The sequence below is a fragment of the Pseudomonas folii genome (assembly GCF_014357575.1).
GTDB lineage: Bacteria > Pseudomonadota > Gammaproteobacteria > Pseudomonadales > Pseudomonadaceae > Aquipseudomonas > Aquipseudomonas folii.
Map to the genome: position 1 here is coordinate 1 of NZ_JACONW010000020.1, position 53565 is coordinate 53565.

The 53565-nt window shown below is 57.3% G+C and carries 44 protein-coding genes and 1 pseudogene; 29 read left to right on the forward strand and 16 right to left on the reverse strand.

Annotation, left to right across the window (positions count from 1 at the left end; all coding sequences use genetic code 11):
- Positions 1 to 276 precede the first annotated feature (276 nt).
- Together H8S59_RS06775 and H8S59_RS06780 are read left to right on the forward strand one after the other, a co-directional pair.
- On the forward strand, positions 277 to 1362 hold the full coding sequence (locus H8S59_RS06775) for a HEAT repeat domain-containing protein (RefSeq protein WP_187520935.1): 1086 nt from the start codon (positions 277 to 279) through the stop codon (positions 1360 to 1362).
- A gap of 381 nt (positions 1363 to 1743) precedes the next feature.
- The gene (locus H8S59_RS06780) at positions 1744 to 2106 is read left to right on the forward strand and encodes a histone-like nucleoid-structuring protein, MvaT/MvaU family (protein WP_095097826.1); all 363 of its coding nucleotides are present in this window, start codon (positions 1744 to 1746) and stop codon (positions 2104 to 2106) included.
- Between the two features lie 462 nt (positions 2107 to 2568).
- On the opposite strand, the gene H8S59_RS06785 is transcribed toward H8S59_RS06780, so the two are convergent.
- Positions 2569 to 3117 (reverse strand): DUF4946 domain-containing protein, encoded by a 549-nt coding sequence (locus H8S59_RS06785; RefSeq protein WP_187520906.1) that lies wholly within the window; start codon positions 3115 to 3117, stop codon positions 2569 to 2571.
- A gap of 176 nt (positions 3118 to 3293) precedes the next feature.
- On the opposite strand from H8S59_RS06785, the gene gloA reads away from it, so the two are divergent.
- Positions 3294 to 3815 carry a lactoylglutathione lyase gene (gene gloA, locus H8S59_RS06790; RefSeq protein ID WP_095097829.1) on the forward strand — a complete coding sequence of 174 codons (522 nt, stop codon included), beginning with the start codon at positions 3294 to 3296 and terminating at the stop codon, positions 3813 to 3815.
- 62 nt (positions 3816 to 3877) lie between these two features.
- On the opposite strand, the gene ahpF is transcribed toward gloA, so the two are convergent.
- Together ahpF and ahpC are read right to left on the reverse strand one after the other, a co-directional pair.
- Positions 3878 to 5440: an alkyl hydroperoxide reductase subunit F gene (gene ahpF / locus H8S59_RS06795; protein ID WP_187520907.1), complete on the reverse strand. Its 1563-nt coding sequence runs from the start codon at positions 5438 to 5440 to the stop codon at positions 3878 to 3880.
- Positions 5441 to 5564: 124 nt separating this feature from the next.
- Positions 5565 to 6128: an alkyl hydroperoxide reductase subunit C gene (ahpC, locus tag H8S59_RS06800; RefSeq protein WP_027902690.1), complete on the reverse strand. Its 564-nt coding sequence runs from the start codon at positions 6126 to 6128 to the stop codon at positions 5565 to 5567.
- Between the two features lie 363 nt (positions 6129 to 6491).
- Between ahpC and H8S59_RS06805 the strand changes: the two genes are divergently transcribed.
- Positions 6492 to 7481 carry a DNA-binding protein gene (locus tag H8S59_RS06805; protein ID WP_187520908.1) on the forward strand — a complete coding sequence of 330 codons (990 nt, stop codon included), beginning with the start codon at positions 6492 to 6494 and terminating at the stop codon, positions 7479 to 7481.
- On the opposite strand, the pseudogene H8S59_RS06810 reads toward H8S59_RS06805, so the two are convergent.
- The 3 genes and pseudogenes from H8S59_RS06810 to galU all read right to left on the reverse strand — a co-directional run.
- Positions 7482 to 9140 (reverse strand): annotated as a pseudogene (locus tag H8S59_RS06810) (hybrid sensor histidine kinase/response regulator); the annotation flags it as partial. It abuts the gene before it with no gap.
- A gap of 145 nt (positions 9141 to 9285) precedes the next feature.
- The gene (gene gorA, locus H8S59_RS06815) at positions 9286 to 10644 is read right to left on the reverse strand and encodes a glutathione-disulfide reductase (RefSeq protein WP_187520909.1); all 1359 of its coding nucleotides are present in this window, start codon (positions 10642 to 10644) and stop codon (positions 9286 to 9288) included.
- Between the two features lie 100 nt (positions 10645 to 10744).
- On the reverse strand, positions 10745 to 11578 hold the full coding sequence (gene galU / locus H8S59_RS06820) for a UTP--glucose-1-phosphate uridylyltransferase GalU (protein WP_095097841.1): 834 nt from the start codon (positions 11576 to 11578) through the stop codon (positions 10745 to 10747).
- Between the two features lie 381 nt (positions 11579 to 11959).
- On the opposite strand from galU, the gene H8S59_RS06825 reads away from it, so the two are divergent.
- A complete protein-coding gene (locus tag H8S59_RS06825; RefSeq protein ID WP_176469911.1) occupies positions 11960 to 12136 on the forward strand; it encodes a hypothetical protein in 177 nt (58 codons plus the stop codon).
- 115 nt (positions 12137 to 12251) lie between these two features.
- Positions 12252 to 12533, forward strand: coding sequence for a hypothetical protein (locus H8S59_RS06830; protein WP_095097847.1), 282 nt, complete (start codon positions 12252 to 12254; stop codon positions 12531 to 12533).
- A 6-nt stretch (positions 12534 to 12539) separates the two neighbouring features.
- On the opposite strand, the gene H8S59_RS06835 is transcribed toward H8S59_RS06830, so the two are convergent.
- Positions 12540 to 12890, reverse strand: coding sequence for a hypothetical protein (locus H8S59_RS06835; RefSeq protein ID WP_187520910.1), 351 nt, complete (start codon positions 12888 to 12890; stop codon positions 12540 to 12542).
- A gap of 167 nt (positions 12891 to 13057) precedes the next feature.
- Here H8S59_RS06835 and H8S59_RS06840 point away from each other — a divergent pair, with 167 nt between their 5' ends.
- The 3 genes from H8S59_RS06840 to alkB all read left to right on the forward strand — a co-directional run bounded on the left by H8S59_RS06840 (position 13058) and on the right by alkB (position 14400).
- Positions 13058 to 13363: a DUF1883 domain-containing protein gene (locus H8S59_RS06840; RefSeq protein WP_095097853.1), complete on the forward strand. Its 306-nt coding sequence runs from the start codon at positions 13058 to 13060 to the stop codon at positions 13361 to 13363.
- Between the two features lie 26 nt (positions 13364 to 13389).
- Entirely contained in the window at positions 13390 to 13572 is a 183-nt protein-coding gene (locus H8S59_RS06845; RefSeq protein WP_187520911.1) for a hypothetical protein, read from the forward strand.
- A gap of 150 nt (positions 13573 to 13722) precedes the next feature.
- The gene (alkB, locus tag H8S59_RS06850) at positions 13723 to 14400 is read left to right on the forward strand and encodes a DNA oxidative demethylase AlkB (protein WP_187520912.1); all 678 of its coding nucleotides are present in this window, start codon (positions 13723 to 13725) and stop codon (positions 14398 to 14400) included.
- A gap of 1 nt (position 14401) precedes the next feature.
- On the opposite strand, the gene H8S59_RS06855 is transcribed toward alkB, so the two are convergent.
- Genes H8S59_RS06855 through gnd form a run of 4 tightly spaced genes read right to left on the reverse strand, consistent with a single transcriptional unit; the run spans position 14402 to position 19577 of the window.
- A complete protein-coding gene (locus H8S59_RS06855) occupies positions 14402 to 16219 on the reverse strand; it encodes a glycoside hydrolase family 15 protein (RefSeq protein WP_187520913.1) in 1818 nt (605 codons plus the stop codon).
- A 37-nt stretch (positions 16220 to 16256) separates the two neighbouring features.
- The gene (locus H8S59_RS06860) at positions 16257 to 17075 is read right to left on the reverse strand and encodes an HAD family hydrolase (protein ID WP_187520914.1); all 819 of its coding nucleotides are present in this window, start codon (positions 17073 to 17075) and stop codon (positions 16257 to 16259) included.
- A complete protein-coding gene (gene zwf, locus H8S59_RS06865) occupies positions 17068 to 18600 on the reverse strand; it encodes a glucose-6-phosphate dehydrogenase (RefSeq protein ID WP_187520915.1) in 1533 nt (510 codons plus the stop codon). The genes H8S59_RS06860 and zwf overlap by 8 nt, the downstream gene beginning before the upstream one ends.
- Positions 18600 to 19577 carry a phosphogluconate dehydrogenase (NAD(+)-dependent, decarboxylating) gene (gnd, locus tag H8S59_RS06870; RefSeq protein WP_095097871.1) on the reverse strand — a complete coding sequence of 326 codons (978 nt, stop codon included), beginning with the start codon at positions 19575 to 19577 and terminating at the stop codon, positions 18600 to 18602. Before gnd ends, zwf begins: the two co-directional genes overlap by 1 nt.
- A 334-nt stretch (positions 19578 to 19911) precedes the next feature.
- Here gnd and H8S59_RS06875 point away from each other — a divergent pair, with 334 nt between their 5' ends.
- A complete protein-coding gene (locus tag H8S59_RS06875) occupies positions 19912 to 20085 on the forward strand; it encodes a DUF6026 family protein (protein ID WP_049827190.1) in 174 nt (57 codons plus the stop codon).
- Between the two features lie 455 nt (positions 20086 to 20540).
- Here the strand turns inward: H8S59_RS06875 and H8S59_RS06880 are convergent, their stop codons facing one another.
- Positions 20541 to 21032: a GNAT family N-acetyltransferase gene (locus tag H8S59_RS06880; protein ID WP_095097877.1), complete on the reverse strand. Its 492-nt coding sequence runs from the start codon at positions 21030 to 21032 to the stop codon at positions 20541 to 20543.
- Positions 21033 to 21632: 600 nt separating this feature from the next.
- Here H8S59_RS06880 and glgA point away from each other — a divergent pair.
- The 10 genes from glgA (at position 21633) to H8S59_RS06930 (ending at position 35725) form a co-directional block, all read left to right on the forward strand.
- Positions 21633 to 23222: a glycogen synthase GlgA gene (glgA, locus tag H8S59_RS06885; protein WP_095097880.1), complete on the forward strand. Its 1590-nt coding sequence runs from the start codon at positions 21633 to 21635 to the stop codon at positions 23220 to 23222.
- 15 nt (positions 23223 to 23237) lie between these two features.
- A complete protein-coding gene (gene treZ, locus H8S59_RS06890; RefSeq protein ID WP_187520916.1) occupies positions 23238 to 25052 on the forward strand; it encodes a malto-oligosyltrehalose trehalohydrolase in 1815 nt (604 codons plus the stop codon).
- Entirely contained in the window at positions 25042 to 27120 is a 2079-nt protein-coding gene (malQ, locus tag H8S59_RS06895; RefSeq protein ID WP_187520917.1) for a 4-alpha-glucanotransferase, read from the forward strand. Before treZ ends, malQ begins: the two co-directional genes overlap by 11 nt.
- On the forward strand, positions 27117 to 29897 hold the full coding sequence (locus tag H8S59_RS06900; protein WP_187520918.1) for a malto-oligosyltrehalose synthase: 2781 nt from the start codon (positions 27117 to 27119) through the stop codon (positions 29895 to 29897). Before malQ ends, H8S59_RS06900 begins: the two co-directional genes overlap by 4 nt.
- A gap of 17 nt (positions 29898 to 29914) precedes the next feature.
- Positions 29915 to 30337, forward strand: a complete 423-nt coding sequence (locus H8S59_RS06905) for a DUF2934 domain-containing protein (RefSeq protein WP_187520919.1) — start codon at positions 29915 to 29917, stop codon at positions 30335 to 30337.
- 163 nt (positions 30338 to 30500) lie between these two features.
- A complete protein-coding gene (glgX, locus tag H8S59_RS06910; RefSeq protein WP_095097895.1) occupies positions 30501 to 32696 on the forward strand; it encodes a glycogen debranching protein GlgX in 2196 nt (731 codons plus the stop codon).
- Positions 32693 to 33712: an acyl-CoA dehydrogenase family protein gene (locus H8S59_RS06915; protein ID WP_187520920.1), complete on the forward strand. Its 1020-nt coding sequence runs from the start codon at positions 32693 to 32695 to the stop codon at positions 33710 to 33712. Before glgX ends, H8S59_RS06915 begins: the two co-directional genes overlap by 4 nt.
- Positions 33709 to 34470, forward strand: coding sequence for a PIG-L deacetylase family protein (locus H8S59_RS06920; protein ID WP_187520921.1), 762 nt, complete (start codon positions 33709 to 33711; stop codon positions 34468 to 34470). Before H8S59_RS06915 ends, H8S59_RS06920 begins: the two co-directional genes overlap by 4 nt.
- Positions 34467 to 35066, forward strand: a complete 600-nt coding sequence (locus H8S59_RS06925) for an SAM-dependent methyltransferase (protein ID WP_095097904.1) — start codon at positions 34467 to 34469, stop codon at positions 35064 to 35066. Before H8S59_RS06920 ends, H8S59_RS06925 begins: the two co-directional genes overlap by 4 nt.
- Entirely contained in the window at positions 35063 to 35725 is a 663-nt protein-coding gene (locus H8S59_RS06930) for a glycosyltransferase family 2 protein (RefSeq protein ID WP_187520922.1), read from the forward strand. Before H8S59_RS06925 ends, H8S59_RS06930 begins: the two co-directional genes overlap by 4 nt.
- Before the next feature lie 3 nt (positions 35726 to 35728).
- Here H8S59_RS06930 and H8S59_RS06935 read toward each other — a convergent pair whose 3' ends face one another.
- Positions 35729 to 36775 (reverse strand): alpha/beta hydrolase family protein, encoded by a 1047-nt coding sequence (locus H8S59_RS06935; protein ID WP_187520923.1) that lies wholly within the window; start codon positions 36773 to 36775, stop codon positions 35729 to 35731.
- A 294-nt stretch (positions 36776 to 37069) separates the two neighbouring features.
- Here H8S59_RS06935 and H8S59_RS06940 point away from each other — a divergent pair, with 294 nt between their 5' ends.
- From H8S59_RS06940 to H8S59_RS06955, 4 genes are all read left to right on the forward strand, one after another.
- Entirely contained in the window at positions 37070 to 38233 is a 1164-nt protein-coding gene (locus H8S59_RS06940; RefSeq protein WP_187520924.1) for an isovaleryl-CoA dehydrogenase, read from the forward strand.
- Positions 38234 to 38485: 252 nt separating this feature from the next.
- On the forward strand, positions 38486 to 40093 hold the full coding sequence (locus tag H8S59_RS06945) for a carboxyl transferase domain-containing protein (RefSeq protein WP_187520925.1): 1608 nt from the start codon (positions 38486 to 38488) through the stop codon (positions 40091 to 40093).
- Positions 40094 to 40106: 13 nt separating this feature from the next.
- Positions 40107 to 40922 (forward strand): gamma-carboxygeranoyl-CoA hydratase, encoded by an 816-nt coding sequence (locus H8S59_RS06950; RefSeq protein ID WP_187520926.1) that lies wholly within the window; start codon positions 40107 to 40109, stop codon positions 40920 to 40922.
- Positions 40919 to 42880, forward strand: a complete 1962-nt coding sequence (locus H8S59_RS06955; protein WP_187520927.1) for an acetyl/propionyl/methylcrotonyl-CoA carboxylase subunit alpha — start codon at positions 40919 to 40921, stop codon at positions 42878 to 42880. The genes H8S59_RS06950 and H8S59_RS06955 overlap by 4 nt, the downstream gene beginning before the upstream one ends.
- Before the next feature lie 844 nt (positions 42881 to 43724).
- Here the strand turns inward: H8S59_RS06955 and H8S59_RS06960 are convergent.
- Complete coding sequence (locus tag H8S59_RS06960; protein WP_187520928.1) at positions 43725 to 47210, reverse strand: indolepyruvate ferredoxin oxidoreductase family protein; 3486 nt, start codon at positions 47208 to 47210, stop codon at positions 43725 to 43727.
- 182 nt (positions 47211 to 47392) lie between these two features.
- On the opposite strand from H8S59_RS06960, the gene H8S59_RS06965 reads away from it, so the two are divergent.
- The 3 genes from H8S59_RS06965 (at position 47393) to H8S59_RS06975 (ending at position 50305) form a co-directional block, all read left to right on the forward strand.
- A complete protein-coding gene (locus H8S59_RS06965) occupies positions 47393 to 47860 on the forward strand; it encodes an Lrp/AsnC family transcriptional regulator (protein ID WP_095097928.1) in 468 nt (155 codons plus the stop codon).
- Between the two features lie 620 nt (positions 47861 to 48480).
- Positions 48481 to 49041: a DUF4880 domain-containing protein gene (locus tag H8S59_RS06970; protein ID WP_187520929.1), complete on the forward strand. Its 561-nt coding sequence runs from the start codon at positions 48481 to 48483 to the stop codon at positions 49039 to 49041.
- A 124-nt stretch (positions 49042 to 49165) separates the two neighbouring features.
- Complete coding sequence (locus H8S59_RS06975; RefSeq protein WP_187520930.1) at positions 49166 to 50305, forward strand: M14-type cytosolic carboxypeptidase; 1140 nt, start codon at positions 49166 to 49168, stop codon at positions 50303 to 50305.
- Between the two features lie 109 nt (positions 50306 to 50414).
- On the opposite strand, the gene H8S59_RS06980 is transcribed toward H8S59_RS06975, so the two are convergent.
- Positions 50415 to 50954, reverse strand: coding sequence for a cytochrome b (locus H8S59_RS06980; protein ID WP_187520931.1), 540 nt, complete (start codon positions 50952 to 50954; stop codon positions 50415 to 50417).
- Positions 50951 to 52048, reverse strand: coding sequence for a catalase family peroxidase (locus tag H8S59_RS06985; RefSeq protein WP_187520932.1), 1098 nt, complete (start codon positions 52046 to 52048; stop codon positions 50951 to 50953). Before H8S59_RS06985 ends, H8S59_RS06980 begins: the two co-directional genes overlap by 4 nt.
- A gap of 174 nt (positions 52049 to 52222) precedes the next feature.
- On the opposite strand from H8S59_RS06985, the gene H8S59_RS06990 reads away from it, so the two are divergent.
- Together H8S59_RS06990 and H8S59_RS06995 are read left to right on the forward strand one after the other, a co-directional pair.
- The gene (locus tag H8S59_RS06990; protein WP_187520933.1) at positions 52223 to 52735 is read left to right on the forward strand and encodes a sigma-70 family RNA polymerase sigma factor; all 513 of its coding nucleotides are present in this window, start codon (positions 52223 to 52225) and stop codon (positions 52733 to 52735) included.
- Entirely contained in the window at positions 52732 to 53490 is a 759-nt protein-coding gene (locus H8S59_RS06995) for an anti-sigma factor family protein (RefSeq protein WP_187520934.1), read from the forward strand. The genes H8S59_RS06990 and H8S59_RS06995 overlap by 4 nt, the downstream gene beginning before the upstream one ends.
- Positions 53491 to 53565 lie beyond the last annotated feature (75 nt).

Consider the following 53565-nt stretch of genomic DNA (forward strand, 5'->3'; position numbering starts at 1 on the left):
CGGCGGCCCACGGTTCAGGATCTGCGGGCGGGTACACCGAGCACCAGCGAGGTGCCGAGTGATGGGGCAAGAGCGTTTTGCTTACTTTTGCGCTGTTCAAAAGTGAGGCGCCGTAAGGGCGCAACCAATAAAAGCCAATAACGCGATAACGGATATGTACCCATAAATCACTAAATGGAAGAGCTATAGATACCCATAACTCAACATACACCGTTTGACACCAAGCTATCCCTCCACGAAGCTGCAAGCCGTAAAGAAATGGATATCGGTATTCTCATGCCTGCTCGAGGCTTTTTTTCAAAAACATCGGCCCGCCGCCGTATAACGCTGATCGGCGGGTTAATCCTGATCGCATTGATCGGCGTCGTTTACTTGACACGTCAATGGTCCACCCCGCCTGCTCCTCCGGTGCTCAGCCAGACTTACGGCGAAGCCCTGGAACTGGCGCACAACGGGAAACCCGGCGCTGCAAGGGTCCTCTACCAACACCTTGCCCGCAATGACCTATCCGATATTCGTCGCGCCAGCCTGCTGGCCGAACTCGCCAACTACCCAAGCCCCCAGGCACTCAAGCTGCTTGATGCTGCGTTGCAGAGCGACTCAGTCCTCATCCGTCAGGCAGCGATTGAAGTGACCACAAAAATGCTCCCCGACGGCAAGCGCAGTATCTTGTTAGGGCCCCTGCTTGAAGATCCCGAAGCGGCGGTTCGCCTGGCTGCGACCATGGCCCTGCTCGACCTGTCTCCAGACGAACTCGGCCTGTACTTCGCAGCCTTGCAACACAGCGTCGATCTCTGCACAACCAACCTCAAAGCGCAGCCCGCTACGGGCACGAACCAACTGCAACTAGCGCGCTTGCTCGCCCACAGTGGTGAAAAGGCTGCTGCACTCTCGGTGCTGAAGGCAGCAATGGACTCCGAGCCGAAAAATCTGGACGTGGCCATTGCCTACCTCGATCAGCTCGACCAGCAAGGGCAAGCCGAGCATGCACGTCAGCTTCTGGCACAACTTCTGGTACAACACCCGCACTCCTCAAGGCTTCAGCATGCGTTGGGGATGTGGCTGTTGGTGCATGACCAGACTGAGTACGCCTTGCTGGCACTGGCCAAGGCCGTGGAGCTGGAGCCTGACAACACCGACTACCGCTATGATCTGGCCGTGGCGCTTCACGATCTGGAACAGTTAGAGGCGGCACAAAAACAATTGGCTGAAATCCTCCAGCGTCAGCCAGCCAACCGCAAGGCTCGGGTATTGTTGATTCGATACTGGAAGGAAACCGGGCAGTTGCAAAACGTTCAGGTGCTACAAGCCGGGCTTGAACAGCAGAACCCTGACGACCCAGCGCTACAGCAGGGGCTATAGCAGAAACTGCAGCCTTGAGACCTGATTTGACGATAAAGCCAGTCTATTTCTGTGGCAGTCTAATATCAGAAATAACTTACAGCTGGCTTCATCAGATAAGACAACATGAGTAGCGTCGCGACCAACTGTAATCATCAACGCGACTGGTTAATCGCATCAAAACTATTTTCTAAGTCAAAAAAAAAGTGCATGATTTACCCGCTACACATTACAACTACCTTTTATCACCGAAACGAAAACGACAGGACGCACTCATTTTCATCAGGACAAAAAAACGCGTTTGGGTTCCCCAACGGAGGATCGAATACGCGTGTAAGCCCTGGTTCTTGTCATATCGTTTTGTGACGCTGGTAACAGCCACTCACCGTTGGAGTATGTTATTTGTCCAGACTTGCAGAGTTTCGTGCAGCAGAAAAAGCCCTTCAGGAACAGCTGGCTCAGCTGGAGTCCTTGAAGAATGATGCGGGCCTGAAGAAGGAGATAGAGTTCGAACAGAAGCTCCAGGCTTTGATGAGCACCTACGACAAGGGTCTACGCGACATCATCACGATCCTTGACCCTAAAGGCTCTTCATCTCTGCCAGCCCCCGCGGGGCCCAAGCGCCGTCGCGCGCGCGTCGTCAAGGTTTATCAGAACCCGCATACCGGTGAACTGATCGAGACCAAAGGTGGCAACCACCGCGGTCTGAAGTCCTGGAAAGAGCAATACGGTGTTGATACCGTCGATTCATGGCTTCGCGCGTGATCAAGTTCTTTGCATGAAAAAGCCCTGCATTGCAGGGCTTCTTTTATTGGAGCGACAACTATCTGGCGTCAGATATAACTCTTCCGAGTTAACCACTGCTGATACTCGACCGCGGTTCAATATCGTTCAATATAGTTCGACAGCCATCACTGCTGCCATCGCAGCTACTACTGTTAGCGGTGGGGACACCGATACCTATTTATATACCCCACCTATCACCAATAATGATGAGCGTGAATCGCCAAACGTAATCATCAATCATTGCTAATAACAACCAGCTTTATCATACGAACTTGTCAGAATATTCTGATATTTATAAGTACGGTCGTTCCAGTTTTTTTCTCACGAGATTCACGATTTTTTCACAGGCAGTATCCCAAGATAGAGGCTGCTAAAGGATTAGCGCCCCAATGCCCGCTTCGGCGGGCTTCTTTTTGTCTGAAATTCGTGTTTCTGCACGGATCATTGCGCCTCCAGACGTAGCGTGCTGCGGATCTGCAAAGCCTCGTCCTTCGTCTGCGCGTAACCGGCAGCAGAACCTGCGTAGGACAGTGACCACGCAGTACTGGCTGTCGCAGCCGCCACCAGTGTCTGAGTCATCACGTGCACCCCGTTCTGAGTAATCGTGCATGTCGTCTCGACTGCCGGAATCTTGCTCAGCTCCGTGGGGTGCACACGGGTACACACGCTTTGGAAACCGCTGCGGGCAAAATTAACCTGCACGGCCTTGCGCATTTCCAGCAGTACACCCTCGACATTCACCTGATGACCGGACGCCAGACGCGACTCGGTCAGCTCCATGACCATTACAGGATTGCCCGCCTGATCATTTTTGGCAGCCCGCTGCCGGGACTGTGGCGAGGGCTGAACTGAACCGGACTGCCCGGCGCTCATGTCTTCGACTTCCCATCCGCTGGGCCAGATGATCACTGCGTCGCTTGCATGAGCCCCACCAGCAATCAGTGCCAGGCAAAAACCAATGAATGAATATCTGTATCGCGGGTCAATCATGAGCGGCGTCACCGAAGTACCTGAAAGCCATCACCGAAGTGCATAAGCATGGAAGTCTGCCCGCCCGGCTCCTCAGGAACAAGGCCCGGCGCACTTCAATTGCCACTCAGGTTTGGCTTGGACACCAGTGACCCCGTATCATTTGCACATACAGAAGACCTCAACCGGAGATATCCATGAGCCTGCAAGACCTTAATACCTTCCCTGGCGTGACCGCAGAGCCGGAAGCTGCGACCCGGCAATTCGTGTTCAATCACACCATGCTGAGGGTCAAGGACATCACCGCTTCACTGGACTTCTACACCCGGGTGCTGGGTTTCAGCCTGGTTGAAAAACGCGATTTTGCTGAAGCCGAGTTCAGCCTGTACTTCCTGGCGCTGGTGGACAAAAGCCAGATTCCGGCAGACGACGCCGCTCGTAACGTCTGGATGAAATCGATCCCGGGCATCCTTGAGTTGACCCACAACCATGGCACCGAAAAAGACCCTGCGTTCGCCTACCACAACGGCAACGCTGATCCTCGCGGCTTCGGTCATATCTGCATTTCCGTGCCGGACGTGCATGTTGCCTGCGAACGTTTTGAAGCACTGGGCGTGGACTTCCAGAAGCGCCTGGCTGACGGCCGTATGAACAGCCTGGCGTTCATCAAGGACCCGGATGGCTACTGGGTAGAAATCATCCAGCCAACGCCGCTGTAAGCCAGAAACAAAAAGGGCCTCATGAATAATCATGAGGCCCTTTTTTATTACCTGAACATTACTCAGGCTGGCGCGGAGGTCCGGATCAAGTGATCAAAAGCGCTGAGGGAAGCTTTGGCGCCCTCCCCCAGAGCAATGATGATCTGCTTGTAAGGCGTGGTGGTCACGTCACCCGCAGCGAAGATACCGGGAATGGATGTTTCACCACGTGAATCCACAACGATTTCCCCGCGTGGCGACAGTTCGATACTGCCTTTGAGCCAATCGGTGTTAGGCAGCAGGCCGATCTGTACGAAGATACCTTCCAGCTCTACCGTGACTTCTTCGCCATTCACACGGTTCTTGTAACGCAAGCCGTTGACCTTCTGATCGTCGCCGGTGACTTCGGTGGTCTGCGCGTTAGTGATGACCGTGACGTTTGGCAGGCTGGTCAGCTTGCGTTGCAACACCGCGTCAGCACGCAACTGCACATCGAACTCCAGCAGCGTGACGTGAGCCACGATACCCGCCAGATCGATGGCCGCTTCAACACCGGAGTTACCGCCGCCGATAACGGCAACACGCTTGCCTTTGAACAATGGACCGTCACAGTGCGGGCAGTAAGCAACGCCCTTGTTGCGATATTGCTGCTCGCCAGGAACGTTCATCTCCCTCCAGCGCGCGCCCGTGGCGAGGATCAAGGTCTTGGCCTTGAGGCTTGCCCCGCTTGCAAACTTCACTTCGTGCAATGCGCCGTCTTTGCCAGCAATCAACTGGTCAGCACGCTGCAGGTTCATGATGTCCACTTCGTATTGCTTGACGTGCTCTTCAAGGGCAACGGCGAGCTTCGGACCTTCAGTGTGTTGTACGGAAATAAAGTTCTCGATCGCCATGGTGTCCAGCACCTGACCACCGAAACGCTCAGCCGCCACGCCGGTACGAATACCTTTACGGGCTGCGTAAACAGCCGCCGCGGAACCCGCTGGCCCGCCGCCAACCACCAATACGTCAAAAGCGTCTTTGCTGTTGAGCTTCTGCGCCTGACGATCACCGGCACCGGTGTCGATCTTGGCCAGAATTTCTTCCAGGCCCATGCGGCCCTGACCGAACAGCTCGCCGTTCAGGTAGATGCTTGGCACCGACATGATGTGGCGATCAGTGACTTCGTCCTGGAACAGCGCGCCGTCGATAGCAACGTGCTTGATGTTCGGATTGAGCACAGCCATCAGATTGAGCGCCTGGACGACATCCGGGCAGTTCTGGCATGACTGGGAGAAATAGGTTTCGAACGTGAAATCGCCTTCAAGAGCGCGAATTTGCTCGATAGTGTCCGCACTGGCCTTGGATGGATAGCCGCCGACTTGCAGCAACGCCAGTACCAGCGAGGTGAATTCATGGCCCATCGGGATACCGGCGAAACGCAGGCTGATGTTTTGTCCCGGGCTATTGAGCGAGAACGACGGGGTACGCACGTCGGTGCCGCTGTCATTGAGAGTAATGTCTTTCGAAACGCTAATCACGTCATTGAGCAACGCGAGCATTTCCTGGGATTTCGCGCCGTCATCGAGGGACGCGACGATCTCCACCGGACGGGTAAGCCGTTCCAGGTAAGACTTCAGCTGGGCTTTAAGATTGGCGTCCAACATGCGGGCGATTCCTTTTTTGCTGTAGTAGAAAAAACAACGCCCAGGCGATGGTCGCCCGGGCGTTTTTAGGGGCGATGCGGTTTACTTGCTCAAGAGCTCAGCGCCCCCAGCCGATGCATGCGGCTTAGATCTTGCCGACCAGGTCCAAAGATGGAGCCAGAGTGGCTTCGCCTTCTTTCCATTTAGCCGGGCAAACTTCACCTGGGTGAGCAGCAACGTACTGAGCAGCTTTGACTTTACGCAGCAGCTCGGATGCGTCACGACCAACACCGCCGTCGTTCAGCTCAACGATTTTGATCTGACCTTCAGGGTTGATCACGAAAGTACCGCGGTCAGCCAGGCCAGCTTCTTCGATCAATACGTCGAAGTTACGGGACAGGATGTGAGTCGGGTCGCCGATCAATGGGTACTGGATTTTGCCAATGGCTGGCGAAGTGTTGTGCCATGCAGCGTGGGCAAAGTGGGTGTCAGTCGACACGCCGTAGATTTCAACGCCGAGCTTTTTGAAGTCAGCGTAGTTGTCAGCGAGGTCTTCCAGTTCGGTCGGGCATACGAAGGTGAAGTCTGCTGGGTAAAAGAAGACGACAGACCATTTGCCTTTGAAGTCAGCTTCAGACACGTCTACGAAAGAGCCGTTCTGGAATGCAGTGGCTTTGAACGGTTTTACCTGGCTGTTGATGATAGGCATCGGTGGATCTCCTAGTGGGTTGTTGATTCGATGGAAGTGAGCTTACGCATAATGACCTATACAGGCTCATTGGCAAACCTGATGCAGTCGATTGGTTTTCTCTATAACGGCAGCTTATTAATAGAAGGAAATGGAATACCCATAAATCAAAGACGCCGCGCCTTCATCTGAAAAGCACTGAACCTGAGTGAGCTTGCTCGCGATAACGATAGACCTGTCGAGAGATCACCGTCTGGCCTGACGCTAATGGGGCCTCGCATGGATCGTGCCCTCCTGCGACAAATAAAACTCTACTCGATATAACAGGAAAAATAGTATGTAATTACAGGGTACATACCACAGTATGAAATAAAGGCGAACGAAATGGCCCGGGGCGGTGTTAACAAGGCGTTGGTACAGACAGCACGGCTGGCATTGATGGCCCGTGGTGAGCATCCGAGTATCGATTCGGTACGTATCGAAATGGGCAACACGGGCTCTAAAACCACGATTCATCGCTATTTGAAAGAGCTGGACGCCGCCGATCAGGCAGGTACAGCCCCGGCCGATATCAGCGATGAGTTGACTGAGTTGGTTACCCGCCTCGCCCACCGCTTGCAAGGTCAGGCACAAGAAACCATCAATGACGCCCGGTCGCGCTTCGACGCAACCTGCCAGTTGCAACAGGAAGAATTACTGAAGACCCAAAACCAGCTCGCAGAAATCACCACGCGACTGGAGCGCAAGACCGAACAATTAAAGGAGCAAGCCGCCACTCTCCTTGCCACTCGCGAACGACTTCAGATCGAGCAAACCAATAACGCCCGGCTGACTCAAGCCAATCAGGATGCGGCGACGCGCCTGACCGAAAAAGACGAGCAAATCCGCTCACTGGAAGAGAACAATCTGCACGCTCGCGAATCTGCAAAAGAGCAGCGCGAGCTAGCGCAGCGACGTAATGATGAGCAGGAAACAGAACTGCGTCAGGCGAAGAAGATCGCCATGCAGCATCAGGAAGAAATAACCCGACTCAATCGGGACAATGAGCGCCTGCTTGCAGAAACCCGCAACGCTCAACGCGAACTGGGCATACAACATGAGCAACTGGACAAAGCAGTAGCTCAGGCAGCGAGTGCCAATGAACAGCTCCAACACTCGGAAACCCGCTGCGCCTTGCTTGAAGAACGCGCCCGCATTGCGCAACAGGAAAGCGCCGACAGTCGTCAGCAACTGACCGATCAGTTACAGCAGAACCGGGTAGTGGAATTGATATTGATCAAGACCGAGCTTGCCCTTGAAAACCTGCGAGCGACTCAGGCGAAGTCCAAACCCAAACCCGACCCAAAACCCTTACCCCCAAAGGCTCGCCAGTGATCAGGCCTGATCACGCTGCTCGAGCATGGTTCGAACCCGCAATCCCAGCTCATCGACCGTAAAGGGCTTGGTCATCATGTCCATTCCGCTCCCGAGGAAGTCTCCACGAACCTGAGCTTCAGGGGCATACCCGGTCACGAACAGGACACGCAATCCGGGTCTGTATTGCCGGGCTATTTCAGCGAGCTGACGCCCGTTCAGCCCCGGCAACCCCACGTCACTGACCAGCAAGTCAATGCGCCTGGAGCCCTGCAAGCAAGGCAAGGCGGCCTTGCTGTCGGCCGCCTCCAAGGTTGAATATCCCAGTTCCTGCAGCACATCGACCATCAGCATCCGAACCGGCTCTTCATCCTCAACCACCAGCACGCACTCACCATTGACCGCGCGCGGCGCCTCCGGCCCATCGATGACTACCGGACTGCGCTCACCCAGGTCCTGGTGGCAAGGCAAGTAAAGGTGAACCGCCGTACCCTGCCCCTCAGCGCTGTCGATCAGGACATGACCTCCCGTCTGCTTGATAAAACCGTAGACCATCGACAAACCCAGCCCGGTGCCCTGCCCAATCGGTTTTGTGGTGAAGAAAGGATCAAAAGCGCGATCCAGTACATCGTCAGACATGCCTGAACCGGTATCGCGGACACTCAGGCGAACATAATCACCCGCTGAAATCTCACTCGCCCGCCCCTCAACACTGACGTGCTCGCTGGACACGGTCAGTTGACCGCCATCAGGCATCGCGTCACGGGCATTGATGACCAGATTGAGCAATGCGTTTTCCAGTTGATGCTCGTCTGTACTGGTCAGTTGCAGGCCATCTTTGAGCTCGATACACAGCTCGATACTCTCCCCGATGGTTCGCGCCAACAGCTCCTGCATAGACGTCACCATCTGATTGACATCGACAGCGCTATTGTTCAGCGATTGTCGACGAGCAAAAGCCAACAAACGATGAGTCAGGGCGGCAGCCCGATTGGCAGAGGTCATGGCGGCCGTGATGTAGCGATCGATTTCACCGCTACGGCCAGCGGCAATGCGCCGCTGCATCAGATCCAGCGCACCCAGTACGCCGGTGAGCATGTTATTGAAGTCGTGGGCGATACCACCAGTGAGCTGGCCGATGGCGTCCATTTTTTGTGCGTGACGCAGTGTTTCTTCAGCCTGCTCACGCTCGGCCATCTCAATCTGCAGTAACTCATTGATACTGGCCAGCTCGCGAGTACGCTCAGCTACTCGTAATTCAAGGCTTTCATTGAGCTCACGGAGGGCTTCTTCAGCATTGACCTGCGCGGTGATATCTGTGTGAGTCCCGAGCCAGTGCGTGATGTGCCCACGCTCATCACGAATCGGCAACGCCCGCGCCAGAAACCAGCTGTATGCACCATCCTTGCTACGCAACGGGAAGGTGTCTTCCCAGATCGAACCGGTTGCAAAGCAATGCATCAGCCGCGCCGTCACCCGGGCGACGTGGTCAGGATGATGCACTGAACGCCAGCCCAGTGCGCGCATGGCTTCGAGGGATGCCCCGGTATAGGCATACCAGCGCTCGTTGTACCAATAGATGTTGCCGGCGGAATCCGCTGTCCATGCCAACTGACTCATATTGTCAGCGAGACTGCGAAACTGCCGCTCACTCTCAAGCAACGCATCAATGTTGCGCATGGAACCTATATCTTGCTCGTCGAAAGTCAATGGCATCGCCGCCCAAAAAAATTGACTGCTCATCGCGGGTGTCCTTCCTGGAAAGTGTAATCAGCCCGGCCTTCATCCTGAATCCCGGGCATCAAATCATGTGTACAACCAGTGCCTAACGATCCACCGGTGAGCGCATGGTGACGAACTCCTCAGCCAGTGTCGGGTGTACCCCGATCGTGTCGTCAAACTGGCGTTTGGTGGCACCGGCTTTCAGGGCAATAGCCAACCCCTGGATAATCTCACCTGCCTCGGGACCGACCATATGGCAACCGAGTACCACATCTGTTTTGGCATCGACCACCAGCTTCATCAGCGTCCGTTCCTGATTATCGGTCAGCGTCAGCTTCATCGGGCGGAAGCTGCTTTCGAAGATGCGCACTTCATGCCCCGCCTTGCGGGCATCTTCTTCGGTCAGGCCGACAGTGCCAATATTGGGCAGGCTGAAAACGGCAGTTGGAATATGCGTGTATTCGACCGCCCGGTAATCTTCAGGCTTGAACAGACGCCGTGCTACAGCCATACCTTCAGCCAGCGCCACCGGCGTCAGCTGCACACGACCGATCACGTCACCGATGGCCAGAATCGACGGCTCGCTGCTTTGATAGTTTTCATCTACCTCGACAAAGCCTTTCTTATCGAGCTTGACGTTAACGTGCTCCAGCCCAAGGTTATCAAGCATGGGTCGACGCCCGGTAGCATAGAACACGCAATCGGTGTTCACCTGCTGACCATTCTTGAGAAATAGCTGGAGACTGCCGTCGGCCAGCTTTTCGATGCGCTCGATGTCCGCATTGAATTGCACGTCCATGCCGCGCTTGGCCAGTTCCTCGTGCAAATGGGTGCGCACGCTGCCATCAAAACCGCGCAGGAACATCTCGCCGCGATACATCAGCGTGGTGTCGGCGCCAAGGCCATGGAAAATCGAGGCGAACTCGACCGCGATGTACCCGCCGCCGACAACCACGATACGTTTTGGAAGCTGATTGAGATGAAACGCCTCGTTGGAGGTAATGGCGTGCTCGCGACCCGGGATATCCGGCACCTGCGGCCATCCGCCGGTAGCAATCAGAATATGTTCAGCGCTGTAGGTCTGACCGTTGATCTCAACCTCATGTGGCCCTTTGAGCGCGGCATGCCCTTCAAGCAGCGTCACTCCGCTGTTGACCAACAGGTTGCGATAAATGCCGTTGAGGTGCTGGATCTGGCGATCCTTGTTGGCAATCAGCGTTTGCCAATCAAAACCGGGCTCGCCCGTCGTCCAGCCAAAGCTTTTTGCCTGTTCGAAATCTTCAGCGTAATGCGCGCCGTAAACCAACAGCTTTTTCGGCACACAGCCTACGTTGACGCAAGTGCCGCCCAGGTAACGGCTCTCGGCCACTGCCACACGCGCACCAAAACCAGCAGCAAAACGTCCGGCGCGCACACCGCCGGAACCGGCACCGATTACAAAAAGGTCGAAGTCGTAAGCCATGCAAATCTCCTAAGCAGAGCTACAGCATATCAGCCAGAAACGACAAAGCCACCCGAAGGTGGCCTTGTCCTGCAAGCAAGTCTGAAAAGATCTCAGGTGCTTAGCTGCCTTTCTTGTAGAAGTGCTCGAAGCAGAAGTTGGTCGCTTCGATGTAGCCTTCAGCGCCGCCGCAGTCAAAGCGGGTGCCTTTGAATTTGTAAGCCAGCACGTTGCCTTCTGCAGCCTGCTTCATCAGAGCATCGGTGATCTGGATTTCGCCACCCTTGCCTGGCTCGGTCGCTTCGATTTTGGCGAAGATGTCCGGAGTCAGAATGTAACGACCAATGATCGCCAGATTGGAAGGCGCATCTTCAGGCTTCGGCTTTTCAACCATGTCAGTGACGCGGAACAGGCCTGGCTTGATTTCTTCGCCCGCGATAACGCCATACTTCTGCGTTTCGTTGGCAGGGACTTCCTGAATTGCAACGATCGAGCAGCCATAGTGCTTGTGCAGCTTGACCATCTGCGCCAGGACGCCTTCGCCGTCGAGGTTGACGCAAAGGTCATCCGCCAGCACGACGGCAAAAGCTTCGTTACCGATCAGCGGGCGGCCGCTGAGGATCGCGTGGCCCAAACCCTTCATTTCAGTCTGGCGAGTGTAGGAAAAGCTGCACTCGTCGATCAGCTTACGGATACCAACCAGGTATTTTTCCTTGTCGGTGCCCTTGATCTGGGTTTCCAGCTCGTAGCTGATGTCGAAATGGTCTTCCAGCGCGCGCTTGCCGCGACCGGTGACGATGGAGATTTCGTTAAGGCCTGCAGCAAGAGCTTCTTCCACGCCGTATTGGATCAGTGGCTTGTTGACCACTGGCAGCATCTCTTTAGGCATGGCTTTGGTCGCTGGCAAAAAGCGAGTGCCGTAACCGGCTGCGGGGAACAAGCATTTCTTGATCATAAAAGTCCTTTATAAGGGCTGTTGGCGTTAGCGGCGCAGTCTAATCAGGCGGCGATCACCTTACAATGGCACGCCTCTGGCCTTTCGATGCCATGGTAGAGGAATCCCCGAGCAGATAGTTCCGCTCGATTGTAGATTTAAAGAACATCAAAGCGTCGTTGAGTATCCGGTTTCGTACAAACCCCATCGACTTCCTACCCACGAAAAACCCCTGTTCTGATCAACAGATCCGGTCGTTTAAGCAAGTGCCCGAAACCCCATGCAAGCGTAGCCGAACGCGATTTGACGCGTAGGAATTATCTCAAGGCAAAGCGCAGGAGACAGCCACGCAACTGACGCTTTATGATGCGCACCTGCATAGCCAACCGCGAGACCGCTGCAATGTCACAAGTAAAAAACATAAATGGTTACCTGATCAAAAAACTCCAGGATGGCCAATGGTGGGCATGTTCGGCTGAAGGCGAAGCCATCGCGGGTCCATTTGCCAGCGAAGAGGCTGCTGTTGAAGTGGCAGCCGTCCTGCAGGATCAGCCAAAAGCTGCGCGCCGACGGACCTGAAAACAACCCCTGCTTGCGATGCATAGAATGATGTCGGAACGATGGCTCTCTAGATCAGTCATAGCACCAGAACCTTGAACCTACTCCCCCGCTTATCCTGAAGAAGTACAAAGACATGATCAGAGTTTTGTCCATTATTGCTGTACTGGGCCTTACTGGCTGTGCAACCGCTTCCAACACATACCTGAAAAACGGCAGACAGGGCTTGAACATCGATTGCTCGGGCGAAGCGATGTCATGGGCAAGCTGCTATGAAAAAGCAGATGCATCCTGCGCCGGGACCGGCTATGAAATCGTGGGTACCGACGGCACGCCACAGCCTCCCGAAAGCGACAAGACTCTCGGGGTCGACGTGGGCAACTACAAGAACCGCAGCGTGCTGGTTGTGTGCAAGTAAAGAGGCTTAACCCGAAATACAGAACGTCGCAGCATGCTGTACGTCTTTGGGCCGGATCGGCAGATTGGACAACCGCTCGTAGACCTTGATCGTGCTGCCACCTGAGCGGTTTTCAACATCCAGAATCGCTGCAGGATCTTTGCTGAATTTCTGCGCAACGATTACCCGCAAGCCATCATGATGAGGCTCAATCAGCGGCGGCTTGCGGCTGTCAGCAATTTTGCCGACGAAACAGTCGGTGTATTCCTTCGGAGTTTTGCCAGACATCACGTTCATGGTCGCTGGGGAATGTTCGATATCTGCGACGGTGGCGCAGCCAGTCATCGCCAGAGCCAAAATTACGACAGCCAATTTCATACAATCCTCCCGGTAAAAGTCCTACGACAAGCCTGACGTGAATTAAATCCCGTATAAAGTCGTTTTTAGCGAGATGATTGCAATAAACCCTGAATCGCCGATAAATGCCGACCTGCACCATGTTATCGTTTTGATTTTCGAAAAAAGCCTTACCGCCGGAGACACCCATGAAATTCGTACACCAGCGCGAGCACCTCAATGAAGACGATCTGGTCGTCATTGAGTGTTCTCAGCTCTGCAACATCCGCCTGATGAATGACTCGAACTTCCGGACCTTCAAAAACGGTGGCCGTCATACTTATCACGGCGGTGCATTCGACAAGTTTCCGGCCAAAATCGCCGTTCCGAGCACTGGGTTCTGGAATATCACCATTGATACTGCCGGGCGCAAAATGGATACCAATGGTGGGCGCAAGACCAATTTCACGCATTCGATCAAAATCGTTCGTCGTTCGACGTCCCGACTGAGCTGATCAATACCCGCAAATCAGGAGCCAACGTGAACACGCCTGCCCCACGAACCACCAAATACGCTGTGAGCTACAAACTCAATGGCGAACGCCGCTTTGAATTCGCTCAATTACAGTCCGCATCCGCCGAAGAGGCAAGAAGCGCTCTGGAGAAGATGCACAGTGATAGCGGCGATGTCATTAGCGATGTGAAGGTCAGTAAGGCCCTGTAATTCCGCCACTGATCCAAGTGGCGCAAGATATTCAAGGGCGGTAAACACTGCACCTGTAGGCGCTGCCGAGGGCTGCGATGGCGGTGTATCAGAATGAATGCTTCGCAGCCTTTGGCAGGGCCTACGGCACTTTGAAGGAATCCCAATTCCATGAAGCGGCAAAGCACGACGCCGATCACCTTCGACCTGTTCGCTGAAGAGCCCATGCAAAGCAACGCCATGGAGCAGATCGGCCCTTGCTCATGGGTGTTGCGCGGGTTTGCGCTGGCGGATATTAAGCGCTTGTTGCCCGCCCTGGAAGACACGCTTAGCAAAGCCCCCTTCCGGCACATGGTGACGCCGGGTGGCTTTACCATGTCGGCAGCCTTGAGCAGTTGCGGCAGCTTTGGCTGGATGACTGATCGCAGCGGCTATCGCTACACCCCAACCGATCCGCAAACCCAACGCCCATGGCCGGAGATTCCCCCGGCATTCATGGAACTGGCGCAGCGTGCCGCCCATGTCTGCGGTTTTCCGGGTTTTGCTCCCGACGCCTGCCTGATCAACCAGTATGTCCCTGGGGCAAAGATGTCCCTGCATCAGGACAAAGACGAAACGCACTACGAATGGCCGGTGGTCTCGGTTTCTCTAGGGCTGCCCGCGATCTTTCTCTTTGGTGGTCACCAACGCAGCGACAAGACCCAACGCGTAGCGCTGCTGCATGGCGACGTCGTGGTCTGGGGTGGCGAAGACCGCCTGCGCTTTCATGGTGTCCTGCCGATCAAGCCCGGTCATCATCCGTTGCTGGGCGAGCAACGAATCAACTTCACCTTCAGGCGCGCCTACTAGGCTAGCGGGCCGCAGGCTCATTGGCAGCGCGTGATTTGACGGGGCAAACCACCCGGTGCAGGTTAAGCGCGGTATTGATGATACCTATATGGCTGAACGCCTGAGGGAAATTGCCCAGCATGCGCTTTTCCCGAGGGTCGTATTGCTCGGCGAGCAACCCCAGGTCATTACACAAACCACACAGACGATCAAACAACGCCGCTGCCTCCTCCTCACGGCCCATGAGCACGTAGACATCCGCCAGCCAGAACGAACACACCAGGAATGTCCCTTCATGACCGGCTACACCGTCAACACTGCGCTCGGTGTCATAACGCAACAGAAGACCGTCCTGAATGAGATGCTTCTCGATGGCGGCAACCGTGCCAACCACTCGCGGATCATCGGCCGGTAGAAAACCGGTCAGCGCAATTTGCAACAAACTGGCATCCAGCGCTGAGGAACCGTAGGTCTGGGTGAAACTGCCCACATTCGGATCGTAACCGTTGAGACAGACATCCGCGTGAATTTCATCAGCGACCTTGCGGTAATGAACCGCCAGCGCCTGCTCTTCTTCGGTTTGTGCGGACTCCGCGAGCAGCTTCGAATTGCGGTCAAAGGCCACCCAGGTCATGACTTTGGAGTGGGTAAAATGGCGCGGCTCGGAACGAATCTCCCAGATGCCCTTGTCAGGCATGTGCCAGACTTTTTCCAGGAACGGCATGATCACGCGAGAAATCGCGATGCTGCGGGGCGGCCTGGGCAAACCACCTTTAATGGCCTGAATCATGGCGTCGGCGACTTCCCCATAAACGTCCAGTTGCATCTGCGTAGCGGCACCGTTACCGATTCGCACCGGGCGCGAGCCTTCGTAGCCATTGAGCCAAGGCAACTCGAACTCTGGCAGTCGTCTTTCACCGCCAAGCCCATACATGATCTGGATCTGCTCAGGATTACCCGCCACCGAGCGCATCAACCATTCGCGCCAGGCGGCCGCCTCCTCGAAGTAGCCGAGATTCATGAACGCCAGCAGCGTCATCGTCGCATCACGCAGCCAGCAGTACCGATAATCCCAGTTGCGTTCACCGCCCAGTTGTTCGGGCAGCGACGTGGTGACCGCCGCGACAATACCGCCCGTAGGCTGATAGGTCATTGCCTTCAAGGTGATCAACGAGCGTTTGACCTGCTGTGTCCAAGGTCCGACGTCAGGACAGCGCTCGGAAAATTCAAGCCAGAAATATTCGGTCTCGGCCAGCGCCGATTCAGCGTCGATGGCGTCATGGAGGCCTTCAAAGGATGCCTGATGGGTCAGGACAAACGCTTCGCGCTGACCTTCAGCAATCTGGAAATGGCAGCCGGTGTGATGATCAAATGCGCGCAAGGGTTCAGGGGCACGCAGCACCAGCATTTCCGGTCCTGCCACCGCTGTCAGCGTCTTCCCGCCCTTGTTTTCGACCCATGGCACACTGCTGCCGTAGTCAAAGCGAATCGCAAGGTCCATTTCGAAAGACACTTGCCCACTCAGACCGACGACCATCCTGACCACATGGCTACCCTCGCCCGGCGGCATGAAGTCAATGAGCATGGCGCGCCCGGTAGCGGTTTCGAACAGCGTTTCAAGAATCAGGGTGCCCTCCCGATAACGCCGCTCGGTGCTGATCAAAGGCTGATTGGGGGCAAGCTTCCAGCGGCCGTTATCGACGTCACCCAAGAGCGCGGCAAAACAGGCCGGTGAATCAAATCGCGGGAAACACAGCCAGTCCAGCGAGCCATCTCGGGCGACGAGCGCGGCCGTTTTGCAATTGCCGAGCAATGCGTAGTCTTCGATCAATGCAGCCATGAACAGCTTCCATCATCGGGGGAACATCAACTGCCGTTCAGCGCGGCAGCATGTAGCGCTCAATGGCGCTGGCGACTCCATCTTCCTGATTACTGCCGGTAACGACATCGGCCTGATCGCGAACGCTCTCCTCAGCCTGCCCCATGGCAACTGAAAACCCGGCTTTATGGAACATCGCGACATCGTTGCCGCCATCACCGATGGCAGCGGTGTGAGCCATATCGACGCCCAACTGCCCGGCTAGCGTGACCAGTGCATTGCCTTTGTTGGCATCCAGTGCAGTCACATCCAGATAGTAAAGCTGCGAACGTGCGGCGAAGGCCTGACCAGCAATCATCGGGTTGAGAGTTGTTTCGAGCTGCTTCAGGAGTTCGAAATCGGTACTGGCGGCGACGATCTTGTCGACGCGATCCAGCCATGGCTCGAAGCTTTCAACCTGAACCGGTTCATAACCGAGCGTCGTACGTTCGTGCTCGACGTAATCCCCCTGCGGATCGATCAGGAACCACTGATCATCGGCGAATACCCAAACAGCTACGGCATAGCCGGAGAACAGCTCGATGCATGTCCGTGCGGCGACCGGGTCAATGCGATAGGCAAACAGAACGCTGCCGTCCGGGGCAACGATATTTGCACCGTTAAAGCCTGCGGTCGGCAGATCCACGCCCAGGGCTTCGATCTGTTCGCGCATGGCACGCGGCGGACGACTGCTGGCCACGGTGAACAGGATTCCGGCATCGCGCAATCTGGCAACCGCGTCGACAGTCGCCTGGCTCAAGCTGTGGTCGGGACGCAATAAAGTCCCATCGATATCGGAAAGTACGAAGCGAACTTGCGGTGTCTGTACTTCAGGCATTGATATCCCGCCATTCTCGACCGTCTTTGCCCAGCAATGCATCCGCAGAAGCAGGTCCATCGCCCCCTGCGGGATACAGCTCGACCTGAGGATTTTTCTGCCAGGCATCCAGGAAAGGCTGCACAGCACGCCAACCGTTTTCAATATTGTCGGCACGCTGGAACAGGGTCTGGTCACCGGTCAGGCAGTCATAGATCAAGGTTTCATAACCCGTCGATGGCTGCATCTCGAAGAAGTCTTTGTATTCAAAGCCCAGTTCAATATCTTCCATCTGCAAGGTCGGCCCGGGCCGCTTGGCGTACAGATCAAACCACATGCCTTCATTGGGCTGGATATGGATGCGAAGGTAATTAGGCTTGATACGGTCGACTTCGGTGTCGCGAAACTGCGCATAAGGCGCAGGCTTGAAGCAAATGGCAATCTCGGTGCTGCGCGTGCTCATGCGCTTGCCGGTCCGCAAGTAAAACGGCACGCCGACCCAGCGCCAGTTATCGATCATGACCTTGAGCGCCACGTAGGTTTCAGTGGTACTGGCCGGATCAACTTTGTTTTCCTGGCGATAACCCGGCACATCAGAACCCTCTCTGCTGCCTTCCGAGTACTGACCGCGCACGGAATTGGCCAGTGCCTCCTCTTCAGACCACGGACGAATCGCGCCGATGACCTTGGCCTTCTCGCCGCGAACCGCATCGGCACCAAAAGCTGCCGGAGGCTCCATGGCGACCATGGCCAGCAGCTGGAACAGGTGATTAGGCACCATGTCCCGCAATGCACCGGTGTTTTCGTAAAAACTGCCACGTGTCTCCACCCCCACCGTCTCGGCGGCAGTGATCTGAACGTGATCGATGTAGTGATTGTTCCAGAAGGATTCGAACAGCGCGTTGGAAAAGCGGCTGACCAGAATGTTCTGTACCGTTTCTTTGCCCAGGTAGTGATCAATCCGGTAGATCTGCTTCTCGGTCATCACCTTGAGCAGGCATTCATTGAGTGCGACAGCGCTGGGCAAGTCCGAGCCAAAAGGCTTTTCGATGACTACCCGGCGAAACTGGCCGGCCGCTTCATTGAGCAGGCTCGAAGACCCGAGGCGCGTGGCAACCTCACTGAAGAAGCGCGGCGCGGTTGCCAGATAGAACACCGCATTACCGGTACCGGTACTTTTGATTTTGCCGGCGATATCGCCGTAGGTGGAGTCATCAAGGAAGTCGCCCTGCACATAGCTGATCCGGCCAGCCAGTTTGCTCCACAGCTCGGGATCCAGAGGATCCTTACCGTCATCAGCAACCTTGCTGGCTGCTTCCTGACGAATAAAATCCTCGAGCTTTTTCGCAAAATCCGCATCGCTGATCGCGTTGTGGTCAACGCCGACGATGTACAGGTTTTCATCAACCAGACCGTCCCTGCTCAGGTTGTACAGCGCCGGCATCAGCAGGCGCTTTACAAGGTCCCCATGGGCACCGAACAGGAACAGCGTGGTAGGTGGCGCAACTTCAGGCGTTTGCCGGGTATTGCTGCGCGATAGCCCCATTATTTAGGACCTTCCTTGTGGCCGCCGAAGCCAAAGCGCATTGCCGAGAGCATCTTGTCTGCGTAAGAGCTCTTCTGACGCGAACGGAAACGGGCAAACAGCGCACTGGAAAGCACCGGGACAGGAACGGCCTGCTCCATGGCAGCCTCGATCGTCCAGCGCCCCTCACCGCTATCCGCCACAGCACCGGAATAAGCGTCCAGTTGCGGATCAGTTGCCAGCGCATCGGCAGTCAGGTCCAGCAGCCAGGAGGAGACCACGCTGCCGCGACGCCAGACTTCGGCGATATCAGCCATGTTCAGATCGAAGCGTTGCTCGACGGGGAGGTTTTCCGAGTTCTTCTGCTTGAGGATATCGAAGCCCTCGGCAAAGGCCTGCATCATGCCGTACTCGATACCGTTGTGAATCATCTTCACGAAGTGACCTGATCCGGCCGGACCTGCGTGAATGTAACCGCGCTCCGCACGGTCATCGGCAGAATTGCGGCCCTTGGTGCGCTCGACCGAACCCATGCCTGGGGCCAGGGTCGCGAAAAGCGGATCGAGGCGCGTGACTACGTCAGCTTCGCCACCAATCATCATGCAATAGCCGCGCTCAAGGCCCCATACGCCGCCGGACGTGCCCACGTCGACGTAATGCAGCCCCTTGGCCGTCAGCGCCTGAGCACGACGAACGTCGTCTTTATAGAAGGTGTTGCCGCCGTCAATGATCACGTCGTCTGCATCAAGCAGATCACTCAGGACATTGATGGTTTCTTCAGTTGGCTCACCTGCTGGAAGCATGACCCAGATGGCGCGCGGCTTGTCCATGGCGGCTACCAGCGCGGGCAAATCGGCTACCGCAGTCGACCCTTCCTTGGCGAGGGCGCTGCGAGACGCTTCATCACGGTCGTAAACCACGGTGGTGTGGCCATTGAGCATGAGGCGTCTTGCAATATTGCCGCCCATGCGGCCCAGTCCGATGATTCCAAGTTGCATGCTGGTGCTCCGTAATTCGCGATAAAACAAAAAAATGTTACCTCATTGTACAGCTCACTTCGTTGTGAGCCAGCCATGAGCATGATTTTTAAAGCTGCAGATTCGCTCAAACCCAGTCACTGCGGGGTCTACAGGATGGCTAATGGACACCACCATAAAAACAGGCACAATCACGAACAAGAAACGTTCGCGACCCTCCAAAATAAAAAAGTTCCATTTTTGCGCAAAAGAAATCAGAATTGTGGCCGATAGAGAGGTAAGCAGAGGCGAGTCGGGGATCGATAGTCATTTGCCAGGACCTTTCATGTTGAATCCGCCATTTGCGAGGTGAGCAATGGGCACTGTACTACCGGCAACCGCACCACAAACTCTCTATGTCACTATCCGTCGTGACGAACTGCGCCAGCTTAAAGAAGAGCGCGAACAGTTGCTGAGCAAGGTCGCTCATTTGAGCCTCATGCTGCAACAATCCCAGCTGATGATCAGCAGCAACGCCCTTCAAGCCTGAGCCCCATACACTCGTTGCCTCCGAGCAACGCAGCATGACGAATAGCGGCAAGCCCGATCAGTCGGCTTGCCCCTGGCAGCACCCTCCTCCGAATTCCTTTCTTATCTATCTTAAGAACCGCTCTAAATTCGAGTTTCAACACAGCAACGCCTGCTGGAATTGAAACGTATTCTGCAGGAGAGAGCTTGCTCGCGATTACGTCAGCACAGGCAATATATTCACCGACTGATAGACCGAGATCGCTAGCAAGCCCACTCCTACAGGTCCCATTTTTGCTGCGCTAGAGCGTGGCATCAGGGACACAGGGGTCTCCTACAAGGCTGGCGCTTTACATGAGACATGTGCGCCCCCCTGAGAACCACTCATTCCAGGCTTAGCTTCTGGGGAGCTCTACCTCAAAATCTCCGACCAGACACTCTTATCTAACGTTCAACCCCGGTGAAGGTTTACCGCGATTAAAGCGTCTTCTGCCAGAACATGGCCTTGCCCATCTGCGGGTCCAGTTCATAACCGGCAAAGCCAAGTTTTCGATAGGCACCCTGAGCAATAAGATTGCCCTCCAGCACTTCGAGGGTCAGCTTGCAGCAGCCACGCTGGCGGGCGATTTCTTCGACTTTCGCCAGCATCTTCTGGCTGATACCCAAACCGCGATACTGGCCCAGCACTGCAACATCGTGAATGTTGACCAGTGGCCGACACTGGAAGGTTGAAAAACCTTCGAAGCAATTGACCAGCCCTACCGGCTCGCCAGCGATGAATGCCAGGACGCTGAATGCATGGGGGCGCTTGGCCAGCTCGATGGCCAGTTGTTGTTGGGCATCAAGCGATAACGATGTACCACCTCCCATGACATCTTCAGCGTACTGATTGAGCATGAAGCCGATCGCTTGCGCATGCACCGGATTGGTGTAGCTGGCTTGCAGTACCAAAACTTCAGGGCTATCCATTACATCCTCTATACAACTGCATAATCATGAATGTGCCGGACTCGAATCGAGCCGGTTAGCCGATTCTATATCGCCGCACATGAAAATGTTTCGGATTGAGATCAGGAAATACCCACGGTTGCCCCATGAAATAGCGCCATACGCACCAATAAAAGGCCGAGGTCGTCGTAGGAGATTATTTCTGCCCTATGCAGGCTCCTTCCATCCCTGCGTCTTAAGCCTGAACGCACTATCGTCCAACAATCCGACGGCCGGTCATTCGCCTGCCCCATGGTGTTTTTTATCGCTCTAACATAGCGCAGTGCGGCATTTCGCCACACATAACGGGTGATCTCACCCCCCTGTAATCAGGCTCTGAAGCCCAGACCAGACATTTCCCACAAAAAAAGTCGAAACTTTCCAATGAACGCACAGGTCATCTGATAACAGCGCCTATGCTGATGGCTGAGCCTGCACTTTTTAGCAATACCTGTCTGTCCGTGAAGAACGCAAACAGTAAATGGGTACTGATCTTGCGTAGTGCTTGTGTGTCCGGCCATAGGACATGGCCAATAACAAATCTGATGCAGTACCGATACTGTATTGAATGGGGAGAAATCGATGATTAGCGCCGCTGTCAAAACCCAGAAGGGAGAGAGTTTTAACCAGCCGGCCAGCGAGCTGACTCATCTGCCGGTCTTCGCTACGACGAGCGTTCCAATGCTGCAACTGCCTGCCGCTACACAGCCCATGATCGTGTCGAGCAACAGACGCAAAGTCCTGTTTGTGACCTCCGAACTGGCTGACCTGGTGAAAACCGGGGGACTGGGTGATGTTTCTGCCGCGCTGCCGCGAGCCATGCGCCACCTGCACGACGTCCGTGTGCTGATTCCCGGCTACCCGCAAGTCCTTAACAGTGGCAATCCAATTCATGTCATCAGCCAATTGGGTGGCCATGCAGCGCTGCCGCCTTGCAAGATTGGCCGGATGGACATGAAGGACGGCCTGGTGATTTATGTACTGATCTGCCCGGAACTGTATGAGCGCGAAGGTACGCCTTACGCCGACAATCAGGGACGTGACTGGTCCGACAACCATATTCGTTTTGCCCGTCTGGGCCTGGCTGCCGCTGAATTCGCGGCCGGCGCGGTAAAAACCCAGTGGAGTCCCGAGCTGGTTCACGCGCACGACTGGCCTGCCGGTCTGGCTCCCGCTTACATGAAGTGGCGCGGACAGACCACGCCGACCATTTTCACCATTCACAACCTGGCGTATCAAGGCACTGTCAGCACCGCGTCTGCCCGCGAACTGGGCATTCCGGATGAAGCGTTGAGCGCCGAAGGCATGGAGTTCTACGGCAAGCTTTCCTTCATCAAGGCGGGTATGGCCTACGCCAGCCACATCACCACGGTCAGCGCGACCTATGCCAAGGAAATCACCACCCCCGAGTTCGGTTGCGGCCTGGAAGGTTTCCTGCAGCATAAAGCCAATCGCGGTCAGCTCAGCGGTATCCCGAACGGCATTGACGCCAGTTGGGACGCAGCCACTGACGAGCATTTGATTTGCCACTTCGCGCCGAATGAATGGCAGCGCAAGGAAATCAACGCCGACCACGTACGTGAATTGTTCGAGCTTGAGCCGTCCAGTGGTCCGCTGTTCGCAGTCGTTTCGCGTCTGGTCTACCAGAAAGGTCTGGACCTGACCATCGGTGTTGCCGAACACATCGTCAACAATGGTGGCCAGATCGCAATCATCGGTCGCGGGGAGCCAGAAGAAGAAGACGCCATGCGCGCTTTGGCAGAACGCTTCCCCGGGAAAATCGGTGTCCGTATCGGCTTCAACGAAACCGATGCCCGCCGCATGTTTGCAGGCAGTGACTTCCTGCTGATGCCGTCGCGTTACGAACCGTGCGGTCTGAGCCAGATGTACGCTCAGCGTTTCGGCTCTCTGCCGGTCGCCCGCAACACCGGCGGCCTCGCTGACACCATTGAAGACGGCGTGACAGGCTTCCTGTTCAACGAGTCAACGGTCGAAAGCTACAAAGAAGCATTGAACCGCGCCTTCAAGGTGTTCTCCAATCCTTCACTGATCAACGCCATGCGTTGCCGGGCAATGGCAGCCCCGTTTAACTGGCACCAAGCGGTAGAGCCTTACGCAGAGCTCTATCAGGACCTGTTGAAAAAGAACGTGGGTGCCGCACTTCATTATTGATTAAGGGGTCAACGGATGCCTCTGCGTACGGACGAGAACTGGCGCCACGGCGCCGTTTTACTGGATTCTGGCCACACGCGGTTCGCCCTCTGGGCACCCGACGCCTATTACGTCAGTCTAGAACTCGAGGGTGGCCAGTCTCTGGCCATGCTCCCGCAAAACGAAGGATGGTTTGTACTCGAGGCCCGCTGTCCAGCGGGCACTCGCTACCGGTACAACATCGACGGGGAACTTGAAGTCCCTGATCCTGCCTCCCGCGCTCAATCCTCTGATGTCCATTCCCATAGCGTAGTGGTCGATCCCCTCGCCTATGAATGGCAGAACACTGGATGGCTGGGTCGTCCCTGGTACGAAGCGGTCATTTACGAGCTGCACGTCGGATCACTGGGTGGCTATGCCGGGGTCGAGGCTCATCTGGAGCGTCTGGCCGGGCTTGGGGTAACAGCGATTGAGCTTATGCCCATCGCGCAATTCCCCGGGGAACGTAACTGGGGCTACGACGGTGTATTGCCTTACGCGCCACAGTCCTCCTACGGGACGCCGGAGCAACTCAAGCACCTGATCGATACGGCCCACGGCCATGGTTTGATGGTGATCCTTGACGTGGTCTACAACCACTTCGGCCCGGACGGCAATTATCTGGGCCGCTACGCCAAAGGATTCTTCCGCAACGACGTGAAGACGCCGTGGGGCGATTCCATTGATTTCCGGCGTCGGGAAGTGCGCGACTTCTTCATCGACAACGCGCTGATGTGGCTACTTGAATACCGGTTCGATGGGTTGCGGATGGACGCCGTGCATGCGATCAACGACGACACCTTTTTGCCGGAATTCGCGCAGAGGGTTCGTGAGCAGATCGACGCGCCGCGGCATGTCTGGCTCAACCTGGAAAACGAGTTCAACCAGGCCAGCCTGCTGGAACAGGGCTATGACGCGCAATGGAACGATGACGGTCATAATACGCTGCACGTGATACTGACTGGCGAAACCGACGCGTACTACACCGACTTCGCCCACGAGGCCACCCAAAAGCTGGCGCGCTTGCTCAGCCAGGGCTTTGTCTATCAGGGCGAGCCAACTCGTCACGGCCACACCCGTGGTGAATCCAGCGGGCATCTGCCGCCTAGCGCGTTTGTCCTGTTCCTGCAGAACCACGATCAGATCGGCAACCGGGCCTTTGGCGAGCGTCTGCCGCAAATCTGCCACGCACCCGCGTTGCGTGCCGCCACAGCCTTGTGGCTGCTCTCTCCGATGATCCCATTGATGTTCATGGGCGATGAATGGGCGGCGAGTGAGCCGTTCCTGTTCTTCACCGATCATCACGGCGAACTGGCCGATGCGGTGCGTGAAGGCCGACGCAGTGAGTTTGCCGACTTCGCAGCCTTTGCTGACGAAGAGAAACGCGAACACATTCCCGACCCTAATGACCCGGCAACCTTCGAAGCCTCCAGACCGGCTTTTGACGCGGTGTATCTGGAAACCGACAAAGGCAGCGACCACCGCAACTGGCTTGAGCTCTATCGCCAGCTTTTGGCGCTGCGTCATCAGCAAATCGTACCTCGCTTGCCGGGCAGTCATGCCCTGGGTGCTGAAGTGCTGAGTGAAGGTGCAGTGACGGCGCGCTGGAGAATGGGCGACGGCGCTGTGCTGCGCATCGATATCAACCTGACTGAACATGCAGTCACCGCCCCTCAGTGGAAAGGCGGCAGCGTTGTTTTCGAAACCCTGCCAAACGTGGCAGAACTTTCCCGGCGAGGCATCCTCAATCCATACACGGCCATTGTCAGCCTGATAGCAACCGATGTTCTGGAGGAACAGGATGAGCAATGAGCAATTAGAGAGCCTGGCGGCAGAAGCAGGCTTGTCCGTGGACTGGATTGATGCAAATGGACGGGCGCAAAGGGTCAGCCCTGAAGTGTTGAGCAAGGTGCTGGGCTGCCTGGGTTTTCCGGCTGATGACAATCTGCAGATCGACGCCAGCCTGCAACGTTTGAAAGTTGCCCATCACCAACCGACCCCTCCTCCTTTGCTGACCGTGGACCATGGCAGCAATCTGGATTTGAGTGCCTGGTTTGAACCGGGCACACCTTTCGTCCTGCACCTGGAAGACGGCGCGACCATCGACGCCAACCTGACCGCCGATGGGAGCCTGCCTGCTTTGGCTCCAGTGGGTTATCAGCAGCTGAACATTGCCGGTCAACACCTGACGATTGCCGTTGCACCGCAGACTTGCTTCAGCATGGCCATGGCGACCGACAGCCGCGTTCCGCGAGCGTGGGGGCTGACGGTTCAACTGTACGGCCTGCGCCGCGAAGGCGACGGCGGCTTTGGCGATACACAAGCGCTGGAAAGTCTCGCACGCGCCGCGGGAGAACGCGGCGCTCACGCCTTGGCGATCAGCCCTGTACACGCGATGTTCGCCAATGATCCTCATCGCTACAGCCCGTACTCGCCCTCCAGTCGCCTGTTTCTCAACAGCCTGTATTGCTCGCCCGGCGCCATTCTATGGGAACGTGCGTTGCGCATGGCCGTGGAAGAATCCGGTCTGAGTGATGAACTGAAGCGCCTTGAAGAGCTGCCACTGATTGATTGGCCCGCCGCTGCCGGCGCCAAACTGAAAGTCCTGCACAAGCTGTATGACGCCTTCAGCGGCAGTGACCACCCGCTGCACGAGGACTTCAACAGCTTCCGCCACAGCGCTGGCGAAGCACTGGAAAACCACTGCCGCTTTGAAGCCATTCGCGACGAGTGCCCGCGTCTGGGCATGAGCGACAACTGGCATGAATGGCCAGATGAGTTCAAGAATCCACGCAGCGAGGCCATCGCCCGCTTTGCCGCCAATCACAGCGAGCAAATCGGTTTCTATGCTTTCACCCAATGGCTAATGGCCCGTGGTCTGGAACGCGCACAGGTCGCTGCCCGTAGCAGCGGCATGAGCGTCGGGCTGATTGCCGACCTCGCTGTGGGTGCAGATGGCGCTGGCAGTCAGGCCTGGAGTCGACAGGATGAATTGCTCTCGGCTCTCAGCGTGGGTGCTCCGCCGGACATTCTTAACCGCGCCGGACAAAGCTGGGGAATTTCCGCCTTCTCTCCTGAAGGTCTGAAGCGTAACGGCTTCCGTGCCTTCATCGAAATGCTGCGAGCAAACTTCGCTCATGCGGGCGGCCTGCGTATCGACCACATCATGGGCTTGCAACGTCTGTGGGTCGTGCCATTGGGTTCACCGGCCAGCGAGGGTGCCTACCTTAACTATCCGCTGGACGACATGCTTCGTCTGCTGAGCCTTGAATCCTGGCGGCACAAGGCAATTGTGCTGGGTGAAGACCTCGGCACTGTTCCGCCCGGCCTGCACGAAAAGCTGGCTGCCCGGGCCATTCTGGGCATGCGCGTGCTGTTGTTTGAACAAAACAACGCTAACTTCAAGCCCATTCTGGATTGGTCCGATCAGGCTCTTGCAACCACCAGCACCCACGACCTGCCGACGCTGGCGGGTTGGCTGGCGGAAAACGATATCGCCTGGAACCTGCGTCTGGGCATGGTCAACGAGCAGCAAGCGCAAGACTGGAGTGCAGACCGCCATCGCGAACGCGAAGGTCTGCGTAAGGTCTTGAGCCAGAACTCCACTAACTTCAGCGACGGACTTCCGGATGCAGAACAAATGATCGACGCCAGCATCCGCTATATCGGCCACACCCGCGCGCCTCTGGTGCTATTGCCAATGGAAGACGCCATGGGCCTGACCGAGCAATTCAACCTGCCTGGCGACACCCCTCAACACCCCAACTGGCGCCGCCGTATCCCCGGCGACAGCGCAACGTTGATGGACCTCGAATCCGTGGCGCGACGCGTTGAACTGTTGTGTCAGGCACGCCTGCAAGCTGCGGAGCGCGATCAATGAGCCCGCGTCTGGAAACCCTGCGTGCCACGCAGCGCCTGCAATTTCACAAAGACTTCACTCTGGATGACGCCGTAGCGCTGGTGCCCTACTTCGCCAACCTGGGCATCAGCCATATCTACGCCTCGCCGCTGCTCAAGGCGCGGGCTGGCTCGATGCATGGCTATGATGTGGTCGATCCAAGGGTCATCAACCCGGAGCTCGGTGGCGAACCGGCGCTGCGTCGTCTGGTCAGCGCCTTGCGCGAACACGGCATGGGCCTGATTCTGGACATCGTGTCCAACCACATGGCAGTGGGCGGCAACGACAATCCGTGGTGGCTTGATCTGCTCGAATGGGGACGCAACAGCCCCTACGCGGACTTCTTCGACATTCAGTGGCACTCGCCGGATCCGTTGCTTAAAGGTCAGCTGCTGCTGCCGTTCCTCAGCACCGACTACGGCACTGTGCTTCAGGCCGGTGAGATTCCGTTGCGTTTCGACCCGGAACATGGCGTGTTCTACATTGAGCATTACCAGCACCATTTCCCGATCAACCCTGGCACTTACGGGCCGCTGCTTGAATCCGGTGAAAGCCCGCTTCTGGATGAACTGAGCAAGCGCTTTGCCGCGCTCGATCAGTTCCCGCAGGCATGGGAACGGGCCAGACAAGCGCGCGCCGAGCTGGTCGAACTGGTCAAAGACAAGGCCGTTATCAAAGCCATTGAGCTGGCCATGCAGCGCTACGACTCGACCACGCCAGAAGGCTTTGATCGGCTGCATCGTTTGCTGGAGGCGCAGCATTACCGTCTGGCCAGCTGGCGCACTGCGGGGGACGACATCAACTGGCGGCGCTTCTTCGACATCAACGAATTGGGCGGCTTGCGAGTCGAGCGTTCCAATGTGTTCGAAGCCACCCACGGCAAGATTTTTGAGTTGATCAGCGAAGGCCTGGTCGACGGTCTGCGCATCGACCACATTGACGGTCTCGCAGACCCACGCGGTTACTGCCGGAAATTGCGCCGCCGGGTCAACACCCTGCTCGCTGCGCGTCCTGCGGGCACCGAACTGGCGCATTTGCCGATCTTCGTCGAGAAGATCCTTGGCCCTGATGAAGCACTGCGTGAAGACTGGGGTGTCGACGGCACCACCGGTTATGAGTTCATGAATCAGGTATCGCTGTTGCAGCATGATCCCAAAGGCCAGGAGCCTCTGGCCGAGCTCTGGAGCCGCATCAGTGAACGCACCGCTGACTTTGATCAGGAAGTGCTCGAAGCGCGTGACCTTGTGCTGCACGGCACCCTGGCGGGTGACTTCGAAAACGTTGCGCAGTCATTGCTGCAGGTTGCGCGCAGCGACCTGATGAGCCGTGACCTGACCCTGGGGGCGATTCGCCGGGCGTTGCTGGCACTGGTGGTGAACTTCCCGATCTATCGCACCTACATCAGTGTGTGCGGACGCTCGGCGGAAGATGACCGTTACTTCCAGCAAGCCATGCAAGGCGCACGCAACATGCTGAGCGAAGCTGACTGGCAAGTGCTGGATTATCTGCAGCGCTGGCTGGGTGGAGAGTCCTGGCGCAAGTTGCCACGAGGCAAGCAACGCAAGCTGAACAAAAATGCCTGCGTGCGTTTCCAGCAGCTCACCTCGCCAGTGGCCGCCAAGTCGGTGGAAGACACCTCGTTCTATCGCAGCGCAGTGTTGCTGTCGCGCAACGACGTAGGGTTCCATCCGCAGCATTTCAGTGCACCGGTGAAGGACTTTCACGATGCCTGCCTCGCGCGTATCAAGGCCTTCCCGGACAACCTGCTGACGACTGCGACCCACGACCACAAGCGCGGCGAAGACACTCGCACTCGTCTTGCCGTGCTCAGCGAATGCGCCGGTTGGTACAGCGAGCAAGTGGAGCGCTGGCGCCAATTGGCGGTGCCACTGAAAGGTGAAGAGAACCCGATCAGCCCTGGCGATGAGCTGATGCTGTATCAGGCGATGCTGGGCAGCTGGCCGCTGGACATGCAGGAGGATGAATTCGAAAGCTACGCAGAGCGCCTCATCAAGTGGCAGGAAAAAGCCTTGCGTGAAGCCAAGCTGCAGAGCAGCTGGAGCGCAGCCAACGAACCGTACGAGCGCGCATGCCGGGAGTTCCTGCAGAACATTCTGCTCAGCCCTCAAGGGCTCGCGTTGCGTCAGTCCCTGGGCGCTACCGCCAACCGTATCGCCACCAACGGTGCGTTGAACAGTCTGGCGCAAACCTTGCTTCGTATGACTGCACCTGGCGTCCCTGATTTGTATCAGGGCACAGAGTACTGGGACTTCAGCCTGGTCGATCCGGACAACCGTCGCCCTGTCGATTACGCAGATCGGCAGGACGCGCTGAGTCAAACGTCCACTGTCAGTGATCTGCTGGGGTCCTGGCAGAACGGCAGGATCAAGCTAGCGCTTATCCATCAGGTGCTGAACAAGCGGGCTGAACATTCAGCGCTGTTCAGTCGGGGCGAGTATGTGCCGCTGGAGGTTCTGGGTGCGCATGCTGACAAGGTGATGGCATTTGCTCGGGTTCTTGACGAAGAACAGGCTATCGTTGTTGTGCCACGCCTGTGCAATGAACTATTGGGTACGGCACAAACTCCATTCATCAATGCAGAAAATTGGGGGGATACACGGATTGTTTTACCGTTCGCGGATGCAAATCGAAGTTGGAAGGGACTTTTTTCAGACGCCGTAGTCACAACAGACAAGGAGTTGCTGCTCAGCGCAGCACTCGAGGAATTTTCTGTAAACCTGTTTATTCAGACTAAGTAAAACCTGGGAGTGTCGAGATGAGTGCCGACGAAAAGCGAATTCGCGAGTTTGCGTATCAGATATGGGAGTCGGAAGGGAAACCTTCCGGCCAGGACGCACGCCATTGGGAAATGGCTCGCAAGCTGGCTGAAGCTGAAGCGCTGGCTCCGGATAAATCCACCGCCCGCAAGGCAACCAAGCCCAAGCTGCCGAAGGTTGACGCTAAACCGGCAGCTGATAAAGCCAAGACAGCTACTGCCAAGTCTGCGCCGAAGGCTGCCCCGAAGCCGGCCAGCAAGCCAGCTGCGGCACCGGCTGCCAAGCCTGCAAGCAAACCGGCTGCCGTGAAAAGCAAACCGGCTCCAACGGCGACTCAGGCCGAACAGCCTGCAAAGCCTGCCGCCAAGAAACCCGCAGCCAAGCCAGCAGCAAAAAAACCGGGCAAACCATCAGCGCCTTGATTCCTCCAAAGCGCAGCACCAACTCCGTACCGCAGGGATCACTTTCTTACCCATCGTGACCTGCGGTAACCCAGCATTTTTTACTTCGACTTTTTGTTGAAGCGCTCTCGCTTCGACTGCGGTTTCGGCCGCCCCGAAAAACACCAGCCGTCAGGAACGCACAATGAACACGCAGTCCAAAACCCCAAAGAAAGACAGTCCACAAGGTGCATCCGCCAAGGCCGATCAAGTCGAAGCCAGCGTGTCGCGTATTCGTGAAGGCCTTCCCTTCCCGCTCGGCGCCAGCTGGGACGGTCTCGGCGTCAACTTCGCGATCTTCTCGGCCAACGCTACCAAGGTTGAGCTTTGCCTGTTTGATTCCACGGGCGAAGTTGAACTCGAACGCATCGAGTTGCCGGAATACACCGACGAGATTTATCACGGTTATCTGCCTGACGCCCACCCGGGGCTGATCTACGGCTACCGTGTGTACGGCCCTTATGACCCGAAAAATGGTCATCGCTTCAACCACAACAAACTGCTGATTGACCCGTACGCCAAACAACTGGTTGGCGAATTGAAATGGTCCGAAGCACTGTTTGGTTACACCATTGGCCACCCGGACGGTGACCTCAGCTTTGACGAGCGCGACAGCGCGCCCTTCGTGCCGAAAAGCAAAGTGATCGACCCGGCGTACACCTGGGGCCGCGATCAGCAGATAAGCGTGCCGTGGGACAAGACCATCCTGTATGAAACCCACACCCGCGGTTTCACCATGCGTCACCCTTCGGTGCCAGATGAACTCAAAGGTACGTTCTCAGGGCTGATGGTTGCGGACGTGATCGATCACATTCGCAAGCTGGGCGTGACCTCTGTCGAATTGTTGCCGATTCACGCGTTCGTCAACGATCAGCATCTGTTGCAGAAAGGCATGACCAACTACTGGGGCTACAACAGTATTGCGTTCTTTGCCCCTGATCCGCGCTACCTCGCTCACGGCAAAATTGCCGAGTTCAAGGAAATGGTTGCACACATGCACCATGCCGGACTGGAAGTGATCCTCGATGTGGTTTACAACCACACTGCCGAAGGCAACGAGCTCGGCCCGACCCTGTCCATGCGCGGCATCGACAACGCCTCGTACTATCGCTTGATGCCTGACGACAAACGTTTCTACATCAACGATTCCGGCACCGGCAACACCCTGGACCTGAGCCACCCTTGCGTGCTGCAGATGGTTACAGACTCCCTGCGCTACTGGGCTTCGGAAATGCACGTCGACGGCTTCCGCTTCGACCTGGCAACCATCCTCGGCCGCTACCACGATGGCTTCGACGAGCGTCACAGCTTCCTCGTGGCTTGCCGCCAGGACCCGGTGCTGCGTCAGGTCAAACTGATCGCCGAGCCTTGGGACTGTGGTCCCGGCGGCTATCAGGTCGGTGGTTTCCCACCTGGCTGGATGGAGTGGAACGACAAATTCCGCGACACCGTACGCGCGTTCTGGAAAGGCGATGAAGGCCAACTGGCAGACTTCGCCGGACGTATGACCGCGTCGGGCAACATGTTCAATCAGCGCGGGCGCAGGCCTCAGGCTTCGGTGAACTTCATCACCGCGCATGATGGCTTCACCTTGCACGACCTTGTCTCTTATAACGACAAGCACAACGAAGCCAACGACGAAAACAATCAGGACGGCAGCAACAACAACCTGTCTTGGAACCATGGCGTCGAAGGTCCGACTGAAGATCCGGAAATCAACGCGTTGCGCTTGCGTCAGATGCGTAACTTCTTCGCCACCTTGCTGCTGGCTCAGGGTACGCCAATGGTGGTCGCCGGTGACGAGTTCGCCCGCACCCAGCATGGTAATAACAACGCCTACTGTCAGGACAGTGAGATCGGCTGGGTCAACTGGGATCTTGATGAAGACGGCAAGTCGCTGCTCAAGTTCGTCAAGCGCCTGATCAAGCTTCGTCTGACTTACCCGATCCTGCGTCGTAGTCGCTTCTTGGTGGGTGATTACAACGAAGAAATCGGCGTCAAGGATGTCACTTGGCTGTCTCCAGACGGCAACGAAATGGGCATCGAGCAATGGGAAGACGCACATGCCCGCTGCCTGGGCATGCTGATGGATGGCCGCGCGCAGGAGACAGGTATCCGTCGACCTGGCGCTGACGCAACCTTGCTGCTGGTGGTCAACTCGCATCATGACGGGGTCAACTTCACCCTGCCGCAGGTGCCTGAAGGCGAACACTGGACCTGCCTGATTGATACTAATCAGCCGGACATGAAAGCCAGTGAGCAATTTGGTTTTGGTGATCACTACACCGTTACTGCTCGCTCTCTGCTGCTGTTCGAACTGCAACACGATGAAAAAGCATGAGTCAGGCGCTCAGTGAGTTCCTCGACTGGCGCAAGCACGGCTATGCCGATACGCGTGCGCTGGGCGAATGCTTGCAGGCGCTGATTGACGAAGGGCTGGATCAGCTTCCCTTTCCTGCCAGCGGCCAGATCCTTGAGCGCTGGCAGGGACTGGCCTGCGTTGCCGGGCATGATCTGGGGTTGTGCAAATTGTATGAAGGCCATACCGATGCGTTGGCCATCATGCATGAGGTGGGCGTCAACGCCCCGGAAACCGGGACCGGTTGGGGCATGTGGGCGGCCGAGCCTCCCCATGCGCGGGTTAGCGTGCAACGCAAAGGCGATAACTTGCAAGTCAACGGTCGTAAAGCCTGGTGTTCGGGCGCTGCGGTACTCAGCCACGCATTGATGACTGCCTGGGACGAAGATGATCAGCAGCAGCTGGTCGCCGTCGATCTCAGGCAACCCGGCGTCAGTATTACTCAAGAAGGCTGGCGTGCCGTAGGCATGGGCGCCACTGGCAGTGTTGAGGTGGTATTCGACCGCGCTCATGGGGTGGCCATCGGCAAACCCGGTGACTATCTGGCCAGACCCGGTTTCTGGCAAGGCGGCATCGGTATCGCCGCTTGCTGGTACGGAGGATCTATATCTCTGGCCCAGCGTCTGTTGCAACAAGGCTCCAAAACACTAGAGCCGCACACCATGGCCCACTTGGGCGCGGTGGATGTGGCTATGCACAGTTCGTGGGCTGCCCTGCAACACGCGGCCTACCGTATCAATCAAACACCTCTCGCCGACGCACAGGTTTTGGCGCGTCGCAGCCGAGCGGTGATTGAACACAATGTCGAGCAGGTGATTCTGCATGTTGGCCGTGCCTTGGGCGCAGGCCCTTACTGCAAGGATGCGCATTTCGCTCGACTGATCGCTGACCTACCGGTTTTCCTGCGCCAGAGCCATGCAGAGCGTGATCTGGCAGCTCTTGGTGATCTGACATCCCGGCAGGCTGTGATCACGCCATCACGGATGTGGCAACTATGACTGACAATAATCCCATCGTCGGCAGCGGCACTTCGCTGCTGGCCTGGAACGGATCGAAAAAACTGGCGCAACTGTCGTCAATCAGCGCCGAAGAACTGGTTCCGCCGCACTCACGCGCAGTGATCATCGCCCCTCACCCTGATGATGAAGTGCTCGGCTGCGGCGGCCTGATGCACCAACTGGCCCAGTTGGGTCGGCCGCTGAAACTCATTTCAGTCACCGACGGCAGCGCCAGCCATCCAGGCTCCTCCACCTGGCCAGCCGAACGGCTGAGTGTGATTCGACCGCAGGAAAGCGCCGAAGCCTTGCGTCGTCTCGACCTGCCCATGCACAGCCTGCAATGGATAAGGGGTGGCTTTGCTGACACCACCGTGGGGCAACAGGAAGATCAACTGACCGCCTTTATCGAGCGCTACCTCGAGCCGACGGACGTGGTGTTTACCACATGGGCTCATGACGGGCACAGCGATCATGAAGCGGTCGGCCGCGCCAGCGCACGGGCTGCCCATGCCATTGGCGCACGTTTGCACGAGGTGCCGATCTGGGCCTGGCACTGGGCGTCGCCGGAAGATGAGCGCTTGCCGTGGGAACGGGCGCGCAAAATCCTCCTGGAGCCGGCCGTCATCGCGCGCAAACGCCATGCGGCTTATGCATTTGCCAGTCAACTGGAGGGCGATCCCCAGATCGGTCTGCCGCCGGTATTGGCCGCGGATGTGCTGGAGCGCTTGATGCAGCCATTTGAGGTGGTCTTTCTGTGAGTGTCGATGACAGCTACTTCGAACAACTTTTTCAGGAAAGTGACGACCCATGGGCTTTCAAGAAACGCTGGTACGAACGCCGCAAGCGTGCGTTGACTCTGGCGGCCCTGCCCCGTGAGCGTTACGCATCAGTATTTGAGCCTGGCTGCGCCAATGGTGAACTCAGCGCGGACCTGGCCACCCGCTGCGATCGATTACTGGTGTGCGATACCAGCCGTTCGGCGGTTGAACTGGCACGTCAGCGGCTGGCAACGTTCACACACGTTGAGGTCATGCACGGACGTCTGCCTGAGCAATGGCCAGACGCCCGGTTTGATCTGATTGTGTTCAGCGAACTGGGTTATTACCTGGACGAGCAGGACCTGAATCGCTGGATTGATCGTGCACTGGCATCCCTGACAGATGAAGGGCAAATACTCGCCTGCCACTGGCGACCGCAGATTGAAGGCTGCCCGCTGGATGCTGAAAAGGTTCACGCAATCCTCGCGGCACGTTTGAACATGCCACGGATTTTCAGCCATGACGAAGCGGATTTTTTCCTCGACGTCTGGAGCCGTGATGAAAGATCAGTCGCAGAAAGGGAGAAACTACGATGATTGGCGTGCTCATACCGGTTCACAACGAAGAACTGCTGCTCGGCCAGTGCCTTGAAACCCTGTTGAAGGCGGGCAAACATCCCGCACTGGCCGCCGAGCAGGTTGTCATTCTCGTGGTGCTGGACAGTTGCACCGACGCTTCGGCGAGCATAGCGCGGCAGTATGGCGTGAGTGCTCTTGAGGTCAACGTACGTAACGTGGGTCAGGCACGGGCTGCAGGCGCTGCGCTGCTACTGGAACAGGGTGCCCGCTGGATTGCCTGCACCGATGGCGACAGCACCGTGGCCGAGGACTGGCTGGTGGAACAACTGGCGCTTGATGCCGATGCAGTCTGCGGAACAGTAACGCCCGGGGTCTGGCAAGACGGGATTCCGGTTGAAGCGCAGATTCGCTATCAACAGCACTATCAGCATCGCGACGGTCATCGCCACATCCACGGAGCCAACATGGGCATCAGCGCGGCGGCTTATCGCCTGGCAGGCGGCTTTCCGCCGCTGGCTTGCCATGAAGACGTCCAGTTGATTCGACAACTGGAATTGAATGGCGCACGTATCGCCTGGAGTTGCCGTCCTCGCGTTACCACCAGCACCCGGCTGGAAGCACGGGCAGTGGGTGGATTTGCCGACTTCCTGCGCTCGCTGACGGCTACAACCGGCTGATCATCAGGGTTGCTCATGATGGGCAGTTTGCATTCCGCCACTGCCCAACTCAGGCATGCCCAGGGCATTCTCGAAAAAACGCACGGCTTCAGCACTCAGGTTGCGATGAATATCTTCCCGGTCGACACCTTCACGGTCGTTACACATGACCGGTGAAGTGGCCCTCAGCTCATCGCTGCAGGGAGCCATAAACACGAAATGCCCTGCCCCCGCCAATAACTTGTAATCCGGCGTCTGCGGCAACTTGCGCGCCAGCGCTTCGGCATTCTGGTCCACGGCTAGCAGTTCATCCCCGTCACCGCTGTACAGCAATACCGGGACATGCACATCCGCCAGGGTATGACGGCCAAACATCAGCGTCAGCGGAGCCATCAACATCAGTGCGCCAACCCTGGGATCAGCTTGTGCATGCAGATCATCACGATCCAGCAGCAATTCGCCTCCGGTCTTGCAGGCATCCCGATCATCCGGGCGCTTGGTGCAATAGGTTTTGAGGCGTTGAAGATCAGGTTCTGCACCGGCCAGGATCAAGGCAGTTTCGCCACCAGCTGAATATCCAATCACGCCCACTTGGTCGGCGCGGATATAGGGTGCCAGCGTCGGGTCAAGTAACGCAGTGCTGATAGCTTCGGAAATTTGCAGCGGTCGTCCATACAGGTTGCTGACGCTGCCTAGTCGGCTGTGATCAACATTGTTATCACCGGGGTGAATCACCGCGACCACGACAAAACCTCGCCTCGCCAACGAAGTCGCCAGGTCATGCAGCGCGAGCGGAGTACCGGTATTGCCATGGGAAAGCAGCACCAGCGGGAAACGTCCGAGGGCAATCGGCGCTTCTAGCGTTGCATCAACGATATAGCCTTGAATAGTGCTGGACTGCTCTGCGGCCGTAGAGGGATAAAAGGCGATGGCCTCCATTGGCTGGGAGTCCAGTGGATCCGGGAAGCTGAGGCGGTGGTAGCCGACACTCCAGTCGTCGTCGGCCAACGCCTGCACCGAAATCAGGCTCTGGGTCAGGCACACCAGCAATAGTGCACAGATACGTACCATCGTGCGATCCAACCTATACAGGTCCGAAAGAATCCATCCAGCGGTATTAACCGGTCTGGAGCGAGCCTCATGCTCTGCCACGAACTCCGGTAACAACTGCTTACAGGTATCAGAGTCGCGGCTTTTAAATTAGTGCACAACATGGGCCAAAAATTGGCAGGAAGTTTACGGTCGACTCATGCCTGTACCGACGCGCGACTTTACAACTGCTCATTGACACACCTCCATCTCCAGGCTTACGTTAACGTAAAGGTCATAGCGACTCTTCCAAAAAAATAACAAGGAACGCTAACCATGAGTTACCCCAGCCTGAACTTCGCTCTGGGCGAAACCATTGATATCTTGCGCGACCAGGTGCAATCGTTTGTCGCTGCGGAAATCGCCCCACGTGCTGCGCAGATTGATAAAGACAATCTCTTTCCCGCTGACTTGTGGCGCAAGTTTGGCGACATGGGTCTGCTGGGGATTACGGTTGCTGAAGAGTACGGCGGCGCTGGACTCAGTTATCTCGCCCACGTCGTGGTCATGGAGGAAATCAGTCGCGGTTCTGCTTCTGTTGCGCTGTCTTACGGCGCGCATTCGAATCTGTGCGTGAATCAGATCAATCGCAACGGCACTGCCGCGCAGAAGGAGAAGTACCTGCCCTCCCTCATCAGCGGTGAACATGTCGGGGCGCTGGCCATGAGCGAACCCAACGCCGGTTCTGACGTGGTTTCGATGAAGCTGCGGGCCGAAAAACGCGGCGACCGCTTTGTCCTTAATGGCAGCAAGACCTGGATCACCAACGGTCCGGATGCCAATACCTATGTGATCTACGCCAAGACCGACCTCCAGAAAGCTGCCCATGGCATCAGCGCGTTTATCGTCGAGCGGGACTGGAAAGGTTTTTCCCGAGGCAACAAATTCGACAAGTTGGGTATGCGCGGTTCGAACACCTGCGAACTGTTCTTTGACGACGTGGAAGTTCCGGAGGAAAACCTGCTGGGCGTGCTGAATGGTGGCGTGAAAGTTTTAATGAGCGGGCTGGACTACGAACGGGTCGTGCTGTCCGGTGGCCCAACCGGGATCATGCAGGCCTGCATGGACGTGGTCGTACCCTACATCCATGACCGTAAACAGTTCGGCCAGAGCATCGGCGAATTTCAGTTGATTCAAGGCAAGATCGCCGACATGTACACCCAGCTCAACGCCAGCCGCGCTTACCTGTATGCCGTGGCTCAAGCCTGCGAACGTGGCGAAACCACGCGCAAGGACGCTGCCGGGGTCATCCTCTACAGCGCCGAGCGGGCAACGCAGATGGCCCTGGAAACGATCCAGATTCTGGGCGGTAACGGCTACATCAACGAATTCCCGGCCGGACGACTGCTGCGCGACGCCAAGCTTTACGAAATCGGCGCGGGCACCAGTGAAATCCGGCGGATGTTGATTGGGCGGGAATTGTTTAATGAGTCCCGATGATTGCTGGCGCGCGATAAACAACAAAGTGTTGCTTCTCGCCACCGCGGCTCATGTATCGCGGGCAAGCACCGCTCCCACAAGGGATCGCATTTCAGTTCGAATTGATAAGCGCTCTCGCAGATATCGCCCCTCAGAACCGCTTGAAGTGGAATGAGATTAAATGTGGAAGCGGTGCTTGCCCGCGATGCAGGAGACGAAAGTGGCAGACGCACCGCGGAATCTTTTATAGCGCGCAAAAAAACCGGAGTAGCCATGACCACCCTCCAGACCCGCATCAACACCCGCTCCGCCGAATTCGCCACCAACAGCGCTACCTTGCTTGAACAGGTCCACGCACTGCGTAACCTGCTTGCGAACATTCAGCAAGGTGGCGGACCGAAAGCCCAGGAGCGCCACACCTCTCGGGGCAAATTACTGCCACGGGACCGCATCAATCGCCTGCTCGACAGCGGTTCGCCGTTTCTTGAAATCGGTCAGCTGGCTGCTTTGAAAGTGTATGAGGAAGACGTGCCTGCCGCCGGAGTGATTGCCGGGATTGGCCGCGTCGAAGGCGTGGAATGCATGATTATCGCCAACGACGCCACAGTCAAAGGCGGTTCGTATTACCCGCTCACGGTCAAAAAGCATCTGCGGGCACAGACCATTGCCCAGCAGAACCGCCTGCCGTGCATTTACCTGGTGGATTCCGGCGGTGCCAATCTGCCGCGTCAGGATGAAGTGTTTCCGGATCGCGAGCACTTCGGACGGATTTTCTTCAATCAGGCCAACATGAGTGCGCAAGGCATCCCGCAGATCGCCGTTGTGATGGGCTCCTGCACCGCAGGTGGCGCTTATGTACCCGCCATGGCAGACGAAGCGATCATGGTTCGTCAACAGGCAACCATCTTTCTCGCCGGGCCCCCTCTGGTCAAGGCAGCGACAGGCGAAGTGGTCAGCGCTGAAGACCTGGGAGGTGCAGATGTGCATTGCCGGACCTCAGGGGTTGCCGACCACTACGCCGACAATGACGAACATGCTCTGGAGCTGGCACGCCGCAGTATCGCCAATCTGAACTGGCGCAAACTCGGCACCTTGAATAGCGAAGCCCCCATTGCCCCGCTGTATGCGGCTGACGAACTGTACGGCGTGATTCCCGCCGACGCCAAGCAGCCTTTTGATGTTCGCGAAGTGATCGCCCGGCTAGTGGATGGCTCGCTGTTCGACGAATTCAAGGCACTGTTCGGCACCACACTGGTGTGCGGCTTCGCGAGGCTGCACGGCTATCCCGTGGCGATCCTCGCCAATAACGGCATTCTGTTCGCCGAAGCGGCGCAAAAAGGAGCGCATTTCATCGAGCTGGCCTGCCAGCGCGGAATTCCGCTGCTGTTTCTGCAGAACATCACTGGCTTCATGGTCGGACAGAAATACGAGGCAGGCGGCATCGCCAAACACGGAGCCAAACTGGTAACAGCAGTGGCCTGCGCCAAAGTGCCGAAATTCACCGTGATCATTGGCGGCAGCTTTGGTGCGGGCAATTACGGTATGTGCGGTCGTGCCTACGATCCTCGCTTCCTGTGGATGTGGCCCAATGCGCGGATCGGCGTTATGGGTGGCGAGCAGGCGGCGGGCGTGCTGGTCCAGGTCAAACGGGAACAGGCCGAGCGCAGCGGCGAGCCGTTCAGTGCCCGCGAGGAAGCAGCCATCAAACAGCCGATCCTCGACCAATACGAACACCAGGGGCATCCGTATTACTCCAGCGCCCGGCTATGGGACGACGGCGTGATCGATCCAGCACAAACCCGGGACATTCTCGGCCTCGCCCTCTCCGCCTCTCTGAATGCGCCTATCGAGCCGACGACCTTCGGTCTGTTCCGCATGTGATCAGGAAACGCTCATGACTGACTTTCAAACCGTAGAACTGCTGCGTGACCCACAGGGCTACGCCACGCTCTGGCTGAACCGGCCCGAGAAAAACAACGCGTTCAATGCACAAATGATCCGCGAGCTGATCCTTGCGCTGGATGCGGTTCAGGCTGATGCCGGTTTGCGCTTCCTGCTGATACGCGGCCGCGGCAAGCACTTCAGTGCAGGGGCGGACCTGGCCTGGATGCAGCAAGCAGCCGATCTGGACTACAACACCAATCTTGATGATGCCCGCGAACTGGCCGAGCTGATGTACAACCTCGCCAAACTGAAGATTCCGACATTGGCAGTGGTACAAGGCGCTGCGTTCGGGGGCGCACTGGGTCTGATCAGTTGCTGTGACATGGCAATAGGCGCCACAAACGCGCAGTTTTGTCTGTCCGAGGTGCGCATCGGCCTGGCACCCGCAGTGATCAGCCCGTTTGTGGTTCAAGCCATCGGCGAGCGCACAGCCCGCCGCTACGCGCTGACAGCCGAGCGATTTGACGGTGTGCGCGCCCGGGAAATCGACCTGATTGCCGAGTGTTATCCGCCGCAGGAGCTGGAGCGACAGGTGCAGGCCTGGATCGGTAATCTGCTACTGAACAGCCCTCAGGCCATGCGTGCCAGCAAGGATTTGCTGCGCGAAGTGGGCAACGGAGCACTGACACCGGCCCTGCGTCGCTATAGCGAAAATGCCATCGCCCGAATTCGCACCAGCCCGGAAGGCCAGGAAGGTCTGCGCGCTTTTCTGGACAAGCGCCCACCCACCTGGCAGACCGAGCAGCCCAAGGAGCCACGCCCATGAGCGCCCCGACCCTGACCACCGTCTTGATCGCCAACCGTGGCGAAATTGCCTGCCGCATCATGCGCACCGCGAAAAACCTGGGGCTGACCACGGTCGCCGTTCACAGCGAAACAGACAAAAACGCGCGCCATACCCGCGAAGCAGACATCAAGGTCAATCTGGGTGGCAGCAAAGCCGCCGACAGCTACCTGCAGATTTCCAGACTGATCGCCGCAGCACTTGCCAGTGGCGCTCAGGCTATCCATCCGGGTTATGGCTTTCTTTCAGAAAATGCCGAATTTGCCCGGGCCGTTGAGAGCGCTGGCCTGATTTTCCTCGGCCCGCCCGCCTCGGCCATTGGTGCCATGGGCAGCAAGTCCGCGGCCAAATCGTTGATGGAACAGGCAGGCGTGCCGTTGGTGCCGGGCTACCACGGCGAGGCTCAGGATCTGGCGACCTTTCGCGACGCAGCCGAGCGGATTGGTTACCCGGTACTGCTGAAGGCCACTGCAGGCGGTGGCGGCAAAGGTATGAAGATTGTCGAGCGCGTCGAAGACCTGGCCGATGCACTGGCTTCGGCACAGCGAGAAGCCGCGTCATCGTTTGGCGACTCACGCATGCTGGTCGAGAAATACCTGCTCAAGCCTCGCCATGTGGAGATTCAGGTATTCGCTGATCAGCACGGTCATTGCCTGTATCTCAATGAACGCGACTGCTCGATCCAGCGTCGTCATCAGAAAGTCGTCGAAGAAGCGCCCGCGCCGGGCCTGAGTCAGCAGTTACGCAAGTCCATGGGCGAAGCCGCAGTTAAAGCTGCGCAGAGCATTGGTTATGTCGGCGCGGGGACTGTGGAGTTTCTGCTGGATGCCCGGGGCGAGTTTTTCTTCATGGAGATGAACACCCGCCTGCAGGTTGAACATCCTGTGACCGAAGCCATCACCGGTCTGGACCTAGTGGAATGGCAATTGCGAGTCGCACAAGGCCAGGAACTGCCGATGACTCAGGAGCAAGTGCCCTTGCTGGGCCACGCCATCGAAGTGCGGTTGTACGCTGAAGATCCAGACAATGAATTCCTGCCCGCTACCGGGACGCTGGCGCTTTATCGCGAAAGCTCGCCGGGCGCAGGGCGCAGAGTCGACAGTGGCGTGGCGCAGGGCGACAGCATCTCACCGTTGTACGACCCCATGCTCGGCAAGCTGATTGCCTGGGGGGAAGACCGTGAGCAGGCGCGCTTGCGGCTACTGGCGATGCTCGATGAGTTCGTTGTAGGTGGAGTCAAAACCAACCTGCCGTTTCTGCGGCGGATCATCGCCCATCCAGCGTTTGCGGCAGCCGAGCTGGATACCGATTTCATTCCGCGTCATCAGACGCAACTTTTACCGCCGACTACGACATTGTCGGACGAGTTCTGGCAGGCGGCCGCTGCGGCATTCAGCCAGAGCGAGCCTCCTCGCGTGCGTCGCGATGATCCCCGGTCGCCCTGGTCTTCGATGAACGGAATGCGCTCTGGTATGCCCAGCGAAGTGGTTTTGCATCTGACCTGCGATGGTCAGGAGCAAGTCATCAAACTGTGCGACGACAGCGCCGGCTCGTTTCAATTGATTGGCGACCAGTTGCTGATTGAGCAAAACGGCCTGCGTCAGCAACACCTGGCGCTGCGTCGCGATGACACCCTGTACCTGAAATGGGCCGGTGACCTGCACGCAGTCAGACGCTTTGACCCAATTACCGCAGCAGACGCCAGCCAGGCCCCTCAATGCGGACTCACCGCCCCTATGAATGGCAGCATCGTGCGGGTTCTGGTTGAAGTCGGCCAGAACGTCGAAGCCGGAACGCTTCTGGTGGTACTGGAAGCAATGAAAATGGAACACAGCATCCGTGCTGACAAGGCTGGAACCTTGACTGGCGTGCATTGCAGCGAAGGAGAGATGGTCAGCGAGGGTGCGGTGCTGGTGGAGATTGAAGCGCAGGTTGAATGACGACGTGGGACCGGCTTTAGCCGGGAAGGCGTTATTTCTGAAGACCTATCCTTATTGACCCTGACGGCCTCTTCCCGGCTAAAGCCGGTCCCACGACATCACTTCCAGTATTGTCTAGAACCTGTGGGAGCCGGGCTTGCCCGCGATAAGAGCAACCCGATTCACCTGAAACACCACAGCGTCTGCATCGCGGGCAAGCCCTGCTCCCACATACAATGCGATCTCCTGCCAAAGCATTGTTGAACTGCACGATTGACTTCAGAACAGCAAAGCAAGACTGACAACACGCTATCGCGCAGACAGCACATAACCCTGTGGGGGCCGGGCTTGCCCGCGATAAGAGCAACCCGATTCACCTGAAACACCACAGCGTCTGCATCGCGGGCAAGCTCTGCTCCCACATACAATGCGATCTCCTGCCAAAGCATTGTTGAACTGCACGACTGACTTCAGAACAGCAAAGCAAGACTGACAACACGCTATCGCGCAGACAGCACATACCCTTGTGGGAGCCGGGCTTGCCCGCGATAAGAGCAACCCGGTTCACCTGAAACACCACAGCGTCTGCATCGCGGGCAAGCTCTGCTCCCACATACAATGCAATCTCCTGCCAAAGCATTGTTGAACTGCACGACTGACTTCAGAACAGCAAAGCAAGACTGACAACATGCTATCGCACAGACGGCACATAACCCTGTGGGAGCCGGGCTCGCCCGCGATTGGAGCAACCCGGTTCACCTGAAAAAACACGGCGTCTGCATCGCGGGCAAGCCCTGCTCCCACAGGTAATGCGAAGCAGTTCTGTCCCGCGACATCCAGTCTGTAACCAGAGATCAATAAAGACTCAAGCCACCACCTCGAACAACTTCGGCGCCGCCACTTCGCCCGTCACCAGGCTATGCCGCACACGTTCAGCATGCAGCCCCGCGGCCTTCATGGCGCGTTCCTTGATATGCCCGTAACCACGAATTTTCTCCGGCAGACGCGCCAGTTCCAGCGCAGTGTGACGATTCATGGCATTGAGGTTGAGCAGGATCAGCTCGATGTCGCTGATATACGCCTCGATCAACTCACGCTCCTGTTGACGTTCCAGGCTGCGCCCGAACGGATCAAAAGGTGTACCCCGCAAGAATTTAAACTTCGCCAGCCCGCCAAATGCCTTCAGCATCCAGGGTCCGAAACTGCGTTTACGAGGTTCTCCCGTCTGCTTGTCACGCTTGGCCAGCCATGACGGAGCCAGATGAAATTCCAGCCGGTAATCGCCCTCAAATTGCGCCTGCAATTGCCGGGTGAAATCACCGTTGCTGTAAAGGCGCGCCACTTCGTACTCATCCTTGTACGCCAGCACCTTGAACAGATTGAACGCAACCGCTTCAGTCAGCACCGCCAACTGCCCCGGAAACAGGCGCATTTCAGTCTGCCGTACATTTTCCACCAGACGCGTATAGCGTTCAGCGTAAGCAGCATTCTGGTAATCGGTCAGTGCAGCGACATTGGCTTTGATGCGTTGCGCCATGTCACCAGGCTGTGGCGTTTCAACGACTTGCTCCTGAGGATGAGCAATCGCTTGCACCGCGCCCAGATCATGCGCGGCACGCCGTCCCCACAGGAAAGCCTGTTGATTGAGCTCGACCGCCACGCCGTTGAGCGAGATGGCTTTTTCGATCGCTGCCGAACTGAGCGGGATGAAGCCCAACTGGAAGGCATAACCCAGCATGAACAGGTTGCTGGCAATGGTATCGCCGAGCAAACGAATCGCCAGATCAGTCGCTTCAATGAAATGCGTCTTCTCGGCCCCCACCGCATCACGGATGGTTTGTTTCATCGCCTCGCCGGGGAAAACCGCATCCGGGTTGCGGGTAAATTCCGCAGTGGGCGTTTGCTGGCTGTTGACCACGGCATGAGAAAAGGTCGAGTTGAGTTTGGCGATGGCATCCGGTCCCGCCGCCACGAGCAAGTCGCAGCCCAGCAGCAGATTGGCTTCACCCGCCGGGATGCGCACCGCAAACAGATCCTGCTGACGCGCAGCGATGCGGATGTGACTGACCACCGGACCAAACTTTTGCGCCAGACCGGCCTGATCCAGCACGCTGCAGCCCTTGCCTTCGATATTGGCCGCATAGCCCAGCATGGCACCCACGGTGGTCACGCCCGTACCGCCCACGCCGGATAGCAGAATATTGAACGGCTTATCCAGACTCTGCGGGTGTGGCTCAGGCAGTGTCACAAAGTTCTGGACCTGAGTGGGTAACGCTGGTTTGCGCAATTTGCCGCCATGCACGGTGACGAAGCTCGGGCAGAAGCCCTCGACGCAACTGAAATCCTTGTTACAGGCGTTCTGGTCGATTTCGCGTTTACGGCCTTGGGCCGTCTCTTTGGGCAGCACGGAAAGACAGCCGGATTTGACACCACAATCGCCACAGCCTTCGCAGACAGCAGTATTGATCAACGCACGTTTTTCAAGATCTTTCAGGGTGCCACGTTTGCGCCGACGACGTTTCTCCGTCGCACAGGTCTGGTCATAGATGATCACCGAAACGCCCTGGAACTCACGCAATTCGCGCTGCACGCTGTCCAGATCGCGGCGATGGTGGAAACTGGTGATCGGTGCAAAACCCTCACGGCTCGGGTATTTGTCCGGTTCATCGGACACCAGCGCAATGCGCTGCACGCCTTCGTTGAACACCTGACGACTCAACTGATCGACACGCAGCACGCCATCGATCGGCTGCCCGCCGGTCATGGCGACTGCGTCGTTGTAGAGAATTTTGTAAGTGATGTTGACGCCAGAGGCCACCGCTGCGCGCAACGCCAGATGACCGGAATGGAAATAGGTCCCGTCGCCGAGGTTCTGGAACACGTGGGGCGTGTTGGTAAACGGTGCCTGACCAATCCAGGTCACGCCTTCGCCGCCCATTTGCGTGAAGGTCTCCGTAGCCCGATCCATCCAGATGGTCATGTAATGGCAGCCAATCCCGGCCAGTGCGCGACTGCCTTCCGGAACACGGGTCGAGGTGTTGTGCGGGCAACCCGAGCAGAAATGCGGGGTACGCTGGGTGTTGAACAACGGCGCTTGCAGGGCCTTCTCTTTGTCTGCCAGAAACTGCAGACGCGCGTCGATTTTCTCGCTGCTGTAAAAAGGCGCAAGGCGTTTGGCAATCACCCGAGCGATCATTGCCGGGGTCAGCTCACTGAGGTTCGGCAACAGTGAACGGCCCTCTTCGTCGAATTCGCCGACCACCACCGGACGGCGATCCACCGGCCAGTTGTAGAGCTGGCCGGTGAGTTGATCCTCGATCACGCTACGTTTTTCTTCGACCACCAGAATCTCGTCCAGACCTTCAGCGAAGCCATGGACCGAGACCGGCTCCAATGGCCAGCTCATGCCGACTTTGAGAACCCGGATGCCGACTTGAGCACACAACGCTTCGTCGATGCCCAGTTCTTCCAGTGCCTGGCGCACGTCCAGATAGGACTTGCCGGTAGTGACAATGCCCAGCCTTGGCTGAGGCGAATCGATCACTACTTTGTTGAGCTGATTGGCGCGGGCGAAAGCGCGAGCCGCGTAGATCTTATAGGTGTTGAGCCGCGCCTCCTGAGCCAGTGGCGGATCCGGCCAGCGAATGTGCAAGCCCCCTTCGGGAATGTCGAAATCTTCAGGAATCTGCGTCGTGATGCGCAATGGATCGACTTCGACCACGGCTGATGAGTCGACGTTTTCGGCGATGGTTTTCATCGCTACCCAGCAACCGCTGTAGCGTGACAGCTCCCAGCCGATGATCCCGTAATCAAGGATTTCCTGAACGTTACTGGGGTTGAGCACTGGAATCATTGACGCGATGAACGCATGTTCGCTCTGGTGGGCAATGGTCGACGACTTGCAGCCATGGTCGTCCCCCGCCAGCACCAACACCCCGCCATTGGCCGCAACGCCTGCCGAGTTGGCGTGTTTGAACACGTCGCCACAACGATCCACCCCCGGGCCTTTTCCGTACCACAAGGCGAACACGCCGTCGTACTTGCCTTCGGGAAAGAGATTGACCTGCTGGCTGCCCCACACCGCCGTCGCTGCCAACTCTTCGTTGACCCCCGGCTGAAAGTGTATTGCGTTCTGCTTCAGGTAATCCTTGGCGTCCCACAGGCTCTTGTCGAGATTGCCCAAGGGCGAGCCGCGATAACCGGAGATGAAACCGGCGGTGTTCAGCCCCCGCGCTTCGTCGCGCTGCTTTTGCAGCATCGGCAAGCGGGTCAGGGCTTGGGTGCCGGTCAGGTATAAATTGCCGGTCGCGAGCCGGTACTTATCGTCAAGACGAATATCAGCCAAAGACATTCAGGCGCTCCTTTTATTTTTATGAGCAGTGTTATGGCGGCTAATCCGCCGGGCAGGTTCCACCCGAGCGATCACAAGCAAAATACTGCCTGTAGCAATGAGGCTTTTTCTTTCTAATTTGCCGTTTATCTGCTGAACTTCTGCATGTTCAGTTCTATAAAAATAAAAAAAGAGGTCAATTCATGCAGAACAAATTAAGCCCTATCGACCGCAGGATCCTGCGCCTGCTGCAACACGACGCCGATCTCTCGGCAGCCGAAATCGCCGAGCGCGTGGAGCTTTCGCAATCCCCTTGCTGGCGGCGCATCAACCGTCTTCAGGAAGAAGGCTATATCGAGCGCAAAGTCGCCCTGCTCAACCCGCAAAAGCTCGGCCTGACCATGACAGTGTTTGTCGATGTGAAATTATCGGGGCACGGTCGGCGCTTTCTCGCCGAATTCGAAGAGGCGATCACCGGCTACCCCGAGGTGCTGGAGTGCTACACGATGGCGGGCGATATGGACTTCATGCTCAAGGTGGTGGCGCAGGACATCGCCAGCTATGAACGCTTCCTGCGGGACCATCTGTTGCAGCAGCCACACGTGCAGGAAGCCCACTCGAACATTGCCATGAGCGAAGTGAAACGCACCACAGAACTGCCGCTTGACTGACGGGCGTCAGGCGGAATCTGAATGATTTTTCTATGGGGACGATAAAAAGGTTTGACTTGCAAATGATAATGATTATTATTGCAAGCAACTGGCCGCAAGGTCAGTTGGATAACTCAGAAGTCTTAGGTCGGCTTCTGGATTATCTCCTCATCAGGCTAATCACGGTTTTTGACCCGGATTTTTTCCGGGTCTTTTTTTTAGTTTTGCGGTTCGTTTCTATTTTTTTGGTGTCACTGGTGATGCAAGGTTCGGGTGCTGCGTTCTTCAGGCTAATGAAGAGGGTGTCGTTTCTACGATGGCGCGGATCATAGCAAAAAGATCGCAGAAAGGGCCTCTGAAGTTGGCTTTCAAAGGTGCTGCACGGAAGATAATCGGTAATTGAGCTGGTTTAGCACTTGAGAAAGACTCTCATCCCGGCACCTCGGGCCGTCTTCTACACCGAATATGGCGCGGTAAACACTGGACCTGTAGGAGCGCACGAGCACCGCGAGGCCGCGATAGCGGTGTATCAGACAGGACGTCATCGCTGCCTCGCGGTGCTCGTGAGCTCCTACAGAAAAGGTTTAAAAGCAGCACCTTGGCAAAGAAGTCTTCATCAACATCAAGCGAGGCAATCGATCATGAGTATTCAACTCTCGTCCTTCCCCGCTCTGCCTGCACGTCAGACGGATGTTCCACTGAGTCTGCACGGCGAGAGCCTGCGACGCGGTCTGGTGAAGCTATCCCGTCGTACACAGCAGGTCTTTCTGCTCAGCCGACTCGACGGGGCGTCCTACGCCGACATCGCCAGCCTGCTGAACATCGATGTCACACTGGTCGAGCAGGCCATGGTGCGAGTCCTGCAACACAGCCGACGGCAAGTCGCTGCGGATGAAGCCAGCGCTGTGGATCCGGTATGCGAACAGGCCAGTCGCTGGTATGTACACCTGCAAAGTCCCCACGCGACAGCCAGTCAACGTATCGAATTCCGTCACTGGCTGGATGCCGCCCCTGCCCATCTCACTGCTTTCGAAAGTACCGAGCGTCTGTGGCGTCAACTTCAAGCCCCGGCTGCCATCATGGGTGCAAGCGGCTGGCATCGGCGCAAACGTCGCAGTTATCTGTTCTGGTGCATGGCGACTGCGTTTCTGTGCAGCCTGCTGGTGACGGCGGAAGCTTTTGCCGTGTTCGGTCACGTTTGAAGGGCGATTGTGCGTCCTGAGTGACCGATTCACACACCTTCACGTCGCAGCGACGCGCATTGCTCCGCGCAGGTTCCGTGTAAAGTAGCGCCACAACTGGCACTAACGTACACAGGAACCGACCGTGACCTCTCTCAAAATCAGCGCAGATTTCGATAGTGGCAATATCGAAGTGATAGACGCGAGCCACCCTGCACAGATCCAGCTGGCCATCCGCCCGGATACCCGCAGCCCGCATTTTCAGTGGTTTCACTTCAAGGTCGACGGACTGCAGACGGGACAGGTCCATCGGTTCAGCCTGACCAATGCCAGTCAGTCCAGCTACAACAATGCCTGGACCGGCTACAACGCCGTGGCTTCCTACGATCATCAGACCTGGTTTCGCGTGCCTTCCACATTTGACGGCAGCGCCCTGAATTTCAGCCTGACGCCCACAGGAGAGCACGTCTGGTTTGCCTACTTCGAACCCTACAGCCGCGAACGCCATGACTGGCTCATTGGCCAGGCCCTGAAAAAGGCTGGGACCGAATTGCTGGCCACTGGCAAGAGCGTTGAAGGCCGTGATATTCCCCTGCTACGTCGCGGCGACGGAGCCGAAGGCAAGCGCAATATCTGGATCATTGCTCAGCAACACCCCGGCGAGCACATGGCCGAATGGTTCATGGAAGGCGTGATCGAGCGCCTGCAGCAGCAGGATGATCCGGTGCTGAATGCCCTGCTGGAAGTCGCCGACCTGTATCTCGTTCCGCACATGAACCCTGATGGTTCTTTCCACGGGCATCTGCGCACCAATGCCAACGGCAAGGACCTCAACCGTGCCTGGCAGGACTCCACCCCGGAAACCAGCCCGGAAGTGTTCTTCGTCAAGGAACAGATGGAAAGATATGGCGTGGACATGTTCCTCGACGTCCATGGCGACGAAGAAATCCCCTACGTCTTTACTGCGGCCTGTGAAGGCAATCCCGGTTACACACCCAAGCAGCAGCAACTGGAAGAACAGTTCCGCACCCGCCTGAGTGAAATCACCCGGGACTTCCAGACCCGCTATGGCTACTCGCGTTCGCAGCCGGGCAAGGCCAACATGAACCTGGCCTGCAACAGCGTCGGGGAAAAATACAAATGTCTGGCGCTGACCCTGGAGATGCCGTTCAAGGACAACGACGATGCGCCCGACCTGATCACCGGCTGGGATGGCAAGCGTTCCAGACAGCTTGCAAAGGATGTCTTGACCGTCCTCTCGGAAATGGCCCCGGTCCTGCACTGAAAATCATCCCTGTAGGCGCTGCCGAAGGCTGCGAAAGCATTCTGTCTGATACACCGCTTCGCAGCCTTCGGCAGCGCCTACAGGGAGGTGACGCCCTTCTTTTTAGTGTTTACCCTCTTCCCCGCAACATGCTCCCCAATACCTCATCACGCCGCACCCAGGCATGAAACAACGCCGCTGCGATGTGCATCAGCACGGTCAGAAACAGCGTGTACGCCAACCAGGTGTGGGCCTGACGCAAAAAGGCGAAGGTTCCAGCATCCGCGGCAACGATGGAAGGCAGGCGCACCGAACTGCTGAGCATCACCGGATCACCGGCAGCGGAAATCATTGCCCAGCCAATCAATGGCATTGCCAGCATCAATGCGTACAACACGTAATGGGACAGTTTCGCCGCCAGAACCTGCCAACCCGGCAAGTCAGCTGGCAGCGCCGGGGTATGGCTGGACAAGCGCACAATGATGCGCAGGATCACCAGCACCAGGATCGCAATGCCCAACGGCTTATGCAGATTGAGCAACCATTCATGTCGTTCCGACACCGAGGCCACCATACCCGCGCCGATAAACAGCATCGCGATGATCATCAGTGCCATCGACCAGTGCAGCAAACGCGCCAGAGGGGAGAAATGCTTGCTGGAGCCACTCATGATTTTTTCTCCGTGACCGGTGCGGTTTTAGGCAATTGCTCGACTTCTGCAGTACGCCGTTTGTAAGACGTGGCGTAAGCAGCAGAACGCGCCGCCAGCAGCGGATCATCCGAGCCACTGATGCCGGACGGCAGCATCAGCGGGTCAAAGTTGATGTCACGGCAAGCGCCGCTCAATTGCGGTTGTTCGCTTTCCAGCACCAGCGTACCGGCGTTCAACGTACGGCGATCAGAGGGCCATTGTTTGCTGGCATCGTTGACTGGATCACTGGCATCCGCGAGCGTCAGGATCAGGTTGAAACGGACGGGGCCGGCGTCCAGTCGGTCATTCAGGTCCTGCTCAAGGTAATCCTTGGCGTCCGGCGGCGGTGCAGCGGACTGCGCAGCATCCACGGGCACCATGTTCCAGCGCACTGCCTGGCGCTTGCCATCGGCACTGACCAGATAGAACGCGTTGACGCTGTTGTAACTGACGGTCGCGTAGCTCGCGGACGGCTTGGCGGTCTTGATCCATGCCAGGAATGGCGCAGCTTCCGGGTGGCTGGCGAAAAATGCAGGGGCTTTTGTTGGATCGGGCTTGCCGGTTTTCGGGTCGGGGGCATTGGCTTGCAACAACCCGAAGAACGCTTCTGGGGTACCCACCGGAAATACCGGCATGGCGTTCATGCCGGTGCGCCACTGCTGGCCGTCTGCCTGAGTAAAGCGCAGGGCCAGGCTGCGGATGGGCGCGGCACTGTCCGGCGAGTAAGGGTTGCCGGTTGGCAGGGCGAAACGGCCTTCCACCGGAGTACGAGTGCTGGTAAACAGCTGAGCACTGGAAAGATCAGCAGCAGCGCCGTTGCTTTCAAAGTAACCTGCAACACACACACCTTTCGGGTGATTGCGGCGATATCCGGGGAAGGTGCCGTTGTTGTGTTCAAGGGTATTGACCAACTTGTCAGGGGTCAGACGCTGCGGGTCGAGGTAGCCTCCCACGTAGGCAAATGCGGTAGCGGCAACCAGCACCACCACGCCAATGCCCACCAGACGCAGGCCTGTTGCGGTGGGACTTAATGGAGGTCTTTGCCCCTTGGGTAACGGATCACGGTCGGTCATATACAACTCCAGGTCATCGGCTATCACGCTTTATGGGCAGTAGGACGGAGCCGGAAAGTGTTTATTCCATCCGCCGAAAAAATTCACGAAAGGTGGAATAAACAAGGCCGGGCGTCGTCTTGCTGCTCAGACGCTTAACACGATCATAGTTGCTGACCAGGGAATCTGCGGTCCATGAACGAGCTCGACGCCCAACTCAGAGAGTTGATACCGCGAATGCGCAGGTTTGCCGTGTCGCTGACCCGCAACTCCAGCGGTGCCGATGACCTGGTTCAGGCCAGCCTGGAAAAAGCCTTGTCGGCCTGGAAAGACAAGCGACCCGAAGGCGATTTGCGCGCCTGGCTGTTCTCGATACTCTATCGCCAGTTTCTCGACGCCCATCGCCGTTCGCGTCGATACAGCCGCATGCTGGAACTGTTCACTGGCGGCGCAGACGAGGAGTACCAGCCCAGTGTTGAGCGTACGGTGGTTGCTCAATCGACCCTCGGCGCTTTTGAACGTTTGAACACCGAGCAGCGTGCGCTGCTGCTATGGATCTCGGTGGAAGGCTTGAGTTACAAGGAAGTCGCGACGATTCTCGACGTACCCATCGGTACGGTCATGTCGCGCTTGTCCCGCGCTCGTCAGGCCCTTCGCCAATTCAGCGATGGCGAAATCACGACCCCTTCTCTGCGGATACTGAAATGATCACCCTGCCCCCCAGCGAACTCGACCTTCACGCTTATGTGGATCATCAACTGAGCGAGGCCGACCGCCTGCGTATGGAAACCTGGCTGGTGGCCCATCCGCAGGTCGCGTTGCAGGTCAAGGCCTGGCAGGACGACGCGAAACGGTTGCGCACGGCAATGAGTGGCGAGCTGCACCGCGCGCCGAATCCGGGACTGGACCCGGCGTTTATCCGTCAGCGCATGCGGCGCAATCGTTATCGTCACCTGGCTACAGCGGCTGTGTTGCTGGTGGCTGTTGGTGTAGGCGGGTTCAGCGGCTGGCAGGCGCGTGAGATAACCCTGGCCAGCGCCGCGCCGCCAATGGCTGATGCGCTGCAGGCTTACCGAATGTTTGCCCTGGATGACCACATGGCCAGAGACTGGAGCGCGGAAAAGACCAGCGATGCGCAGGGCTGGCTTGACCGTCATTTCACCCAGGCCAACCGGCTGCCCAATCTCGAAGCAGCGGGCTTCAAGCCGGTCAGCGGGCGCATGACCACCACTGAACAGGGCCCAGCTGCTCTGGTGGTGTACAAGGACACGGAAGGCCGCACCCTGAGTTTCTACATCCGCCCGCCCGGAGCAAAAAACCGCTTGCTGCCACGGGGCACCCGTCTGGACGGTGATCTGCAGGCCGACTACTGGTCCGGCGCGGGTTACAACTACGCCATGGTCACCCCAACCAAAGACCCCGCCGCCCAACTGGCCCGACAGGCGCTGCCTGGGGCGATTTGAGTCACGAGCAGATGCAAATAGCTCACGACTTCGAATATGGAATGGAGTCTCTGTGGGAGCGGTGGGAGCTCAGTA

What these genes read in the sequence shown, in the direction of transcription:
- H8S59_RS06900 (WP_187520918.1), top strand. Translation starts at nt 27,117, where the DNA reads ATGAGCCCGCGTCTGGAAACCCTGCGTGCCACGCAGCGCCTGCAATTT.
- H8S59_RS06945 (WP_187520925.1), top strand. Translation starts at nt 38,486, where the DNA reads ATGACCACCCTCCAGACCCGCATCAACACCCGCTCCGCCGAATTCGCC.
- H8S59_RS06915 (WP_187520920.1), top strand. Translation starts at nt 32,693, where the DNA reads ATGAGTCAGGCGCTCAGTGAGTTCCTCGACTGGCGCAAGCACGGCTAT.
- H8S59_RS06805 (WP_187520908.1), top strand. Translation starts at nt 6,492, where the DNA reads ATGGCCCGGGGCGGTGTTAACAAGGCGTTGGTACAGACAGCACGGCTG.
- H8S59_RS06830 (WP_095097847.1), top strand. Translation starts at nt 12,252, where the DNA reads ATGATCAGAGTTTTGTCCATTATTGCTGTACTGGGCCTTACTGGCTGT.
- H8S59_RS06960 (WP_187520928.1), bottom strand. Translation starts at nt 47,210, where the DNA reads ATGTCTTTGGCTGATATTCGTCTTGACGATAAGTACCGGCTCGCGACC.
- H8S59_RS06920 (WP_187520921.1), top strand. Translation starts at nt 33,709, where the DNA reads ATGACTGACAATAATCCCATCGTCGGCAGCGGCACTTCGCTGCTGGCC.
- gnd (WP_095097871.1), bottom strand. Translation starts at nt 19,577, where the DNA reads ATGCAACTTGGAATCATCGGACTGGGCCGCATGGGCGGCAATATTGCA.
- H8S59_RS06955 (WP_187520927.1), top strand. Translation starts at nt 40,919, where the DNA reads ATGAGCGCCCCGACCCTGACCACCGTCTTGATCGCCAACCGTGGCGAA.
- H8S59_RS06880 (WP_095097877.1), bottom strand. Translation starts at nt 21,032, where the DNA reads ATGGATAGCCCTGAAGTTTTGGTACTGCAAGCCAGCTACACCAATCCG.
- treZ (WP_187520916.1), top strand. Translation starts at nt 23,238, where the DNA reads ATGCCTCTGCGTACGGACGAGAACTGGCGCCACGGCGCCGTTTTACTG.
- alkB (WP_187520912.1), top strand. Translation starts at nt 13,723, where the DNA reads ATGAAGCGGCAAAGCACGACGCCGATCACCTTCGACCTGTTCGCTGAA.
- gorA (WP_187520909.1), bottom strand. Translation starts at nt 10,644, where the DNA reads ATGGCTTACGACTTCGACCTTTTTGTAATCGGTGCCGGTTCCGGCGGT.
- ahpF (WP_187520907.1), bottom strand. Translation starts at nt 5,440, where the DNA reads ATGTTGGACGCCAATCTTAAAGCCCAGCTGAAGTCTTACCTGGAACGG.
- H8S59_RS06860 (WP_187520914.1), bottom strand. Translation starts at nt 17,075, where the DNA reads ATGCCTGAAGTACAGACACCGCAAGTTCGCTTCGTACTTTCCGATATC.
- glgX (WP_095097895.1), top strand. Translation starts at nt 30,501, where the DNA reads ATGAACACGCAGTCCAAAACCCCAAAGAAAGACAGTCCACAAGGTGCA.
- malQ (WP_187520917.1), top strand. Translation starts at nt 25,042, where the DNA reads ATGAGCAATGAGCAATTAGAGAGCCTGGCGGCAGAAGCAGGCTTGTCC.
- H8S59_RS06935 (WP_187520923.1), bottom strand. Translation starts at nt 36,775, where the DNA reads ATGGTACGTATCTGTGCACTATTGCTGGTGTGCCTGACCCAGAGCCTG.
- H8S59_RS06825 (WP_176469911.1), top strand. Translation starts at nt 11,960, where the DNA reads ATGTCACAAGTAAAAAACATAAATGGTTACCTGATCAAAAAACTCCAG.
- H8S59_RS06965 (WP_095097928.1), top strand. Translation starts at nt 47,393, where the DNA reads ATGCAGAACAAATTAAGCCCTATCGACCGCAGGATCCTGCGCCTGCTG.
- H8S59_RS06855 (WP_187520913.1), bottom strand. Translation starts at nt 16,219, where the DNA reads ATGGCTGCATTGATCGAAGACTACGCATTGCTCGGCAATTGCAAAACG.
- H8S59_RS06875 (WP_049827190.1), top strand. Translation starts at nt 19,912, where the DNA reads ATGGGCACTGTACTACCGGCAACCGCACCACAAACTCTCTATGTCACT.
- H8S59_RS06840 (WP_095097853.1), top strand. Translation starts at nt 13,058, where the DNA reads ATGAAATTCGTACACCAGCGCGAGCACCTCAATGAAGACGATCTGGTC.
- H8S59_RS06990 (WP_187520933.1), top strand. Translation starts at nt 52,223, where the DNA reads ATGAACGAGCTCGACGCCCAACTCAGAGAGTTGATACCGCGAATGCGC.
- gloA (WP_095097829.1), top strand. Translation starts at nt 3,294, where the DNA reads ATGAGCCTGCAAGACCTTAATACCTTCCCTGGCGTGACCGCAGAGCCG.
- H8S59_RS06930 (WP_187520922.1), top strand. Translation starts at nt 35,063, where the DNA reads ATGATTGGCGTGCTCATACCGGTTCACAACGAAGAACTGCTGCTCGGC.
- H8S59_RS06940 (WP_187520924.1), top strand. Translation starts at nt 37,070, where the DNA reads ATGAGTTACCCCAGCCTGAACTTCGCTCTGGGCGAAACCATTGATATC.
- H8S59_RS06905 (WP_187520919.1), top strand. Translation starts at nt 29,915, where the DNA reads ATGAGTGCCGACGAAAAGCGAATTCGCGAGTTTGCGTATCAGATATGG.
- galU (WP_095097841.1), bottom strand. Translation starts at nt 11,578, where the DNA reads ATGATCAAGAAATGCTTGTTCCCCGCAGCCGGTTACGGCACTCGCTTT.
- H8S59_RS06950 (WP_187520926.1), top strand. Translation starts at nt 40,107, where the DNA reads ATGACTGACTTTCAAACCGTAGAACTGCTGCGTGACCCACAGGGCTAC.
- zwf (WP_187520915.1), bottom strand. Translation starts at nt 18,600, where the DNA reads ATGGGGCTATCGCGCAGCAATACCCGGCAAACGCCTGAAGTTGCGCCA.
- H8S59_RS06970 (WP_187520929.1), top strand. Translation starts at nt 48,481, where the DNA reads ATGAGTATTCAACTCTCGTCCTTCCCCGCTCTGCCTGCACGTCAGACG.
- H8S59_RS06775 (WP_187520935.1), top strand. Translation starts at nt 277, where the DNA reads ATGCCTGCTCGAGGCTTTTTTTCAAAAACATCGGCCCGCCGCCGTATA.
- glgA (WP_095097880.1), top strand. Translation starts at nt 21,633, where the DNA reads ATGATTAGCGCCGCTGTCAAAACCCAGAAGGGAGAGAGTTTTAACCAG.
- H8S59_RS06835 (WP_187520910.1), bottom strand. Translation starts at nt 12,890, where the DNA reads ATGAAATTGGCTGTCGTAATTTTGGCTCTGGCGATGACTGGCTGCGCC.
- H8S59_RS06980 (WP_187520931.1), bottom strand. Translation starts at nt 50,954, where the DNA reads ATGAGTGGCTCCAGCAAGCATTTCTCCCCTCTGGCGCGTTTGCTGCAC.
- H8S59_RS06995 (WP_187520934.1), top strand. Translation starts at nt 52,732, where the DNA reads ATGATCACCCTGCCCCCCAGCGAACTCGACCTTCACGCTTATGTGGAT.
- ahpC (WP_027902690.1), bottom strand. Translation starts at nt 6,128, where the DNA reads ATGCCTATCATCAACAGCCAGGTAAAACCGTTCAAAGCCACTGCATTC.
- H8S59_RS06785 (WP_187520906.1), bottom strand. Translation starts at nt 3,117, where the DNA reads ATGATTGACCCGCGATACAGATATTCATTCATTGGTTTTTGCCTGGCA.
- H8S59_RS06985 (WP_187520932.1), bottom strand. Translation starts at nt 52,048, where the DNA reads ATGACCGACCGTGATCCGTTACCCAAGGGGCAAAGACCTCCATTAAGT.